General features: G+C 70.3%; 51 protein-coding genes and 1 tRNA gene (2 of these 52 cut by a window edge). 30 read left to right on the plus strand and 22 right to left on the minus strand.

Translation table 11 applies throughout. The features are described from left to right. Both ACU6XJ_RS05005 and ACU6XJ_RS05010 read right to left on the minus strand, forming a co-directional pair. Nucleotides 1-908, minus strand: partial view of a penicillin acylase family protein gene (locus ACU6XJ_RS05005; protein ID WP_476307184.1) — the 5' portion only. 1375 nt of this gene lie to the left of the window's left edge; only the first 908 of its 2283 coding nucleotides appear in the window; its start codon is at nt 906-908; its stop codon lies beyond the left edge, outside the window. Nucleotides 909-992: 84 nt separating this feature from the next. After that, a complete protein-coding gene (locus ACU6XJ_RS05010) occupies nt 993-2099 on the minus strand; it encodes a carboxylate-amine ligase (protein ID WP_476307186.1) in 1107 nt (368 codons plus the stop codon). A 114-nt stretch (nt 2100-2213) separates the two neighbouring features. Between ACU6XJ_RS05010 and ACU6XJ_RS05015 the strand changes: the two genes are divergently transcribed. From ACU6XJ_RS05015 to ACU6XJ_RS05025, 3 genes are all read left to right on the plus strand, one after another. After that, nucleotides 2214-2432, plus strand: coding sequence for a hypothetical protein (locus tag ACU6XJ_RS05015; RefSeq protein ID WP_476307188.1), 219 nt, complete (start codon nt 2214-2216; stop codon nt 2430-2432). A 65-nt stretch (nt 2433-2497) separates the two neighbouring features. After that, nucleotides 2498-2944 (plus strand): DUF4396 domain-containing protein, encoded by a 447-nt coding sequence (locus ACU6XJ_RS05020; protein ID WP_476307189.1) that lies wholly within the window; start codon nt 2498-2500, stop codon nt 2942-2944. Between the two features lie 76 nt (nt 2945-3020). Continuing rightward, nucleotides 3021-4526 carry a S8 family peptidase gene (locus ACU6XJ_RS05025; protein ID WP_476307191.1) on the plus strand — a complete coding sequence of 502 codons (1506 nt, stop codon included), beginning with the start codon at nt 3021-3023 and terminating at the stop codon, nt 4524-4526. A gap of 38 nt (nt 4527-4564) precedes the next feature. Here the strand turns inward: ACU6XJ_RS05025 and ACU6XJ_RS05030 are convergent, their stop codons facing one another. The 3 genes from ACU6XJ_RS05030 to ACU6XJ_RS05040 form a co-directional block, all read right to left on the minus strand. Then, the gene (locus ACU6XJ_RS05030) at nt 4565-4732 is read right to left on the minus strand and encodes a hypothetical protein (protein WP_476307193.1); all 168 of its coding nucleotides are present in this window, start codon (nt 4730-4732) and stop codon (nt 4565-4567) included. A 78-nt stretch (nt 4733-4810) separates the two neighbouring features. Next, on the minus strand, nt 4811-5512 hold the full coding sequence (locus ACU6XJ_RS05035) for an SDR family NAD(P)-dependent oxidoreductase (RefSeq protein WP_476307195.1): 702 nt from the start codon (nt 5510-5512) through the stop codon (nt 4811-4813). Nucleotides 5513-5574: 62 nt separating this feature from the next. Continuing rightward, complete coding sequence (locus tag ACU6XJ_RS05040; RefSeq protein ID WP_476307197.1) at nt 5575-6180, minus strand: flavodoxin family protein; 606 nt, start codon at nt 6178-6180, stop codon at nt 5575-5577. 95 nt (nt 6181-6275) lie between these two features. On the opposite strand from ACU6XJ_RS05040, the gene ACU6XJ_RS05045 reads away from it, so the two are divergent. After that, on the plus strand, nt 6276-7373 hold the full coding sequence (locus tag ACU6XJ_RS05045) for a saccharopine dehydrogenase family protein (RefSeq protein WP_476307199.1): 1098 nt from the start codon (nt 6276-6278) through the stop codon (nt 7371-7373). A 4-nt stretch (nt 7374-7377) separates the two neighbouring features. On the opposite strand, the gene ACU6XJ_RS05050 is transcribed toward ACU6XJ_RS05045, so the two are convergent. From ACU6XJ_RS05050 to ACU6XJ_RS05065, 4 genes are all read right to left on the minus strand, one after another. Beyond that, on the minus strand, nt 7378-8148 hold the full coding sequence (locus tag ACU6XJ_RS05050) for an ESX secretion-associated protein EspG (protein WP_476307201.1): 771 nt from the start codon (nt 8146-8148) through the stop codon (nt 7378-7380). An 82-nt stretch (nt 8149-8230) separates the two neighbouring features. Next, on the minus strand, nt 8231-9445 hold the full coding sequence (locus ACU6XJ_RS05055) for a PPE domain-containing protein (protein WP_476307202.1): 1215 nt from the start codon (nt 9443-9445) through the stop codon (nt 8231-8233). Between the two features lie 9 nt (nt 9446-9454). Continuing rightward, nucleotides 9455-10024, minus strand: a complete 570-nt coding sequence (locus tag ACU6XJ_RS05060; RefSeq protein ID WP_476307203.1) for a DUF3558 domain-containing protein — start codon at nt 10022-10024, stop codon at nt 9455-9457. Beyond that, the gene (locus tag ACU6XJ_RS05065; protein WP_476307205.1) at nt 10017-10418 is read right to left on the minus strand and encodes a PE domain-containing protein; all 402 of its coding nucleotides are present in this window, start codon (nt 10416-10418) and stop codon (nt 10017-10019) included. The genes ACU6XJ_RS05060 and ACU6XJ_RS05065 overlap by 8 nt, the downstream gene beginning before the upstream one ends. A 210-nt stretch (nt 10419-10628) precedes the next feature. On the opposite strand from ACU6XJ_RS05065, the gene ACU6XJ_RS05070 reads away from it, so the two are divergent. Both ACU6XJ_RS05070 and ACU6XJ_RS05075 read left to right on the plus strand, forming a co-directional pair. Next, nucleotides 10629-11024 carry a hypothetical protein gene (locus ACU6XJ_RS05070; RefSeq protein WP_476307206.1) on the plus strand — a complete coding sequence of 132 codons (396 nt, stop codon included), beginning with the start codon at nt 10629-10631 and terminating at the stop codon, nt 11022-11024. Between the two features lie 34 nt (nt 11025-11058). Then, complete coding sequence (locus ACU6XJ_RS05075; RefSeq protein ID WP_476307207.1) at nt 11059-12711, plus strand: hypothetical protein; 1653 nt, start codon at nt 11059-11061, stop codon at nt 12709-12711. Here the strand turns inward: ACU6XJ_RS05075 and ACU6XJ_RS05080 are convergent. After that, nucleotides 12695-14665, minus strand: coding sequence for a tetratricopeptide repeat protein (locus ACU6XJ_RS05080; protein ID WP_476307208.1), 1971 nt, complete (start codon nt 14663-14665; stop codon nt 12695-12697). The genes ACU6XJ_RS05075 and ACU6XJ_RS05080 overlap by 17 nt on opposite strands. A 51-nt stretch (nt 14666-14716) precedes the next feature. Then, on the minus strand, nt 14717-14968 hold the full coding sequence (locus tag ACU6XJ_RS05085) for a PLDc N-terminal domain-containing protein (RefSeq protein WP_476307209.1): 252 nt from the start codon (nt 14966-14968) through the stop codon (nt 14717-14719). A gap of 213 nt (nt 14969-15181) precedes the next feature. Between ACU6XJ_RS05085 and ACU6XJ_RS05090 the strand changes: the two genes are divergently transcribed. Continuing rightward, a complete protein-coding gene (locus ACU6XJ_RS05090) occupies nt 15182-16435 on the plus strand; it encodes a J domain-containing protein (protein WP_476307211.1) in 1254 nt (417 codons plus the stop codon). A gap of 81 nt (nt 16436-16516) precedes the next feature. Here ACU6XJ_RS05090 and ACU6XJ_RS05095 read toward each other — a convergent pair whose 3' ends face one another. The 4 genes from ACU6XJ_RS05095 to ACU6XJ_RS05110 form a co-directional block, all read right to left on the minus strand. After that, on the minus strand, nt 16517-16663 hold the full coding sequence (locus ACU6XJ_RS05095; protein WP_476307212.1) for a hypothetical protein: 147 nt from the start codon (nt 16661-16663) through the stop codon (nt 16517-16519). Between the two features lie 116 nt (nt 16664-16779). Beyond that, complete coding sequence (locus tag ACU6XJ_RS05100) at nt 16780-21288, minus strand: cation-translocating P-type ATPase (RefSeq protein WP_476307213.1); 4509 nt, start codon at nt 21286-21288, stop codon at nt 16780-16782. A gap of 2 nt (nt 21289-21290) precedes the next feature. After that, complete coding sequence (locus ACU6XJ_RS05105; RefSeq protein ID WP_476307214.1) at nt 21291-21701, minus strand: hypothetical protein; 411 nt, start codon at nt 21699-21701, stop codon at nt 21291-21293. A gap of 126 nt (nt 21702-21827) precedes the next feature. Beyond that, nucleotides 21828-23243: a DUF6298 domain-containing protein gene (locus ACU6XJ_RS05110; RefSeq protein ID WP_476307216.1), complete on the minus strand. Its 1416-nt coding sequence runs from the start codon at nt 23241-23243 to the stop codon at nt 21828-21830. A 204-nt stretch (nt 23244-23447) separates the two neighbouring features. Between ACU6XJ_RS05110 and ACU6XJ_RS05115 the strand changes: the two genes are divergently transcribed. The 9 genes from ACU6XJ_RS05115 to ACU6XJ_RS05155 all read left to right on the plus strand — a co-directional run bounded on the left by ACU6XJ_RS05115 (nt 23448) and on the right by ACU6XJ_RS05155 (nt 34362). Beyond that, complete coding sequence (locus ACU6XJ_RS05115) at nt 23448-24674, plus strand: type III PLP-dependent enzyme (protein WP_476307217.1); 1227 nt, start codon at nt 23448-23450, stop codon at nt 24672-24674. A gap of 196 nt (nt 24675-24870) precedes the next feature. Continuing rightward, nucleotides 24871-25257: an adenosylmethionine decarboxylase gene (speD, locus tag ACU6XJ_RS05120; RefSeq protein ID WP_476307219.1), complete on the plus strand. Its 387-nt coding sequence runs from the start codon at nt 24871-24873 to the stop codon at nt 25255-25257. Beyond that, nucleotides 25254-26114, plus strand: coding sequence for a spermidine synthase (locus ACU6XJ_RS05125; RefSeq protein ID WP_476307221.1), 861 nt, complete (start codon nt 25254-25256; stop codon nt 26112-26114). The genes speD and ACU6XJ_RS05125 overlap by 4 nt, the downstream gene beginning before the upstream one ends. 524 nt (nt 26115-26638) lie before the next feature. Continuing rightward, the gene (gene lanKC / locus ACU6XJ_RS05130; RefSeq protein WP_476307223.1) at nt 26639-29290 is read left to right on the plus strand and encodes a class III lanthionine synthetase LanKC; all 2652 of its coding nucleotides are present in this window, start codon (nt 26639-26641) and stop codon (nt 29288-29290) included. Between the two features lie 13 nt (nt 29291-29303). Then, complete coding sequence (locus tag ACU6XJ_RS05135; RefSeq protein WP_476307225.1) at nt 29304-29429, plus strand: class III lanthipeptide; 126 nt, start codon at nt 29304-29306, stop codon at nt 29427-29429. A 108-nt stretch (nt 29430-29537) separates the two neighbouring features. Then, entirely contained in the window at nt 29538-31223 is a 1686-nt protein-coding gene (locus ACU6XJ_RS05140; protein ID WP_476307226.1) for an ABC transporter ATP-binding protein, read from the plus strand. Continuing rightward, a complete protein-coding gene (locus ACU6XJ_RS05145; RefSeq protein ID WP_476307227.1) occupies nt 31220-33091 on the plus strand; it encodes an ABC transporter ATP-binding protein in 1872 nt (623 codons plus the stop codon). Before ACU6XJ_RS05140 ends, ACU6XJ_RS05145 begins: the two co-directional genes overlap by 4 nt. Before the next feature lie 136 nt (nt 33092-33227). Next, a complete protein-coding gene (locus tag ACU6XJ_RS05150; RefSeq protein WP_476307229.1) occupies nt 33228-33545 on the plus strand; it encodes a hypothetical protein in 318 nt (105 codons plus the stop codon). A gap of 181 nt (nt 33546-33726) precedes the next feature. Further along, nucleotides 33727-34362 carry a TetR/AcrR family transcriptional regulator gene (locus ACU6XJ_RS05155; protein ID WP_476313806.1) on the plus strand — a complete coding sequence of 212 codons (636 nt, stop codon included), beginning with the start codon at nt 33727-33729 and terminating at the stop codon, nt 34360-34362. Here the strand turns inward: ACU6XJ_RS05155 and ACU6XJ_RS05160 are convergent. Next, nucleotides 34359-34580, minus strand: a complete 222-nt coding sequence (locus ACU6XJ_RS05160; protein WP_476307230.1) for a DUF3618 domain-containing protein — start codon at nt 34578-34580, stop codon at nt 34359-34361. The genes ACU6XJ_RS05155 and ACU6XJ_RS05160 overlap by 4 nt on opposite strands. A gap of 115 nt (nt 34581-34695) precedes the next feature. Between ACU6XJ_RS05160 and ACU6XJ_RS05165 the strand changes: the two genes are divergently transcribed. Further along, a tRNA-Leu gene (locus tag ACU6XJ_RS05165) sits at nt 34696-34769 on the plus strand. Nucleotides 34770-34931: 162 nt separating this feature from the next. After that, complete coding sequence (locus ACU6XJ_RS05170; protein WP_476307231.1) at nt 34932-37178, plus strand: ATP-binding protein; 2247 nt, start codon at nt 34932-34934, stop codon at nt 37176-37178. Nucleotides 37179-37209: 31 nt separating this feature from the next. On the opposite strand, the gene ACU6XJ_RS05175 is transcribed toward ACU6XJ_RS05170, so the two are convergent. Then, the gene (locus ACU6XJ_RS05175) at nt 37210-37899 is read right to left on the minus strand and encodes an esterase/lipase family protein (protein WP_476307232.1); all 690 of its coding nucleotides are present in this window, start codon (nt 37897-37899) and stop codon (nt 37210-37212) included. A gap of 221 nt (nt 37900-38120) precedes the next feature. Between ACU6XJ_RS05175 and ACU6XJ_RS05180 the strand changes: the two genes are divergently transcribed. From ACU6XJ_RS05180 to ACU6XJ_RS05215, 8 genes are all read left to right on the plus strand, one after another. After that, complete coding sequence (locus ACU6XJ_RS05180) at nt 38121-39269, plus strand: thioester domain-containing protein (RefSeq protein WP_476307233.1); 1149 nt, start codon at nt 38121-38123, stop codon at nt 39267-39269. Between the two features lie 142 nt (nt 39270-39411). After that, entirely contained in the window at nt 39412-39828 is a 417-nt protein-coding gene (locus ACU6XJ_RS05185) for a DoxX family protein (RefSeq protein WP_476307234.1), read from the plus strand. A 153-nt stretch (nt 39829-39981) separates the two neighbouring features. Beyond that, nucleotides 39982-40284, plus strand: a complete 303-nt coding sequence (locus ACU6XJ_RS05190) for an urease subunit gamma (protein WP_476307235.1) — start codon at nt 39982-39984, stop codon at nt 40282-40284. Continuing rightward, the gene (locus tag ACU6XJ_RS05195; RefSeq protein ID WP_476307237.1) at nt 40281-42320 is read left to right on the plus strand and encodes an urease subunit alpha; all 2040 of its coding nucleotides are present in this window, start codon (nt 40281-40283) and stop codon (nt 42318-42320) included. Before ACU6XJ_RS05190 ends, ACU6XJ_RS05195 begins: the two co-directional genes overlap by 4 nt. Continuing rightward, on the plus strand, nt 42320-42973 hold the full coding sequence (locus ACU6XJ_RS05200) for an urease accessory protein UreF (protein WP_476307238.1): 654 nt from the start codon (nt 42320-42322) through the stop codon (nt 42971-42973). The genes ACU6XJ_RS05195 and ACU6XJ_RS05200 overlap by 1 nt, the downstream gene beginning before the upstream one ends. Beyond that, complete coding sequence (gene ureG, locus ACU6XJ_RS05205) at nt 42963-43625, plus strand: urease accessory protein UreG (protein WP_476307240.1); 663 nt, start codon at nt 42963-42965, stop codon at nt 43623-43625. The genes ACU6XJ_RS05200 and ureG overlap by 11 nt, the downstream gene beginning before the upstream one ends. Continuing rightward, nucleotides 43622-44362 (plus strand): urease accessory protein UreD, encoded by a 741-nt coding sequence (locus ACU6XJ_RS05210; RefSeq protein ID WP_476307242.1) that lies wholly within the window; start codon nt 43622-43624, stop codon nt 44360-44362. Before ureG ends, ACU6XJ_RS05210 begins: the two co-directional genes overlap by 4 nt. Before the next feature lie 118 nt (nt 44363-44480). Continuing rightward, complete coding sequence (locus ACU6XJ_RS05215) at nt 44481-44945, plus strand: NUDIX domain-containing protein (protein WP_476313808.1); 465 nt, start codon at nt 44481-44483, stop codon at nt 44943-44945. Here the strand turns inward: ACU6XJ_RS05215 and ACU6XJ_RS05220 are convergent. Both ACU6XJ_RS05220 and ACU6XJ_RS05225 read right to left on the minus strand, forming a co-directional pair. Continuing rightward, nucleotides 44917-46212, minus strand: coding sequence for a sensor histidine kinase (locus ACU6XJ_RS05220; protein WP_476307243.1), 1296 nt, complete (start codon nt 46210-46212; stop codon nt 44917-44919). The genes ACU6XJ_RS05215 and ACU6XJ_RS05220 overlap by 29 nt on opposite strands. 1 nt (nt 46213) lies before the next feature. Next, nucleotides 46214-46897, minus strand: a complete 684-nt coding sequence (locus ACU6XJ_RS05225) for a response regulator transcription factor (RefSeq protein ID WP_476307245.1) — start codon at nt 46895-46897, stop codon at nt 46214-46216. A 102-nt stretch (nt 46898-46999) separates the two neighbouring features. Between ACU6XJ_RS05225 and ACU6XJ_RS05230 the strand changes: the two genes are divergently transcribed. Beyond that, nucleotides 47000-47461, plus strand: a complete 462-nt coding sequence (locus ACU6XJ_RS05230; protein WP_476307247.1) for a hypothetical protein — start codon at nt 47000-47002, stop codon at nt 47459-47461. On the opposite strand, the gene ACU6XJ_RS05235 is transcribed toward ACU6XJ_RS05230, so the two are convergent. Next, nucleotides 47458-48180, minus strand: a complete 723-nt coding sequence (locus tag ACU6XJ_RS05235) for a DUF2306 domain-containing protein (RefSeq protein ID WP_476307249.1) — start codon at nt 48178-48180, stop codon at nt 47458-47460. The genes ACU6XJ_RS05230 and ACU6XJ_RS05235 overlap by 4 nt on opposite strands. A gap of 117 nt (nt 48181-48297) precedes the next feature. On the opposite strand from ACU6XJ_RS05235, the gene ACU6XJ_RS05240 reads away from it, so the two are divergent. The 3 genes from ACU6XJ_RS05240 to ACU6XJ_RS05250 all read left to right on the plus strand — a co-directional run bounded on the left by ACU6XJ_RS05240 (nt 48298) and on the right by ACU6XJ_RS05250 (nt 52598). Then, on the plus strand, nt 48298-50961 hold the full coding sequence (locus tag ACU6XJ_RS05240; protein ID WP_476313810.1) for a helix-turn-helix transcriptional regulator: 2664 nt from the start codon (nt 48298-48300) through the stop codon (nt 50959-50961). A 59-nt stretch (nt 50962-51020) separates the two neighbouring features. Continuing rightward, complete coding sequence (locus ACU6XJ_RS05245; protein ID WP_476307250.1) at nt 51021-51566, plus strand: DUF2165 family protein; 546 nt, start codon at nt 51021-51023, stop codon at nt 51564-51566. Nucleotides 51567-51725: 159 nt separating this feature from the next. Further along, nucleotides 51726-52598 (plus strand): trypsin-like serine peptidase, encoded by an 873-nt coding sequence (locus ACU6XJ_RS05250; RefSeq protein ID WP_476307251.1) that lies wholly within the window; start codon nt 51726-51728, stop codon nt 52596-52598. Nucleotides 52599-52620: 22 nt separating this feature from the next. On the opposite strand, the gene ACU6XJ_RS05255 is transcribed toward ACU6XJ_RS05250, so the two are convergent. Both ACU6XJ_RS05255 and ACU6XJ_RS05260 read right to left on the minus strand, forming a co-directional pair. Then, a complete protein-coding gene (locus ACU6XJ_RS05255; protein WP_476307252.1) occupies nt 52621-56475 on the minus strand; it encodes an NACHT and WD repeat domain-containing protein in 3855 nt (1284 codons plus the stop codon). A 395-nt stretch (nt 56476-56870) separates the two neighbouring features. Beyond that, a protein-coding gene (locus ACU6XJ_RS05260) for a TetR/AcrR family transcriptional regulator (RefSeq protein ID WP_476307253.1) crosses the window boundary here: on the minus strand, nt 56871-57312 show its 3' portion. The gene runs 275 nt beyond the window's last position; only the last 442 of its 717 coding nucleotides appear in the window; the start codon falls outside the window, past its right edge; the stop codon is at nt 56871-56873.

The raw sequence follows: 57312 nt of genomic DNA on the forward strand, positions 1-57312 counted from the left end.
GGATCGCCGGGCACCAGCGGCAGTCGGTACACCACGTGGCGGGTGGCGGTGGACACCGTATGCGACCAGCCCAGCCAGGCGTTGTGGCCGATGGCCACCACCGGCAGGCCGTGCAGAGCCGCACCGGCCACGTCGAGCTTGCCGGGGATGCGCAGGTGCGCCTGGTAGAAGCGGTTGGGGCCGGTCCACGGGAAGTGCGGGTTGGCGAACACCATGCCGCCGCCGTCCTTCGACGCCTCCCGGCCCACGGCCAAGGCGTTGCTGCCCGCGATGGCGGGCTCGGGGACGGCGGGCAGTGCGTCGCGCGACTGTCCTGGCGGGGCCGCGGCCACGATGGCGCTGCCGTACTGCTCGATACCGCGCAGCCTGCTGATCTGCAGGCCGCGGCGCCACAGGTCCACCTCTGTGATCGGACGCACCCAGCCCGCGTCCCGACAGCGGGGGTCGGTGACGCCCTTCTCGGCGAGGTAGCGGTTGAAGCCCGCGGCATGCCCGGCGGTCAGGTCGCGGGCCTGCCGCGAGGGGCCGCCGGGTGCGGCCAGCATCCGCTCGATGTAGGCGGTGGCGTACTGCGAGCGGTACAGGGTGTCGCTGTCCAGGTTCGTGCGCTTGAGGCCGGGGTTGTCGACGTCGGTGGCGATCGCGTCGGGCCCGAACCAGCGGGACCTCTCCCCCGCCAGCGTCACCACCCGCTCGGCCAGTTGGCACAGGTTGTCCTCGGCGTAGGCGTACCCGAAGCCCAGCCCCAGCCCGCGGTGGTCGCGGGCGGTGATGTGCGGGATGCCGTACTCGGTCCGCTCGATCAGCACGCCCGGCGCGGGCGCGGCGACCGCGGGCAGGCCCGCAGTGATCATCGCGGCGGCGAGAACAACGGGCACGGTCCAGCTCAGAACACGCCTGACAACCACAGCGGCCTCCCCCGGATCACCGACCTGGCGGAGCCGACACTACCCCGGTGATCCGGGGGATGGCCGCCTGCTTTCGTCGGTGCCTCACCCGGCCGTTCGGTCGAAGAGCGATCCTCGGGTCTGCTCGGCCAGCAGGTCCACCACGTCCGACAGTGCGCCGCGGCGGTTGTGCGCCTTGCGTTGGCGGGCGGCCGAGCCGCCGCGTGCCCTCAGTTCCGTCAGGACGCGCTCCATGAAACGGTGATCGTCCTCGATATGTGGCCGGATGCGGTCCATCAGCCTGCGCAGGGTGGTGTGCACGGGCTCCAGCAGACCCGTCTGCGGGTTGAGGCCGCGGCCTTCGAGACCGTCGTGGGCGGCCCGCCAGAGGGCGGCCTTGAGTACCTCGGAGGGGATCGGCAGCGGCGGCTCGCCGTTGTCGATGTCGGTGAACGCCGCGGCAGCCAGGCCGCGCACCAAGCCCGCGAGGAAGGCGGCTTCCTCGACGGTGCCCGCGACGTCGCAGGTGCGGATTTCGAGGGTGGGCTGGTCCTCCGACAGCCGCATGTCCCAGTAGACCATCTTGCGGTCCAGCGCCGCCTGCACCTGGAGCAGAGCGTCCACACTGGACCGGTAGTCGGCCAGCGAGCCGAAGTACGGCGTCGGGCCCGCGGTCGGCCAGCGGGACCACAGCGTGGGTCTCCAGGCGGCGTGACCGGTGTCGCCGCCGCGCCAGAACGGGGAGTTGGCGCTGACGGCCATCAGCACCGGCAGCCACGGGCGCAGGTGGTTGGACAGCAGGAGGCCGGTTTCCTCGTCGGGGATGCCGATGTGGATGTGGCAGCCCGAGATCACCTCCGAATCGGCCAGCGCGCCGAAGTGCTCGGCCATCCGCCGGTAACGCGCGCCCTCGGTGATGGGGGCCTGGTTGTGCTGGGCGACGGGCGTGCCGCTGGCGATCAGGCGCAGCCCGTTGCGTTCCGCGCCGCCCGCCAAGGCGCCGCGCAGGTCGGCGAGTTGCTTGGCGACCTCGTGGGCGCTGTGGCAGATCGGGGTGGCCAGTTCGACCTGGACGGGGGTCAGTTCGCGCTGGAGGTCTGCGTCCGGCTGGGCGGCGGCGCGGAGCACCTCGCCCGCCTTCGCGGCGAGTTCGCCGCTGTCGGGGTAGACGAGGAGGAACTCCTCCTCGACGCCAATGGTGAGTTCGTTCAAGCCGCGCTCCGGTTCTTCCGTGTGGGCTGGAGGTACCCCCGGCGGACGCGGCAGGAAACGTCTACCCGATCAGGGAATGGTTTGACCGTGAGGGGATTGGAGAATCTCTGAGACGTGCCATCAGCCAACATCAAGCTCACGGCGGACCGCGAGTTCCAGCTTGTGGCGCTGACCGTGGAAGACGCTGACACCGGCCAGATCCTGCAAAGCAGGTGCCTGGACGTCGAGGAGCTCAGAGCGTTGCGGCGGGAGTTGGAGACAGCCAGCGAACGAATCCGCAGCGGGGCGGAGACGGCCGTCTGCATCGATCTGGAACATTTCCTCGACCACTGACGGAATATACCCCCCGGGGGTAGTAGTTGGGCGTGGGTGACGCTTCCGCTGCCGAGGAGGAACCCATGGACCTGACCAGACAGGCCGTCCGAGCGACCCTGCATTGCCTGACCGGCTGTGCCATCGGCGAGGTGCTCGGCATGGTGATCGGCACCGCGCTGGGCTGGTCCAACCTGGCGACCATCCTGCTTGCCGTGGCGCTGGCCTTCCTGTTCGGCTACGCGCTGACCCTGGGGCCGATCCTGCGCTCGGGCTTGTCGCTGCGCCGGGCGATCCCGGTGGCGCTGGCCGCGGACACGGTGTCGATCGCGGTGATGGAGATCGTGGACAACGCGATCATGGTGCTGATCCCCGGCGCGATGCACGCGGGCGTGGTGTCCTGGCTGTTCTGGGTGAGCCTCGCGGTCGCGCTGGGCATCGCGTTCGTGCTGACGGTGCCGGTCAACCGCTGGCTGATCGGACGCGGCAAGGGCCACGCGGTCGTGCACCAGTACCACCACGCGGGCCACTGAAACCTGTCCTCACCTGCTCGGGTACAGCCTCATCCGCCGTGTTGCCGCTTATCGGAGGTGAGCGCAGCATTCGGCCATGCACAGGAGCCTTCACGTTCGGCTGACCGCCGCCTGCGTCCTGTTGTTCGCGCTGGTCACCACGCCCGCACCGGCCACTGTGGACAGCCCAACCGGCGGCTACATCGTGACCATGGAACAGGGTATGACGGCGATGTCGGCGGGCGATCTGGCCGCCGAGTTGGGCGCGGCGTACAACGCCGACGTCGACCACGTCTACACCGCGGCGCTGCACGGGTTCTCCGCCAGGATGAGCGCCGAAGACGCGGGCAGGCTGGCGACCGATCCCCGGGTGGCCGCGGTCGAGGCGGACGGTCTGATGCAGGCCCATGCCGTGCAGCATGATCCGGTGTACGGACTGGACCGCATCGATCAGCGGGAACTGCCGCTGAACCAGGAGTACCGGCACTGGGCGACACCCACCGTGGACATCTACGTGCTGGACAGCGGGGTCCGGCCCAGCCACCAGGACTTCGGCGACCGCGCCACCCGCGGCCCGAGCTTCGTCGACGACGGTTTGATGGAGGACTGCACCGGCCACGGCACCCACGTTGCGGGCATCGCGGCGGGCGGCTCGCACGGGGTGGCCAAGACCGCGCGGGTCACCGTGGTGCGGGTGCTGGGCTGCCAGCAGAACAACAGCTTCTCCTGGTTCGTCGCTGGCATCGACTGGGTGATCCGCAACCGGCTCCAGCCCAGCGTGATCAACGCCAGCATGGGCGGCGGGCCGAACCGCGCCGCCGACGCCGCTGTGCGCTCCGCTGTCAAGGCGGGCATCCCGGTCGTGCTGTCGGCGGGCAACTCCAGTGCCGACGCCTGCGGCGGCTCGCCGGGCCGGGTCACCGAGGCGATCACGGTGGCCGCCAGCACCCCGCACGACACCCGCTGGCCCAAGTCCAACTTCGGCCGCTGCGTGGACATCTTCGCCCCCGGCTCGGACGTGGAGTCGGCGTCCAACCAGGCCGATGACGCCACGGTCGCGTTCAGCGGAACGTCCATGGCGGCGCCGCATGTGACGGGCGCGGTGGCGCTGCTGCTCCAGGAGCACCCGACCGCGGCGCCTGCCGAGATCGCCGAGAAGCTGACCGGCTGCGCCACCAAGGACGCCGTCACGGACCCGGCGGGCTCGCCGCCACTGCTGCTGTACACGCGGTGCCTGCAGAGCGAGGACCAGCCCGTCAGGGGGCACTTCGTGAACGAGGCCGACACGCCGATCGCCGACGAGCAGGCGGTGCGCAGCACCATCGAGGTCAAGGGCGTGGCGGGCAAGGCGCCGAAGGCCCTGCGCATCGACGTGGACCTGCGCCACGAACGGCGCGGCGACTTGGTGCTCGAACTCCGCGCGCCCGACGGCACCCGGTTCACGCTCAAACGCGCCAACGCCGAGGACGCGGCAACCGACCTGCGCGGAAGCTACGTCGTGAACGCCTCGGCGAGCGCGGCGGAGGGCACGTGGGAGCTGTCCATCACCGACCAGCGGGCCGAGCACGCCGGGGTGATGGACCGGTGGAGCCTGACGTTCTAGGCGCACCCCGGAGCTGGGCGCTCCGGGGTGCGGCCTGACTATCTCCGGACCCGCCAGCCGCTGCCGACGCCCGCGAGGTGCAGGGCGACGCACAGGAGACCGGCCAGCGTCAGCGTGTTCTCCGTGATGACGTTGCCCAGCGATGCGCCGATGAGGTCCAGCAGCAGGGCCAGTCCGAAGAGGATGGCGGCGACGATGGCGAACATTGATGTTCCCCTTTCTGCCAGGCGGTTGGGCCCGAAGTACCCAGACCGCCCCAAGGCCATGCCGCCGTGATCGAATCGCTACCAGTCGATGGGCTGACCGTCACGGAAGAAGCCGCCGGTCGGCCCATCCTCGGGTAAGTCCGCGGCCCACACCACGCTCGCCGCGCCCGCCGTGATGGAACGGCCACCGGGCCCGCCCATGTCGGTGGCGACCCACCCCGGGCAGACCGCGTTGACCAGCACCCGGTCCGATTTGAGCTCGGCGGCGAAGCTGATGGTCAGGGCGTTCAGGGCCGCTTTGGACACCGCGTAGGCGGGGGTGGTGGCGCCGATGCTCGCCAGCGAGCCCGCCGCGCTGGACACGTTCACCACGCGGGCGCCGCCCGCCTTGCGCAGCAGCGGCGCGAAGATCTGGGTGCACCGCCAGGCACCGAGGACGTTGGTCTCCAGCGCCTCCCTGACCTGGCTGAGGTCGGCGTTGGCGGGTCGCTGCCAGGTGTCGTACAGCACCGCGGCGTTGTTGACCAGCACATGGACCATGCCGGTCGTCTCGGCTAACTCGATCGCGATGCGGTCAACGCCCGCCGCGTCGGTCACGTCAAGCTGCCGGGCGATGACGCGGCGGCCGTCGGTGGACAGCTCCTCGGCGGCCCGTCTGCCCTTGTCCAGGTCTCTGGAACCCAGCACCACCAGGTAGCCGCGGTCGGCAAGCTGTCTGACCACAGCCTTGCCGATGCCCCTGTTCGCTCCGGTCACGACGGCGATCTTCTTGTCCGACAAGACACCCGCTCCCTGTGTTGGGGGTTGGGAGCCTATGGCCGATCACGATCGGCTGTACAGCCCTATTCGGGCGGTGCGCTCATCGCCGACCCGGCGAGCGCCTTGGCCACCGCGACGAGGTTGGCCGCCATGGTCCTGCCAGTGCGGTGCGACCACTCCTTGCCGTGGTCGGTGTCCGCATAGGACGGACCCGGACCTGGGCCCATGTTCCAGTACGTCCACGACTGGCCGGGGATGGTGTAGCCGATGTCGATCAGTCCCCCGCTGACCTCGCTGATCACGTGGTGCGCGCCGTCCTCGTTGCCGGTCACGATCACCCCGGCGACCCTGTTGTACGCCACGGGTTTTCCGGCATCGTCCGTTTCGGACAGCATGGCGTCCATGCGTTCCAGCACCCGCTGGGCGACCGAGGAAGGATGCCCCAGCCAGGTCGGAGTGGCGATGATGAGGATCTCGCTGTCCAACAGCTTGCGGTGGATGGCGGGCCAGTCGTCGCCGTCGCCCTCGTCGGTGGAGACGCCCGGCGGCACGTGGTGGTCCACGATGCGGATCTCCTCGGACTCCACGCCGCGTTCCCGCAACGCGGCGATAACGACTGAGGCCAGGGCCGACGTATTGGACGGTTCGGGTGTGGACTTGAGGGTGCAGTTCAGGACGAGCGCACGCATGTGGAGGGTCCTAGGCTAGGCGGTGCCGACCCGATGGGCCTACCCATGCGGGCGGCGGCCGACTCGACGAGCCACCCGATTAGAGGAGGCCATCAATGAGCTCCAGGTTCGTGGTCTTCGGCCCGACCGGGCACACCGGAAGCAGGCTGGCAGGCGCCCTGGTCGACGCGGGTGTGCGGCCGCTGCTGGCGGGTCGCAACGGCCAGCGGCTGGCCGCGATGGCCGACCGGCTCGGCGGGCTGGACATCGCCGCCGTGGACATCACTGACTCCCAGTCGCTGGATGAGCTCATGCGGCCGGGCGATGTGGTCATGTCGACCATCGGCCCCTTCGCCTCGTTGGGCGAGCCGATCCTGGGCGCCGCGGTCCGCTCCGGTGCGTACTACGTGGACTCCACCGGCGAACCGCCGTTCATCAGGATGGTCTTCGACAACTACGGTCCGCTCGCCGTGAAAGCGGGCGCGACGCTGCTGACCGCGTTCGGCTATGACTTCGTGCCGGGCAACCTCGCCGCCGGGCTCGCGCTGCGCGACGCGGGGCCGGACGCGGTGCGGGTGGACGTCGGCTACTACGTGACGGGCAAGGCGCGCATGCCCGCGGCCGCGGGCACCACGGACTCGCTGGCGGGCGTGATCACCGAGCCGATGTTCAGCTGGCGCGACGGTATCCACGAGGAGCCGGGCGGAATCCGGATGCGCAAGTTCAGCGTGGACGGTCACTCCCGGCCCGCGCTGTCCATCGGCGCCACCGAGCACCTCGCGCTGCCCCGGTCGTTCCCGCAGCTTGCCGAGGTCAATGTCTACCTCGGCTGGTTCGGCCCGCTGACCAGGCCGCTGCACGCGGGCGCCAGAGTGCTGCCGCTGCTGAACCGGTGGAACCCGCTGCGCGCGGCGACGATTCGCGGCGCCCGGAAGCTGTTCGCCGCGGCCACCACCGATCCGACGCCGGAGAACGCCTGCAAGGTCCGCTCCCACATCGTGGCCGCCGCCTACGACGCCGACGGCGGCCCGCTCACCGAGGTCACCCTGCGCGGCGCGAACGCGTGGGACTTCACCGCCGACATCATGTCCTGGGCCGCCCGCCGCTGCGCCGACGGCGCCGTCACCACCCCCGGCGCGCTGGGCCCCATCGAGGCCTTCGGCTTGGACGCCCTCGAAGCAGGCTGCGCCGAAGCAGGCCTACGCCGGGTTTAGGGCGCTAGACCTGGGGGATCAGGCGGGCCAGTTCGTCGATGCGCTGGGCGAGGCGGCGCTTGTCGGCTGGGGCGACCGTGGTGTACGGCTCGGTGCCGGAGCGGAGTTTCTGGATCAGGTAGCGGCCGTTGGCGGTGTCGAACCAGGACACGATGGCTGGAGCGCGCTGAGGCATGCCCCACTCGCTCCAGATCTCCAGGCCGAACTGGCCCTGGGCGGTGCGGGGCTCGCCCGCGATGCTGACCAGCATGCGGGCGTCCTCGGTGCGGACGCCGCGGGCGATCAGGCCGTTGAGCATGGCGTGCGGGTTTTCGCCTGCCTCGGCGGCGCTGGCGTCGAGGGCGGCGCTGGGGATGGACACACTCTGGCCGGTGCCGGGCGGGATCTCGGGCAGCAGGCCGAGGATCAGGCTGGTCATGCTCGCGGTGCGGGAGGTCTCGACGGTGATCTTGCCGTCCTCCAGTACACCGAGCACCACGAGGCCGCCGCCGGTGGTCACCTGGGCGCGGACCTCCCGCTCGCCGAAGCGCAGTCGGGCGTCGACCATGCGGGCGGGCTTGTCAAGGGTGGTGAGGGCGTCCTCGAAGTCGGGGGCCAGCTCGTCGCCCTCGGCGGCGCCCAGCGCGTTGAGCTCCTCCCACGCCTTGGCCACCTCACGCCGGTAGTCGTCCTCCGGCATGGCGCCGGTGGTCCAGGTGAAGATCAGCGGCTTGGGCCCGATGTCCAGATGCTGCCAGGCCACATCGAAGGCGCGGGCAGACACCGTCACCGCCACCGCAACCAACCTCGTTTCCGCACGTAGAGGCCGCGAGTGGTGGCCGACGCCCCAAGGTCGGCCACCGCTCACGGGTTGTTGACTATTCGCCGAGCACCGGCGGGGCGACGCGGGGCATGTCGTTCTCGAACACGTCCTCGGTCTCCACCAGCCACGACGGGCGCTGGTGCTCCTGGTCCTCTTCGCCCTGGCCACCACGGGCACCGGCCCCGGCGCCACCCATGCCGCCCTGGCCCGCCGCGCCACGGGCGCCTGCCGCGCCACCGCGCTGGGAGTTGGGGCCGTCGTCCAACGCGCCGAGGCCCGCACCGCCACCCGGGCCAAAGCCTCCGCCAACGCCACCACGACCACCGAAGCCGCCCGCTCCGCCGCGACCGCCTGCACCGCCCGCGCCACCCGCACCGGGGCCACCCGCACCGCCGCCGGTTCCGGGCGGCATGCCGAGGCCCGCCGCGTAGGGCGGCTGCGCGCCGACCTGCGGGTTCGGGCCGGGACCTGGGGTGTAGGGGCCCTGCGGAGGCGCCGGGGTGGTGACCGGCGGCTGGTAGCCCTGACCGGTTGTGGAGCCGGGAATGTCGGCACCGCCACCCGTGGGCGGCTGGTACTGGTGCACCTGTCCGCCTCCGCCACCGGGCTGGTAGCCGCTGCCACCGCCGACGTTGCCACTGTGACCACCGCCGGTCTGGCTCGGACCGCCGCTGTAGCTGCCGACCCGCTCACCGGAGGAAGTGCTGCCACCACCCTGCGCGGCTTCGACCGCAACCGGCGGCTCGTAGTACGGCGTAGTGCTGACGTGCGAGGTGCTGTCGGTCTGATACGTCTTGAACGCCTCGACTGCCTTCTGCCTCAGCGCCTCGTTGTGCGCTTCGGCATCCTGCTTGTCGGTGGTGGAGTCCGTCATCCACGCCCAGCCGCGCTCGAAGACGTTGTCGTCTGGGACGTCCTTGACCTCGGTGGTGTTCGGGACCGTGCTCTTCACCGTGGCGAAGGAGTTGGCCTGCTGCTGCACTGAGTTGGCCTGGATCTCGGCTTGGCCCGCGGCCACATCGGCCCACAGGGACAGCGGCGAGACGGCGATGTCGGCGGCATCGGCCGACTTGGCCTTGTAGCCCGCCTTGACCTCGGTGAGCAGGTTCTTGATGTCGGTGGCGACCTGAGCCATGTACTTCTGCTCGGCCATCCAGCCGTCGCTCTTGGTCTGCAGGTCACCAGGACCGGCACCGCTGTCGACCCAGCCCCGCATCTCCTTCAGGGACGAGCCGTCGAAGTTGTAGGGATTGATCTGCCGTCCGCTCATGCTTCCCCCTCAGGCATTGGGCAGGTTCTGCACCGCGGCCTCAGCGAATTGCTGCGCCAGCGGGCAGGGATTGTTCACCGGCTTCTCGTCCTTTGTGGACGAAGTGAGACTCACAACGATGTTGCCCCCATCTGCGACCTTCACAACGAAGATGCAGTTGTTGTTGTCAACCTTGCGGGAGAGCTTCAACCCCGCGTAGTCACCGGCCTTGATGTCCTCGTTGACCCCATAAGCCGACCGACTCTGCTCCCACGACGAATAGTCGCGAACAGAGTTGATTCCGACCCACACTGTGTATCCGGTGGCAAAGGGGTCCATCGTGTACTCGCAGCCAGGAGCACCATTTGATTCACGTGCCTTGGGTGGGGTGTTGATGCCGAGTTCAACGCGCTTGGCTTCCGGAACGATCGCGCACTTGTCCGGCACCGAGATGTTCTTCTGCGGCGCCGTCAAGGTCGGACCATTGCTCGACGTTTCGGTCGGCGACGGCGTGGTCTGCGTGGTCGACGTTGCCTCACCGCCACCGCAGCCCGTCACCACCAGCAGAACCATCCCGACGATCGGGAGCAGCTTACGCACGCCCGGAACCACCCATCGTTGACTCGTTGGTCTCTTCGCTGTAGCGCACTCGACCCGCTGATGCCCGCAGATTGGCCGCTGTTCCCCTCAACGACTCCACCAGTTTCGTGTAGTTGTCGAGGTAGGCCTGACTATCGCCTTGAGCAACCTTGCCGAACTGCTGCACTGCCTGTGTGCTCACAGGGTCCGTGCCCGGCGCCACGATGATCGCCAACTGCTCGACGTCACTTTGACGCTGACGCAGGTCGGAAGCCATCTGCTCGAACTTACTGGCGACCTTCTCGACGTGTTCGGGGTCGATCTGCATCTGCACGTTGGCTGCTGAGTAGTTGGCCAGCTGCATCATCTTGCCTACGTGCTGTACCAGTTCGAACATCCGGCCGAAGCCTGTCATGACGAGCCCCCTCCCGACACGTCCCCATTGGTTCCCGCGCACTAACGGTATCGAACCCGATCAGGCGACGTGATGGAACACCACCCAAGTGACGCAGGCCACATCTTCAACGTACCGGATGGCCAGGCGGGTGGACCTTGGCGTTTTCGGCGGCGGCGGTCGAGGGTGCTGCGCTACAAAGGCGAAAGGGACATCCACGGAAGGGTATTCATGGCCGATCCATTGCTGATGGCGATCGCGGGCGCGTTGGCGGCCAAGGCGGCGGGCGCGCTGGCCTCCGGTGGGCGCAGCGCGTTGGCCTCGCTGTACCGGCTGGTGAAGGACAAGTTCGCAGGCAAGCCTGCCGCGTCCACTTTGGACAAGGCAATTGTGGCGGCACCGAAGGCGCCCGCGGACTCCGCCGAGGTCGCCGCGCTGGCCGAGGCCCTTGGCGAGGTCACCGCGGAGGACCCGGTGTTCGCGGACCGGCTGCGCCGCACCTGGGAGCAGGCCCGCACCGAACTGCACGCCGAACGCGACAACGTGATCAACCAGATCAACGGTTCGAGCACCGGCAACGTGGTGCAGGCCCGCGACATCCACGGCAACATCACCTTCGGCGCCTAGGGAGCGCGTCCACCTCCCGGTAATGTGGCCGGTTGTGTTCGATCATGGGTTCGTCGCCCTTCCCAGCGATCCGGCGGCGGCCGACTGGTCGACCCGACGTACCCGGCGCACCGTGCTCGGCGTGGTGCACAACCGAACCGCCCTGACCCGCCTGCTGGACGTGCTCGGCGTCTTCGACTCCGACCTGCGCCTCCAGGTGCTGTTCACCTGTCCCGGTTCCTCGCCGTTCGGCCCGCCGGTCCGCGACATGCTCCGCGAACTCGGCATGGCGGTGATTCCCTGGGACGAGGCGAAAACGGCCCGATTCGACCTCGCGGTATCCGCCAGCTATGGCGGTGACCTGCAAGAACTGAATTCTCCGCTCGCCGTTTTCCCACACGGAATGGGATACAATAAATACTTATCCCGAAAACCGAAAACCGAAAACCGAAAACCGAAAGACGCTGACGCGTCTTCGGTTTTCGGGCTTTCCGAGGAATGGCTGCTGCACGACGGCAAGCTGATCCCCAGCCGCATCGCGCTGTCGCATCCCGAGCAGTTGGACCGGCTGCGAAGCTACTGCCCACCCGCCGCCGAGGTCGCGGAGATCGTCGGCGACCCGTGCCTGGACCGCATCCAGGCTGGCACCGACCTGCGCCGCGCCTACCGCTCGGCGTTCGGACTGCAGAATGACCAGACACTGGTGGTTGTCTCCTCCACCTGGGCGAGCGAATCGCTGTTCGGCAAGCATCCCGAGCTGTTCAGCCGCCTGCTCGCCGCGTTGCCGATGGACTCCTACCGCGTGGTCGGCGTCCTGCACCCCAACATCTGGGACTGGCACTCGCCATGGGGTCTGCGTTCCTGGCTGGCATCGTGCGAACGCGGCGGACTGGTGCTGATGCCCCCTGAGGAAGGCTGGCGTGCCGCACTCATCGCGGCGGACCTGGTGCTCGGTGACTACGGCTCGGTGCTGTTCTACGCCGCGGCGGCGGGCAGGCCGGTGTTGCAGACCGCCTTCCCCATCGGTCTGATCGACCCACACTCCCCCATCGCCACCCTCGCAGCGGTACTCCCCCGCCTACGCCAGGACAACCTGCGCGACCAGGTCGATCAGGCCATCGTCGGGCACCGACCGGACCGCTGGCGCGAGATCACCGACCAGGCCACCTCCATGCCGGGCGAGGCCGCGAGCGCCATCCGCCGTTCCCTGTACGAGTTGCTCGATCTGCCCGAGCCCGCTTGGCCCGCGCGGCTGGCCGCGGTGCCGGTCCCCGCCTCCTGCTTGCCACAACGGGTATCGACGCAGGTCATGACCATCAGCAAGGCCTACACCGTGGAGCGCTTCCCCGCGGAGGTGCTGCTCAGCGCGGAGGTTATGCCGCGCGGCGCGTTCGTGGTCGGCGATGACACAGAGCCAGACCGGCGACTGCGGGATCTGGCAGAGGTGGTCGTGCTGACCGACCCCGGTGTACACGCGGCGGAGGCGCTGGGTGCCCTGCTGGTCGAGCGCCCTGCCGCGGAGGTGGCAGGCACCGTCGCGGGTGATGGCTGCCTCGTGGCGACCAAGCGGGGTGCGTTGCTGCACGTGGCCGGTACGGCGGATGCGGGTTTGGCGGCGGCTCTGGTCCACCGGTCGCCGAGCAGCGCCGAGCTCACGGTGGCGTTAGGCAGCAGGCGGATCAGGCTGTCGATCAGGCCCGCGCGGTGAGCTTCGCAGTCACCTTCGCGGCTTGCCGACGGTGCTGCCAGGCCTCGTAGATCTCCAGTGCGGCGCGATACTTCCGCTCGGCTCCAAGCGAATCCTGCCTCGCTCGCAGCAGATCACCTTGTGCCACCAGCACCCGAGCCCGCTCGAAGTGGTTGCCGCGCATCCCGTGCAGCGCCTGGTCGAACGCGCGTTCCGCCGCCTCGTACTCGCCGACGCCGACCAGCGCGATGCCGCGGCTGGTCGCCACCCGCGCCAGGTTGTACTCATCGGAGGCGAGCAGGCTCGCCGCCTCATCCAGCAGGAGCAGCGCCTCGGCGTGCGAGCCGAGCCCGGTCAGCGCCCGCGCGGTGTGGTGCCGGATCAGCCCGGATCGCCGCGGGTCGCCGATCCGCTCCGCCAGGTCGAAGGAGCGGCGGAAGAAGACCAGCGCCTCCTCGTACCGTTCCTGTTCGAGCAGCGCCAGACCCGCCGACTCCCAGCCGGTCGCCTCCGCCGCGTCCTTTCCCGCGCGCCGCGCGGTTGACGCCGCGTGCTCGAAGCGGGCCATGGCCTCGTCGAACTCCTCGCGGTGCAGGTAAGCGAACCCCAGCTGGCTGGCCAGCTTCGCCTCAGCTTCCTCGTCACCGCAGGCCTGCGCCGCTGCGAGGCCGGTGAGGTGACCGCCGATCCAGTCCTCGACGTACTTGCGGTGGAAACACAACTCCCACATGGCCTCGGCCAACTGCCAGGCGAGGTCATGCCTGCCGAGGACATGGGCGCAGTCGACGGCGGCCCGCAGGTTGTGCCGCTCGGACTCCAGCACCGCCCACGCCTCGTCCTTGTCCATCGCGCGGGAGGCGGTCCGCCCACCAACCCGGTACCGCTTGGGCACCACCGCGAAATCGGCGTCCACCGCCAACTGGAGGTAGTGGTCGAGCAGCCTGCCGAGGTCGTCCTCGCGCAGGTCGGAGTCGCGGTCCCGCTCGGCAACCCCGCGGGCATGGCGCCACACCAGGCGGTGGGTCCGGTACCGGTCCTGGCGGGTCTCCTCCACCAGCCGTGCGTCGGCGAGGCGCATCAGCTGATCGCTCGCATCCTCCGGATCGACGCCCATGGTGGCGGCGACGGCGTCCACGGAGAAATCGCCCGCGGTGAGCTGCAGGCCGACCGCCCGGTAGCAGGCCTGAGCCTGCTCGGGCAGCTCACGGTAGGCGGCATCGAACACGGCGGGCACCGACATGTCCTCACCGAGGTGCAACCGCTCCAGGCGCCGGGTCTCGTCGCCGAGCATGCCCGCCAGCCGGGACACCGGCCAACGCGGATGCCGGTTGAGCAGGCCGCCGATCACCCCGAGCGCGGCGGGCAGCCCGTCGCTGATCTCGAACAGCTGCTCGGCCGCGGGCGGTTCGGCGGCCAGCCGGTCCGCACCGGCCAACCTGCCGAGCAGTTCCAGGCCCGCGGACCGTTCGAACGGCTCGACGTCCACGACCTGGGCGCCGGGGATCCAGACGCCCGCACCCGCGTCGATGACGATCACGACGGAGTCCCCCGCCGCGGGCAGCAGCGGGCGGACCTGGGATGCGGTGGTGACGTTGTCCAACACCACGTACATCGGGCGCTCAGTGAGCAGTGAGCGCAGCAGCGCGGCGCGGCCTTCCAGGCTGTCCGGCACGCCGGCGCGCGGCACGTCGAAGGCGGCCAGCAGGTTCGCGACCACATCGGTGGCGCTGGCGGGTCCGTCCTCGCGGCGGCCGAAGTCGGCGTAGAGCTGCCCGGCTTCCGGTTCCGAACGGGTCAGGCACCAGTGGCACACCGCGGTGGTCTTGCCGATGCCCGCCAGACCGCGCACGACGACCAGGGCGGGTCTGCGGGTGACCGCCTCGTCCAGCTTGCGCAGCACCCCCAGCTGGTTGGTGAAGTCGGGGGTGACGTACAGCAGTTGGCGGGGTGTCGGGAGCTGGGCGGGCGAGTCCACGGCGCCGACGATAACCGAGAGCGGCGGCGGAAGATCACCGATTCGCCAAGCTCAGTGACCGCTCAAGGCATAGCGGCGTTGGCGGCGGCCGATGGCGAACCAGAGCAGGGCGCTGACAAAGGGCGCGATGAAAAGGAACACCAACCAGACAAGTTTCAGACCGCCGTCGAGATCCGCGGCCAGGATGCTGAAGAACGCGGCGATGATCGAGACCACGGCGAGGGCGACGACCGCGAGCACGGCGGTCATCAGTGCGACGCTCCAGGCCTCGTCGGGGATGCCCAAGAAAGACTGGGCAGGCATCGTTGGTGCTCCTTCCGATTCAGGCTGATGGAGCAACGGTATGAGCACGGGGTGTAGGCACTCGTCGGCATGCGGTCTGATCCGGGATCGGACCACGGGATGATTCGTGATCTACCGTTCGCCGACGCGCGGAGCGGTTGAGAACTCGATTTCGGGAGGCCACACGTATCCTTGGTCCCGCTCGGCAAACCTGACGCCAGGGGGGTGACCCGCGTGGCAGCCGCAGACCACTACCAGGTTCTGGGTATCGCACGCGATGCTCCACCCGATGAGATCAAGCGCGCTTACCGTTCACTCGCCAGGGTGGTGCACCCGGACAAGATCGGGACGTCCGGGCTTTTCCTGCGTCTCCAAGAGGCCTACGAGACGCTGTCCGACCCGATTCGACGGGCCCGCTACGACCTGGGCCGCAACGGTCACGTCGACGACCTGGTGCCCACCGAGCCCGTCGTCGAGGAGGAACCGCCGCAGCAGACCATCGAGCCGGAGCTGCCCGAACTGGGCAGGGCGGATCTGCCGTGGATGGACTGGGTGGACCCGAAGGCGCCGCTGCGCTGGTCACCACCGTTCGACGCCTACCGCAAACCGTTCCTCCTGCTCGGCGGGCTGTGGTTCGCGCTGTGGGTAGCGGCGCTGGTGCTGGCGTTCCTGGACGGCATCGACTTCTTCGACCTGATCCTGTTCATCCCCGCCGCCTACGTGATCCTCCGCATCCGCGGCTCCTACTACCCGCAGGCGCTGGCGTGGATCTCCTTCGCCGCGGTCGCGTTGTCGGTGTCCGCCGAGGTGGTGCAGCCGCAGCCGAACCGGCTGTTCATCGCCTGCGGGCTGGTCTTCGGCGCGGGCCTGGTCGTGGTGCCGCCGCTGGGGCAGCGGTACCTGGCGGCCAGGGCCACCGATGTGGTGTTCGAACCGGAGTACCTCGTCCGCAAGATCTACGGCGAGCCGTCCGCGGAGGACAGCTACATCGGCGACGTCGAGCAGGTGTCGCTGCGCGAGCAGCTCACCGCGGATCTGCTCAAGCGCTACCTTGGCAAGCTTCCCGCGGTGCGGATCTTCCACGGGGTGGTGCTGCCCGACGATCCGGACCGGCGCATCGACCACGCCGTGCTGTGCGGGCGGCGGCTGGTGCTGATCTCCTCCCGCATCTGGCAGGCGGGGCGGTACTCCACCGACGGCTGGGGCAACGCGCTGCGCGGTGGGAGCCCGTTCGCGGGCGGGTCGGTTGCGCTGGCGCCGTCGGTGCTGTCCTTTGCCCGTGCGGTGCCCGACGCCGAGGTGCGTGGGGTGATCATCATTCACGCGAACACCCAGGGCGAGGTGAGTTCGGCGCTGCCCAACGACTGGCCGGTGGCGGCGCTGTCGGCGGCGGAATTCGTCCGCGAGGTCGGCTCTTGGCTGGCCGACGAGCCGGACCTGGTGGACCGCCAGGTGTTCTGCAGCGTGCTCAACCAGGTGCCGGAGTAAAAGCCGCCCGCGAAAGCCTGCTCTGGTGTTTGCGAGGGGGCGCGACCTTGGCGGGCACGCCCCCTCGGCTGGGGTGAAGCTCTAACGAACGAGGATCGGGCGCACCGCGGCGCCCACGCCCCACGCGCCTGCCGCGATGGCACCGGCGACCAGGACGAACATGAATCCGACCGCCAAGACCGTTGCGGCGAGCAGGAAGATGATGCCTAGCGCAATGGTGTTGCCCAACGTGCTAGCTCCTTCGTCGCAGCCAGGTGGCTCAAACCACTTCGTAAGCTCAGACACACTGTGCCACAGGTGTGACTGCGATCGCCATCACTGCTGCTGGTGACGGTTTCCACACGCTACGCAGTTGCGTTTTTGCCGTTGTTGAGGCCTTCCAGCAGCTTCGCGAGGTCCTTTGTCTCCGGGCTGAGCCCGGCGATGAGCTTCTCCAGGTCGACGGCCTTGAGCTTGTCCAGCACGTCGCTCTGCGGGATGAGCTTGGACAGATCCACGTTTTTGGCCCACGGGCCGATCGCGACGCCGAGCGCGGTGGCGCCCAGGGTCGCGGTGCCCGCGATGCCCCAGCCCAGCGGACCCAGCGGGGTGCAGCCGAAGAACTGGCTGAGGCCGGGGGTCTGGATGGTGGCGGCCAGGGCGGCGGCGGAGCCGACGCTGGCGGTGATCACGTTGCGGTTGAGGCCGCCGCTGATCAGCGTCTGGCCCAGCTGGGTGCCGACCAGCGCCGCGAGCGAGATGGTGCTGGCGCGGCGGGAGAACGGACCGGTCATCCGGGCGCCGATCCAGGCTGCCATGGCGCCGGTGGTGGTGATCGCGGCGCGCAGGGCGATCTCGCGGTTGAGGCTTTCGCCGAGGGAAGCCTCCGGGCCCTCCTTGAGCAGTGCCTCGGACGCCTCGTCCTCCGGCGGTGGCCGCAGCGCGATGGCCAACGCGGGTGCGAGGTCGGTCAGCAGGTTCACCAGCAGGATCTGCCTTGCGGTCAGCGGGGAGGTGCCGCTGATGCCGGAGGCCAGCACGGAAAAGGCTATCTCGCCGAGGTTCCCGCCGATCAGGATGGCCAGCGCGTGCCGCACCGAGGACCACATGGAGCGGCCCTCCACCAGTGCGGCGATGATCGTTTCAAGGCGGTCGTCGGTGACGACCAGGTCGGCGGCGGCGCGGGCGGCGGGGGTGCCGCGCTCGCCAAGGGCGATGCCGACGTCGGCCAGCCGGATGGCGGGCGCGTCGTTGGCGCCGTCGCCGGTCATCGCCACCACCTTGCCCACGCGCTGGTAGGCCTGGATGATCCGCACCTTCTGGGTGGGGCTGCACCGGGCGATCACGTCCACCTCGGGCAGCACCGCGTCCAGCGCGTCGTCGTCCATCTCGTCCATCTCGGACCCGGTGATCACCCGCTGCTCGGCCTTGGGGTTGACGGTGGCGGCGATGGCGTCGGCGGTGGCGGGGTGGTCGCCGGTGATCATCACGATCTGCACGCCCGCCTCGCGCAGCGACGCCGCGGCCGGGGCGGCGCTGGTGCGCACCGGGTCGGCCAGCGCCAGGAAGCCCATGAACACCATGTCCCGCACGTCGTCGTCGCGGATCTCGCCGCGGTGCCCGTCGGGCAGTCTGCGCTCCGCGACCGCCAGCACCCGGTGTCCGGAGCCCGCGACCTCCTCCAGCCGGTCCATCAACCGCTTGCGGCTGGCGTCGTCGAGTTCGCTGGTGACGTTGTTCTCCCAGTAGTACCCGCAGCGCGGCAGCATGATCTCCGGGGCGCCCTTGACCGACAGCAGCGTCTTGCCCGCGGTCTCCCCGACGGTGGCGTGGTACTGCCGGGACGGCTCGAAGGGCAGCGCGGCGCGGCGCTTCCAGCCCTTGGCGCCGACCGTGACGTTCACCTTGGCCAGCCGGGCGCCGGTGACGATCGCCTGGTCGGTCTGGTGCGCGAGCTTCTCGCCGCGGCGGGCGGGCGGGGTGGCGCGCAGGCCCGCGGCCAGGATCGTGCGCAGGTCGCTGTCCAGGTTGTCCAGCCGGGTCAGCGGTTTGCCGTCGCCGACGCCCACCAGCCGCAGCTTGCCCTCGGTGAGGGTGCCGGTCTTGTCGAAGCACAGCACGTCCACCCTGCCCAGCGCCTCGATGGTGCGGGGGTTGCGGGCCAGCGCGCCGTGGTCGGCCAGTCGCCGGGCGGCGGCCAACTGCGCGGCGTTGACCAGGAACGGCAGGCCCTCGGGGACGGAGGCCACCGCCAGGTTCACCGCCGCGCCCAGGGTCTTGCGCAGCGGTTGGCCGCGCAGCAGGCCCGCGCCGGTCACGGCGGCGGCAGCGCCGCCCGCCAGCGGCAGGCTGTACTTGGTCAGCGACTTCAGCCGGGACTCCACACCGGTCAGCGGCGCCTTCTGCCGGGCGGTGGCCATGCTGCGGCCCGCCTCGGTGGACATCCCGGTGGCCACCACGACCGCGACGGCCCGGCCCGCGGCCATCGTGGTGCCCTCGTAGAGCATCGAGCGGCGCTCGGCGAGGTTGGAGGCGATCACCGGGGCGGCGGTCTTGGCCACCGGCAGCGACTCGCCGGTCAGCGAGGACTCGTCCACCTCGACGCCTTCGGCCTCCAGCACCCGGCAGTCGGCGGGCACCACATCGCTGGATTCGAGCACCACGATGTCACCGGGCACCAGGTCGCCCGCGGTGATGAGCTGCTCGACGTTGTCGCGGCGGACCTTGGCGCCGATGGCGGAGCGGGCGAACAGGTCCGCCAGCGCTTGGTCGGTGCCGACCCGCTGCTGGGCGCCGAGCAGCGCGGACAGGCCGCCGATGCCCAGCACCAGACCGGCGTCCATGGGCGAGCCGACCGCCGCGGCAAGCGCGGCGCCCGCGGCGAGCACCGGCGTCAGCGGGTTGGCCAGTTCCTCCAGCACCGCGGCCCAGAAGCCGGTGCCTACCGGGGTGTCCGCAGTGCCGTCGCGCTGCACGCGGCGGGCGACCTCGGATTCGGGCAGTCCTTCGGTGTCGGTCCGCAGCCGACGCAGCACCGCTTCGGCGGGCATGAGGTGCCACGGGGTGCTGGTGGTGGGCGGGGTGACCGGACGGGACAGCAGTTGATGCGCCCGCCACACGCCGTCGGCGAAGGCCAGCCCACCCGCCACGTTCACCGGCAGCAGCGCCCGCGCGGCGGGATTCGCGGCCCTGCCCTGCACGGCGGCGACCGCGCCGACGCCACTGCCACCGGCGGCGAGTTTCACGCTGTCGCTGTCGACCTTGCGGGCCACGCCCGCCGACTCGACGATGATCGCGGCGGCGTCCAGGTCCGCACCGACAAGCACGTGCGCGCCCCAGGCCGGGGGCTCGTCGGGGCCGAACACGCCGATGCCGCAGTCGGAACTCGCCAAGGCGCGGCGGTCCCCGGACACCACCATCACCACGGCGCCCTCGGCCTGCAGGTCGCGGACCGAGGAGGTGAGGCGGTTCGCACCGGGCACGACGGCGTCGGCGAAGCGGAAGCGGGGTTTGGCCTGCTCGGCGGCGATGACCGTGCGCATCCCGGCCCGCCGGGCTGCCGCGGCGAGCGCGTCCACGCCCGGCGCGGTCTGCGCGACGACGCCGACGACGGCGCGCGGGGTGCCGTTCTCCCGCAGTTCCAGCAGCAGTTCGGCGCCCTGCTTCCGCAGCTTCTCGGCCTGCTCGGACTCGCCGTCCGTGGGACGCAGTTCCCAGCCGTCGGCGCTCTGGGCGGCCTTGGGGTCGTGGGCGTCGAAAAGGGCGTAGGCGCGGCAGACGATGTCATCGGGGTCGGCGCCGTCGAGCGGCTCGAGGCTGGTCAGCTCGGCTTGGCCGGTGCGCAGCGCGGCCTCGTCGAAGACGACGGTGTCCAGGTTGGACAGCCTGCGCAGCACGCTGCGGTCCATGATGACCACCCCGCGCCGGGCCAGGATGCGGCCAAGGTGGGCGCCGAAGCCTTCCCGGCCGGAGTTGGGTGCCTTGGGCAGACTCGCGATGGACAGCGCCAGCGCCCGGCGCGGGCCGACGAACGGAGTGGCGATGGCGCCCGCCGCGGCACCCGCGGCGAGCACCTGCTGGGCGTAGCGGTCGGCGGGTTCCAGCGGCAGATCGCGGGGCCGCTCCACGACGATGGGCTCGGCGGCGGCGTCCTCGGGGCTGCGGATCAGCTTGGCCTCGGCCTTGGCCCAGCTTTCCTGGTAGGTGCGGGCCTCCCGCCACTGGCTGACCCTTGTCGCCAGGTCCAGCAGGATGCCCTCGCCGCCGCCCGCCAAGCCCTGTGCGAGTGCGCTCACCATGGGCAGCACGGTGGTGGTGCGCTCCTCGCCGTGGAGGTACCCGGCCAGCCAGCGGCGCAGCGTGGGATGCAGTTCGAACGCGGTCGCCAAGGCGCCGACCTCGGTGGGCAGCGGCGCCCACTGGAGCACGCGGTTGGCGGCGGACAGGCCGAGTCCGACCGCGTCGGCGGCGAAGGCGGAGAGCGCGCGGCCTGTGCCGGGGCCTTCCGCGGGGTGGTGGGCCTCGTCCTCGACCTGGTGGATTTCGTCGGGCTGGGCCTCGGCGTGGGCGATCGCGGCGATGAGTTCCCTGCGGTCGGGCTGCGGATCGGTGACGGCGATGATCACCCGGTTGGAGGGCGCGTTGACCCGAGCCCAGAGGACGCCGGGATGGCGTTCCAGTACCTGCTCGATCCGGCGGCTGATGCGCTGCCCCTCGGCTCCGCACACGCCACGTACCTCGATGAGGCAGCGGCCGGGGCGTTCCCACACATTGCGGCCCGCACCGGCCAGGTTGGTGAGCCATTCGAGTGCGCTGCTGCCGATTTTCTCGGCGTGGTCGGTGGTCGCGGGAATGTCGATGCCGAGTAGTCGCATGGTCAGATTGTCTTGGCCCTCGCCTTTGCTGCTGCCGTGGGGCGCGGCTGCGGAAGCGCATTGTTCTTCGGCGCGGTTGTGGGTTTCGCGGGAAGCGCCTTGCGTTCTGTTGTTTCGCTCTTCGACGAATCGCTCGCCTCGGGTTCATCCCGGTTTCGTTCCGCGATCCAGGTGCCCGCGGCGATCGCCGCCGCCACCGGCCATTCCAGCAGGCCCACGACGCCCGCGGCGGCCAGACCGCCCCACCACAGGATGCGTTTTCTGTTGCGGAGCACCAGATCGCGATTCGCCGAGACCAGCTGCATCGGGGCTTCCAACGCCCGCATCGGCAGCCTCATCAGCGTTTCGGCAGTCGATGTCGTGGCCGTGCTGTCGTCCTTGCCCGTGTTCTGTTCCGCCGTCGTTGTGCCCATGCTGACCTCCGTACCCGTTACGGTGCTGCCTCAACCCGGTGATCACCAGTCGGCGCCACTCGGATGAATGAACCAACTGATCACGTCGGTATTACGGATGGCAGGCGGATACGATTTACGGTTTCTTCACGCCGGGGACAGAAACAACACTGTCGGTCCATCGAACGGCGGGCTGAAGTGGTGCCTGTCGCCGCCGGACACCTGCCCGCCCGCCGCGGTCTCCCCGGTCTCGGTGTCGAGCCACTCCGCCCGCAGCGACCCGGTCGATCCCGCCGTGTCGAGCCAGAACGGGCCGTGCGGGGCGTAGACGAGGTACGAGCCGCCGCCCGCGAGGCAGTGGCCGGTGGAGGACATGCCGGGCTGCGGGACGGCCGCCGCCAAATTCATCCGCAGCGTGTAGAGCCGGGCCTTGCCCAGGCTCCACCGCAGGTGCTTCCACCGCGGGTCATCGGGGTCGAAGCCCGCGGCACCCACCCCGTAGGCCACGCCGTCGTAGGGGTCCATCAGGATCGGGTTGGTGCCCGCGGCCACGCTGCGCCAGACCCAGTCGACGTCGCCGCACACCCCGCACAGGTGGTCGGTGTCCAGCAGGATGACCTTGGCGCCGGTGGCGATGGCGGTGTAGGCCAGCGGACCGTTGGGCGAGATCCAGTCCGCCCGCGAGTCGAACAACTCGCGGTTGCTGCCCGCCGGGTGCTCCACGGTCATCCCGACCGGATGCTGCTTGCGGCCCTGCTCGTAGGCCTTGACCACGTCGATCACGTGGTACTGCCAGGACTCCGACCAGGCGTGGCTTTCGTTGCTGACCTCGTAGAGCACGTTGTCCAGGTCGCCGACCGCGTCGATCACCCTGCGCACGTAGGCCTCCTGGACGGCGGTGACCGCGCCGTCGGCCAGGGTGTGCACCTCTTCCCCGCTGCCGTTGCCGTTGCGGTCGCCGTTGACACCGTTGACGTTGTTGGCCGCGTTGAACGGGTGCCCCTCCCACGGGTTGGCGCCGCAGTTGCCCGCCTTGCAGCCCTCGATGCTCCAGCCGTTGAAGAGCATCACCGACACGTAAATGCCGCGGTCGCGGGCTTGGGCGACCCTGGCCCGCAACCGCTCGAAGTAAGCGGGGTCGAAGTCTGTGAGGTTGTAGCGGGGCCCGCCGTCCAGCGCCGTGCCGGGCCCGGTGCGGCGGAACGGGCCGTTCGGCGCGAACCAGTAGTCCGCCACGCCCGTCTCATTGGCCCAGCGGCCCTGCTCCCAGGCCCACAGCCGGAAGAAGTTGTGGTGGTTGGCGGTGAGGAAGTCCAGATAGCGCGGGTAGTCCAAGGCGGGCGGCGGTGACCCGGACCCGCTGTCCTGGAGGCTGGTCCAGGTGTGCGAGCCGGTGAGGAACACTGGGGTGCCGTCGGGTCGGGCGAAGTACCGCGGGTTGGCCGCGCCGACCTGGAGCGGGCCCATGGGCGGCCCCGCAACGGCGGGCGCGCTGGCGACCAGCGTGCCGGGTAACAACACGACGGCCAGCACCGCGATCAGACGCCTCGTCCGCTTCGGCACGAACCACACCCTCTCCAAGACCTGCTCTCGCACCGCGACCGACTCTCATCGGACGCGGTCCCACAAACCGGATCTAACGCTCCGTGAGTTGGAAGGTTAAATCCTCAACGATCTCCGTGACGGAAAGGTGACCGTGAAGAGGTCGGAAAATCCCGCTCCCGCGCGTAACCCGATCGGGTCGCATGACCTACCCTCAGCACCGCCATGACTACCTTTTCCGCGCCGACGCAGCGCTGCCTCCGCTTCCTGGACGCTGCCCAGCCCGCCACCCCGTGCTTGGTCATCGACCTGCCCGCGGTCGCGCAGCGTTACCAAAGCCTTCGGGATTCCTTCCCCAGGGCGACGCTGTACTACGCGGTGAAGGCCAACCCCGAACCCGCGGTGGTGCGGCTGCTCGCCGATCTCGGCGCGAGCTTCGACGTGGCCAGTCCCGGCGAGATCGAGCTCTGTCTGAAGCAGGGCGCGGCGCCGGAGTCGATCTCCTACGGCAACACGATCAAGAAGCCGTCGGCGATCCGGTACGCCGCATCGGCAGGCGTCGGGCTGTTCGTCACCGACAGCGCGGCGGACCTGGCCAACATCGCCGAGAACGCGCCCGGTGCCTCGGTGTTCTGCAGGTTGCTGATCAGCAACGAGGGCGCCAACATGCCCTTCGGGCGCAAGTTCGGCTGCTCCCCTGACATGGCGATCGACCTGCTCCGCCAGGCCCGCGAGCGTGGTCTGCGGCCGGTCGGGGTGTCCTTCCACGTCGGCTCGCAGCAGACCGACCCCGCGGCGTGGACCTCTGGCATCGCGGAGGCGGCTCGGGTGTTCGACACCCTGTCCGCCGAGGGCATCCGGCTCAACCTGCTGAACCTCGGCGGCGGGCTGCCCGCCACCTACCTCGACCCGGTGCCCGGGGTCGACGAGCTGGCCGGGCACATCCTGCGCACGGTGCGGCAGCGGTTCCCGACCGCGCCCGCGGTGGCGCTGGAGCCGGGGCGGGCGCTGGTGGCCGAAGCCGGGGTGCTGCGCAGCGAGGTCGTGCTGGTCTCGCGCAAGAGCGACACCGACGACAAGCGGTGGGTGTACCTGGACACCGGCCGCTACAACGGTCTCGCCGAGACCGAGAACGAGGCCATCACCTACCGCATCGCCACCGCGAGGGACGGCGGGCCGACCGGGCCGGTCGTGCTGGCCGGGCCGACCTGTGACGGGGATGACGTGATCTATCAGCACCACGTCTACCGGCTGCCGCTGGACCTGCGTGCCGGTGATCACGTGGACTTTCTCAACGCCGGGGTATACACCTCCAGCTTCGCCTCCGTCTGGTTCAACGGGTTCGAGCCACTGCGGACGTATTGCATTGGTGAAGACGGGGTATGCGTTACGCAGAGCGGAGCTGACAATTTGGTGCGGAAAGACCCCTTTCCGCCACACAAGACCAAGTGAGAGTAATCACCTTTAGGCCGAGCGGCCGTAACGCTGACCAGGGATGATGCGCTTTTCCTCGGCGGGAGGTAAGGTCGCCGCCGGCCGGTCGTCCGCTGATAGCCCGACCGCCCGAGTTTCACACCTCACCGTTCTTTTCACTGTGGACGGACTCATGCGCGCGCTCGCCGCCGCCACCATAAGTAGGGAGTGATGGATGTTCGCTGCTCCAGGGACGGTAGACACCGTCGGCCTGTTCACCGGACAACATGTCTTGGCCGAGCTGGAAGGAGTCGACGCTTCACTGCTCGATGATGAGTTGTTCCTCCGGCAGACCCTGGAACGAACGCTGACCGAGGCCGGAGCGACCGTGCTGGATGTGACCAGCAAGCGCTTCGAGCCTCAGGGTGTCACCGTGCTCGCGCTGCTGTCCGAGTCGCATGCCTCGCTGCACACCTACCCCGAGATCGGCTCGGTCTTCATCGACGTGTTCACCTGCGGCCACAAGGCAAGCCCCGAGTTGGCCGTCCGGCTGCTCGCCGAGGCGATGCGGGCCCCCCAGCTGTCCACCAGGACCATCCGGCGCGGCAAGGACTACTCATGACGACCCGAACCATCCGTGAGCCCGTCGGCGACGGGCTGATCCGGGAGTGGCGCGTCGACGAGGTGCTGTTCGAGGGCAAGACCGCCTTCCAGGACATGCTCATCGGACGCACCGCCCAGGGCATCTCGCTGTTCTGCGGCGAGGACCGGCAGAGCACGGAGTTCAGCCAGCTCACCTACCACGAGGCGCTGATGGTGCCCGCGTTCCTGCTCGCCAGGCAGCTGGACCGGGTGCTGATCATCGGCTCCAGCGAGGGTGTGGCCAGTCAGCTGTCGGCGGCCGCGGGGGCGAGGGTGGTGGACCACGTCGACATCGATGAGGAATGCGTCCGCCGCTGTGCCGAACTGCTGCCCTACGGGTACACGCCCGAGGAGTTGGCCGCCGCCGAGCGGGGTGACGGCCCGATCAGGATGCACTTCACCGACGGATACGCCTTCGTCGAGCGGGCCGCGGCCTCCGGTGAGCGCTACGACGTGATCGTGGTGGACCTGCCCGACGAGCAGGCCGACACCGACGCCCAGCACAACCGGCTGTACTACGCGGACTTCCTGCGCAAGTGCCGGGACGCGCTGACCGACGGCGGTGTGCTGTCCTGCCAGGCGGGCTGCCAGACCATGTGGCGCAACGAGACGCTGCTGCGGTCCTGGCAGCGCTTCGGCGAGGTCTTCTCCACCGTCGCCTACTACGGCTCCGACGAGCACGAGTGGGCCTTCCTGTTCGGCCGCGCCGACGAGGTGGCCGACCCGTTCGCGGAAATGATCTCTCGGCTGGCGGAGTGTGAGTACCAGCCGAAGACCATCGACGAGGCCGCGTTGATCGGCAACGGTGTCCCGCCCTACCGCGTCCGGTACGCCTGAGGTTTCACGGTCGGCCGGCGGCACCCCCAGAGGCCGCCGGCCACCGGCCCCGGTGCCGGTTGGCGACTGCTTTCGCAGCCACCTGAATACTGCCCTGCCGTCCTTACGGCTCGCTTACCTCAGCCCTGCCGGACACCGTGCGCATGTGTAGCGCAGCCACGGGTCCGTTCGCGGGTTTCTCTGCGCCGGAAGCACCAGTTCTTTAGGTATGCGAAACCGCGGGTCGCCAAAACTCGTCAGTGGTTATGCATGAACTCGAACTTCCGAAACGTAAACATGTTCATGTTCAATTGGGTGCCGATTGTTAGCTATTTAGAGATAAAGGTACTCGATCGGCCTAACGGCTGAGCGCTCAGCCACTCTGCGTACTGGTACCTATTTGACGGGTGAAGTATGGTTAGTGCGGATGGCTGCTCCAGTTCATCGGATCGGCCCCTTGGCAGTTTAGAGACACACATGGCTCAATGAATCGAGAGGGCCGCGAGTTGCGTTAAAAGTTTGGGGCGAGGGCTTACCCGATGGATATGCGTTACGAAGCATTTTGCTTCGCCGATCCACACTTCTATGAGACCGCTGGACGCCTGTCGTCGGAGACGAGTTCGTTCAGCGTCGGGGAGCGTCCGACCCCATCCGGCTGGCAACGATCGGAGCAAACGGTCTGGTCAGAGCTACAGCCCACCTCCGTCGACACCCCAGGTCAGGGCTGGAAGATCCACCTTTCAGCCAGCGTGGACAACGCCGACCGTGTATTGTGCGCCGCTTGGGACTTCTGCGTGGAGAATTTGATCGCTTTCAAGTTCCTCCGTAACAAAAATGTGCACTTAGCACAGAACTCCAAGTACGCGACCCGGGAGTCCAGCGGGAAACTGGTTACCATCTATCCCCGTGACGAAACCGAGCTTGAATTTTGCCTGAAGGGGCTTTCCACACGCCTGAAGGGCGAACACGGACCGTACATTTTGAGTGATCTGCGCTGGGAAAACGGACCACTATACGTCCGCTATGGCGGCTTCGCCAGTCGACTCTGCGCCGGACCGGGCGGTGAGTTGGTGCCCGCCATCGAAAACCCCGAGGGCACGCTGGTTCCCGACCTCAGAAAGCCGGTTTTTCAGGTACCCGACTGGGTGGAGATGCCCGCTGTCCTCCAACCGGCCCTGGCCGCCCGGCAGTCGGGTGGTGCCGGATTGCCCTATAACGTCACCAGCTCATTGCACTTTTCCAATGGCGGCGGTGTGTATCTTGCACAGCGGCCGGATGACGGGCAGCAGGTCGTGCTCAAGGAGGCCCGCCCCTACGCCGGACTGGACCGCGACGGCACCGACGCCGTCACGAGGATGGACCGCGAGGAGCAGGTGCTGACCTCACTCGCGGGCGTCGAGGGCATCCCCCGGCTCTACGAGCGGTTCACCGTGTGGGAGCACCACTTCCTGGCCATGGAGTACCTGCCGGGCAGGACGCTGGGCGGCTGGCTGTCCCGCAACTACCCGCTGATCAAGTACCGGTGTACCGAGGAGCAGGTGGCCGAGTACACGACCACCGCGTTGACCATCGTCAAGCAGCTGGAGCAGACGCTGGCCGAGGTGCACCGGCGCGGCTGGGTCTTCGGCGACCTGCACCCGCACAACATCATGGTGGGCACCGACCCTGTGTCGCCTTCGATCCACCTCATCGACTTCGAGCTGGCCTTCGAACGCGGCAGCGGGAAGCGGCCCGGCCTCGGCGCCCCAGGCTTCACCGCGCCGCCGGACCGGCACGACATCGAGCTGGACCTGTTCGCGCTGGCGGCGCTGCGGCTGTGGCTGTTCCTCCCGCTGAACATGCTGCTGCCGCTGGAGCCGCTCAAGGCCGAGCACTTCCTCGGCGAGATCGGCGACCGGTTCGGCCTTCCAGCCGAGTACGTGAGCTCCGTTCGGAGTGACTTGCGAACTGGAAATGGCATTCCCCGATTGGACGGTTTGCCGGATGGGCACAGGGGCATCGTGCGATCCGACGCGGCCTCCCCGCAGCGAGCCGACCTCGCAGCCGACCCGGGGGCGGCCCAACGCTCGATGGCGGCCGCCATCCTGGCCGCCGCCACCCCCGACCGCGACGACCGGCTCTACCCCGGCGACATCGCGCAGTTCGACATCGACGGCTACAACCTGGCCTTCGGCGCCGCGGGCGTGCTCTACGCGCTGGACGCGGCGGGCCAGGAGGTGCCCCCGGAGCACGTCGCGTGGCTGCGCCGCAAGGTCGAGCAGAACCCGCCGCGGCGGCCGGGCCTCTACGACGGGCTGCACGGGATCGCCTACGTGCTCGACAGGTTCGGGCACACCGACTACGCGATGGAACTGGTGCGCCGGGTGCGGGAGCGGCTGCACCTGATCACCGACATCGGCCTGCAGGGCGGACTGTCCGGGATCGGGCTGCACCTGCTGGAACTCGGCGACACCGACCTGGCGACCAGGATCGGCACCGTGGTGGGCAGCCAGATCCCGGCCGAGGCCCCGCCCGAGTCGACCTCGCGAGCGGCCAAGGCGGGCCTGGTGCACGGCTGGTCGGGCGCGGCGATGCTGTTCATGCGGCTGTACGAGGAGACCGGCGAGTCGCGCTGGCTCAGCCGCGCCGAGGAGGCCATCGCCGCCGACCTCGCCGAATGCATCCCCACCGAGGACGGCATGCTCTGCGTCAACGATCGGAATTGGCGCACGCTGCCCTACCTGGACATCGGCAGTGCGGGCATCGCGCTGGCCATCGGCGAGCTGAGCAGGTTCCGGCCGGAGGCCAAGTGCGTGGCGGAGCTGCCCGCGCTGCTGCGCGCCTGCCTCACCGAGTTCATCATCCAACCCGGCCTCTTCGCGGGCCGCGCCGGACACCTCGGCACGCTGGCGATCATGCGCGACCTCGTCACCGACGAGGAACTGCGCACCGAGTTGGACGCCGGGCTGAAGCTGCACCTGCGACGGCTGAACTGGCACGCCCTGAGCTACCGGGGCGAACTGGCCTTCCCCGGCCACCAGTTGATGCGGCTGTCCATGGACCTGGCCACCGGGAACGCCGGTGTGCTGCTGGCACTGGCCGCGGCGACCGACCCGAATGTCCCACTGCTCCCGCTGCTGCGGCGAGCCCCCAAGCCGCCGGCGCACGACATGCGTCGGCAAACCCGGCCCGCGGTGACGCGGGTCGGAGCTGAGTAAGTAAGGAGGAACCATGGCGAATGTCCTGGACCTGCAGGGTCTTGAGACCCCGCAGGAGCTGTCCCACGGCGGCGGCCACTCGTCCCACAGCAAGTCCTGTGGCGGCGGCGGCAGCTGGTTGAGCCTGCTGCTCTGCTGATCAGGCCCAACAAGATTCACCACTGAGTAACGGGTGGAGCGGCGCCGGGCCACTGCGCCGCTCCACCCCTTTGTGTCTCGAACCCGGTGGAAACGAGGTGAGCGGGGCATGGATCGCGGCGATCGACTGCTGTTGCGGGCCAGTGCCCGGCCTCGGGGCTGGCTGGTGGGGCTGGGGCTGGCCGCCGGACTGGGTGCGGCGGCGAGTCTGGCGTTGCCGGGCGCGCTCGCGGGCGCGGTGGATTCCGCACTCGCCTCCTCGACCGCGACCGGGCCGATCGTGTGGTTCGGCGTGGTGGCCGCGGTGTACCTGGCCACCGAGACCGTGGAGGAACTGGCGTCGGCGCAGTGCGTGGCGCGCAGTGTGGCGTGGTTGCGGCAGCAGGTGATCGACCGGCTGCTCATCGCCTGGCCATCGGGCCGCGGGCGACCGGCCGCAGGCGACGCGGTCAGCCGCTTCACCTCCGACGCCGCCGAGGCGGGGGCGGCCGCCACGGCGCTGGTGCAGCTTGCCGTGTCCGCGGTGATCTCCGTCGGCGCCGTGATCGCGCTGGCGCTGCTGAGTTGGCCGCTGGCGGTGGTGTTCCTGATCAGCCTGCCGCTCAGCGTGTTCCTGGCCCGCGGCTTCCTGCGGGAGACCGCCGAGTTCGTCGGCGCCTACCAACGCGAGTTCGCGGTGCTGTCGACGCGCCTGCTGGACGCCGTCGCCGGGCGGCGGACCATCGCGGCGGCGCGCACCCAGGAGCGGGAGGTGCGGCGGGTGCTGGAACCGCTGCCCCGGCTGCGTTCCGCGGGCGGCGCGCTGTGGCAGTCGCAGTCGCGGCTGGTGTGGCGGGCCGCGCTGCTCGACCCGGCCGTAGAGCTGTCGGTGCTGGTCACCGGCGGGGTGCTGGTGCTGCGCGGCAGCCTGAGCGTGGGCGAACTGCTGGCCGCGGCGGGCTATGCGGCGCTGGGCATGCTGTTGCTGCAACGCGCGTCGCTGCTGACCCGGCTGTCGCGTTCCCGCGGCTCCGCGGCGCGGATCGTCGAGGTGCTGTCCGCTCCGCATCGACGCCGCGGATCGGCGGTCCGGGCGGACGATGGACCCGCGCGGCTGGCGCTGCGCGGGGTGAGCGTGCGCAGCGGGACCGGCGCCATCGTGTTGCGGCGCATCGACTTCGAATTGAACCCCGGCGACACCGTCGCGGTGGTCGGGCCGTCGGGCGCGGGCAAGTCCGCGTTGGCCGCGGTGTGCGGCGGGCTGGTGGAGGCCGCAGGCGGCGCGGTGCTGCTGGACGGCGTCCCCATCGGCGCGCTGGACCCCGCGGAGGTGCGGCGCACGGTCGGGTACGCCTTCGAGCACCCGGTGCTGCTCGGCGCCACCGTCGGCGAAGCGATCTCCTACGGCAGGTCGCTGCCCGCCGATGCGGTCGCCGCGGCGGCCCGCGTCGCGCAGGTGGACCACGTCCTGCGGCGCCTGCCCGCCGGGTACGCCACCCCGCTGGGCGATGCCCCGCTGTCCGGCGGGGAGGCCCAGCGGTTGGGGCTGGCCAGGATGGTCTCCCGCGAGCCGCGGCTGCTGATCATGGATGACGCCACCTCCAGCCTGGACACCGTCACCGAACGGCAGCTCACCACGGCACTCGCGGGCGCGCTTCCCGGCCGCAGCAGGCTGATCGTGACGCACCGGGCGGCCACCGCGGCCGCCGCCGACCGCGTGCTGTGGTTGGACGGCGGGCTGGTGCGCGGCTTCGACAGCCACCAGGGCCTGTGGGCGGACCCGGACTACCGGACGCTGTTCGGCGGTGCGGAGTGAGCGGGCTGGACGGAACCGGGCCGCCCGACGCGGTTCGGCGGTCCGAAATGAGCGGGGTGGACGGGCCCGAGTCGGCTGACGCGGTTCGGCGGGACGACGTGACTGGCGTGCGGGACGGCGCGCAGCCGCCTGATGTGACCGGCTGGCGGCTGTACCGGGATTCGGTGCTGCGCCAACGCCGCGCGCTGCTCGTGCTGATGGGCTTCTCCGCGTTGGAGGGGCTGCCCGCGCTGGCCTCCGGCCGTCTGGTGGCGCTGGCCATCGACGACGGCTTCGCCGCGGGCAGGCTCGCCCCCGGCATCGGCTGGCTGGCGCTGTACGCCGCCACGACCGTGCTGGGCGCCCTCGGCTCGCGCTGGGTGTACGCGGGCCTTGGCGGCGTGGTGGAGCCGCTGCGCGACGACCTGGTGACCGCCGTGGTGCGGGGTCTGCTCCTGGGCCGCGGCCGCGCGCCGGACGGCGGGGCGGTCGCCAAGCTGACCAGGCAGGTGGAGATCGTGCGGGATGTGACCGGCGGTCTGCTGGTGCACGGCCGCTCCTTCGTGGTGGTCACCGTCGCCGCGCTGGTGGGCATGCTGTCGCTGAGCAGCGAACTCACGCTGGTCGTCGCCGTGCCGCTGATCACCACCATCGCCCTGTTCGCGCTGCTGCTGCGCTCGCTGGCGCGCAGACAGCGGGACACCGTGCTGACCGAAGAGGACGCCGCGGCCGAGGCGGACACCGTGATCGGAGGGCTGCGGGACGTAGTGGCCTGCGGCGCCGAACGCACCGCCTCCGAACAGGTGGGTGCGGCGGTCCGGGCGAGCCGCGACGCGGCCTCTCGGCTGGCGTACCTGAGCAGCCTGCGCAGCGTGCTGGTGGGCCTCGGCGGGGTGCTGCCGCTGGTCGGCGTGCTTGCCCTGGCGCCGGGCCTGGTGCGGGAGGGCGCGCTGACCGCGGGCGCGGTGGCCGGTGCCGTCATCTACCTCACGACCACCGTCCAGCCCGCCCTGTACACGCTGGTCAGCGGGCTGGGCACCTCCGTGCTGCGACTGGTGATCACGTTGCGGCGCCTTGGCGAGACCGCCGCCGGTGCCGTGCCCGTCCCCGCCCGCCCCGCAGGCCCGCCCGACGTGTCCGCACTGGAAATCCGCGGCCTCGGCTTCTCCTACGGCGCGGGCGCGCGGCCCATCGTGTCGGGCCTGGACCTCACTGTGCCCGCCGGGGAGCACCTGGCGATCGTCGGCCCCAGCGGCATCGGCAAGTCCACGCTGGCCAACCTGATCACCGGGCTGATGCCCGCCGACGCGGGCGAGATCCGGCTGGGCGGGACGCCCGTCGCGGAGCTTGACGAACCGTGGCACGACCGGCGCATCGCGTTGATCCCGCAGCAGGCCTACGTCTTCGGCGGGACACTGCGGGAGAACCTCGCCTACCTGCGGCGGGAGGTGACCGACGAGGAGATCCTGGCCGCGGCGGCAGAGGTCGGGCTCGCCCGCGACGAGCTGGACGCGGTGCTCGAGCCGACGGCGCTGTCCTCGGGCGAGCGCCAGCTGATCGCGCTGACGCGGGTGTACCTGAGCGCGGCGCGGCTGGCGGTGCTGGACGAGGCCACCTGCCACCTGGACCCGGCGGCGGAAGCCAGGGCCGAGGCCGCGTTCTCCCGCAGGCCGGGCACGGTGGTCGTGATCGCGCACCGGCTGAGCTCGGCGCTGCGCGCGGACCGGGTGCTGGTGATGGACGGCGACCGCATCGCGCTGGGCGCGCACGACGAACTGCTCGCCGCGGGTGGCCTCTACGCCGAGTTGGTGCGCTCGTGGACAGGTGCGGATGTCCGCGCCGAAACGGCAACCACTAGTCTCTCCGGCACTGCCAGGGTCCGCATGTGAGTGGTTGGGGACAACGCCATTGAGCTTCTCAGGTCGGAGCGGAATCGACGGGGTGCACGGCTTCGGCGGCACCGGAAGGCATCGCTCGGACCGGAGCGCAGGCAGGGCAGCCCACCGGACGTACGCGGAGGACGGCATGACGGGCGGCCCCATCACGGTGAACTACGCGCCGCGTGGTGACGACTGGTCCATCTCGGCGAGCTACGGCGATCGAGAACTTCGCGCAGAGGCGCCTGGGCTGATCGCAGCACGGGACTGCGCCGACCAGCTAGTCGATCGGCTGGAACCCAACCCCGACGGCCGGGTGGTCGTGCACCTGCTCGGCGGCGACGGATTCGCGTTCACCATGGCCTACCTCCAGGCCAGGCACGGTGTGTCGATCCCGAGCCCCGCCGGTAGCGCGGAGTACTCGTCGGTGTCCGCTCAGTTCCTGTCGAGCCGCCCGCAAGCCTGAGCCGAACCGGAGTGTCGGGGTCCGTTTAGTCGGGTGTCACTACTCCGTACGGACACCGGATACCTCCCGCCGTTCACTCCTGTAGCAGGCGAAACGCGCCTCGAATGGCCATAGTATGGCCCGCCGGAGTCGGTCCGCAGCCGCGTGGATCGGCGCGAGCGAGGAGGCAGTTTTGGCCACTGTGGCCAATGCCGGCGACAGACCCGTTCCGGCCGGACGGGGCAGACCCCGCGACGCCAGCAGGGACGAGGCGTTGCGCAGGGCAGCATTGGAGGTAATGGCCGACGTCGGCTATCGCGCACTCACCATGGACGCCGTGGCGGCCCGCGCGAAGGCAGGCAAGGCGACGATCTACCGACGCTGGGAGTCCAAGCTCGATCTTGTCATCGACACCTGCAACCACCTGGTCAGCAAGGGCGTGCCCGCCCCCGACACGGGCACCGTCCGGACCGACCTGGTGGAGTTCACCAAGTCCTTCGTGGAGTTTCTGACCGGCCCGGTGGGCAAGGCGGCCCAAGCGCTGGTCGGCGAGTTACCGCACGAACCGGAGCTGGCGGTGGCCTTCCGGTCCACGTTCCTGGTGACCCAACACGACATGCTGCGCGACATCCTGGTGCGCGGCCGGGATCGCGGCGAGATCCACGATGAAGCCCCGCTGACCCTGATCATGGAAATCACCGCGGGCGCGCTGATGTACCGCCTGATGCTGGCCGGGGACGGGCTGGACGACTCGTTCGCGCTGCGTCTGGTGGACAACGCACTGGTGCCACTGCTGCAGGGCCATAACAGCAGCGGCGCCGTGCCACGAATTACTTAGCGGAACATCTTCCGCAGCAGGGCGAGCACGATCAGCAGCACCACCGCGATCAGCGAGAACTTCACCACGGGGGAGTTCAGCTTGGCCGCGACGCTGTCCTTGCCCGCATCCACGAACCGCTTCGGGTTCGCCCGGTCGCTCAGTTCGTCGAGGGTGTCGGCCAGCGCGTCGCGGGCCCGCTCGATGTCACGCTGGATGGCCTCAGGATCGCGAGCCACGTTTCCTCCTCCTGCCGCGGACGTCAGAGACCACGTTAGATCACCGGCGCCGGGGCAGCTCATGGGCGTCCAGTACAGGCGTTACGCTGTCCCGGCGCTGTCACACCGGCGCATGGGGGCCGTAGCCCAATTGGCAGAGGCACACGGTTTAGGTCCGTGCCAGTGTGGGTTCGAGTCCCACCGGCCCCACCGGAGAACTCACCTTCACACCAGGCGCCGTACGGCCCATGTCCTCGGTATCGGTCCCGGTCCCGAAGCGCGCCTCCAAGCAGGCGGCCGCTGCGCGCGATATGAAGAGATCCGTACAAGGCGGTGGCCGACGGGCCGTGCCCGGGAGCTCTGCGAGGTGGGATGGTGCTTGTCGGCGGGCCTGCCGAGGTGACCAGCTATGTCGGCAGGCGTCACGAGGGCGCCGAGGTGCGTCGGATGCTGGGCGAGTCCCGGCTGGTGACGTTGACCGGGTCGGGCGGCGTCGGTAAGACCCGCCTGGCGGTCACCGTCGCGCGGGGTGTGGCCCGCCTCTTCGACGGCGTCGTCTTCGTCGGTCTTGCCGAGCTGCGGGACGCGGCGCTGGTGCCCAACCTGGTGGCCGACCGTCTTGGGCTGCACGATCGGTCCGGCAGGCTGCTCACCGAGACCGTGCTCGATCACCTCCGCGAGCGGAGGGTGCTGCTCCTGTTGGACAACTGCGAGCACCTCGTCGAGGCGTGCGCGGAGTTCGCCGCGGCCGTGCTGGCGCACTGCCCGGAGGTCGTCGTGCTGGCCACCAGCAGGCAGTCCCTGGGCGTCACGGGTGAGCAGGTGCTGCGGGTGCCGCCGCTGTCCTTGCCCGCGGTGGAGGCGGGCCGGACCCAGGCGGCCGGGTACGACGCGGTGCGGCTGTTCGCCGACCGGGCCGCGGCGGTCTGGCAGGACTTCGAGATCACCGACGCCAACAGCGCCGACATCGTGCGGCTGTGTCGCCAACTGGAGGGTGTGCCGCTGGCGATCGAGTTGGCCGCCGCCCGCGTCCGGTCGCTGTCGCCGCGGCAGATCGCCGACCGGCTGAACCTGCCGCTGCTGACCGGCGGCGCCCGCACCGCCCCCGATCGCCAGCAGACGCTGCGCGCCACCATCGACTGGAGCTACCGGCTCTGCTCGGAAGCCGAGCGGGCGGTGTGGACGCGGGCGTCGGTGTTCGCGGGCTCCTTCGACCTGGAGGCCGCCGAATTCGTGTGCGCCGGACCCGGCGTGGACCGCGCGCAGGTGCTCGACCTCGTCGACGCCCTGCTGGACAAATCGGTGCTGATCCGGGAGGAGCGGGACGGCATCGTGCGGTACCGGATACTGGAGTCGCTGCGCGAGTACGGCCTGGAGCAGTTGGCCGGGGATCGGCGGCGGGTGTTGCGCCTGCACCGCGACTGGTTCGACCTGCTGACCGAGCAGGCCGATGAACGCTGGGCGAGCGAGGACCAGCTTTCGCTGATCACCCGCCTCCGACATGACCACGCGAACCTGCGCGCCGCGCTGGACTGGTCCACGACGGAGCCGGGCGAGGGCAGCATCGCCCTGCGGATGTCGCGTCGCATCCCCGAATACTGGTCGCTGCAAGGCCTCAATCCCGAGGGCCGGATGTGGATCGACCGTGCACTGGCCGCCGCCCCGCCGGACCACCCCGATCGCGCGCACGCGTTGGCCATCTCGGCCCTGCATGCCCTGCTGCACTCCGACATGGACCTGGCCCACAGCCGCCTGGCGCAGGCCGAAGCGATCGGAGACGAGGCGGGCAGGCCGTATATCCACTATGTGCGGGGACTCGCGGGCGCGATGAGCGTCGACATCCGTACCGCGGAGTACGCCTCGGCCGCCGTGGCGGAGTTCCAGGAGCGGGGCGAGATCCGCCCCCAACTCCACCCGCTGTTCACCCTCGGTGTGGCACTGGCGTATATGGGCGAGCTGGACGAGGCCCGCCGCGTCCTGCGGCGAATGGTCACCTTGAGCGCGTGCTCGGGAGAGTGGTACTACCGCGCGATGGCGATGTTCGGGGTGGCCGTGGTCGAGGTCGGCTTCGGCGACGTCGAGGTCGCCGCGGACGCCTGCCGGGAGGGCCTGCGGGCGGACCTGGTGCTCGACGACCGGCTGGCCAGGGCGTACCACATGGACTGCATGGCCTGGATCGCCTCCCGCCAGGGCGAGCACGTCCGGGCCGCCACCCTGTTCGGGGCGGCGAGCACCCTGTGGACAGCGGCCGACGCATCCCCGGAGGTGGCGGTGATGCTGCCGCACCGCAAGCACATGAAGGCCACCCGCACCGCCTTGGGCGAGACGCGGTTCGAGCAGGCTTACGCCGAGGGCCGCGCCCTGTCCTTGGCTGCGGCCGCGGCATACGCCCTCGGCGAGGACGTGCCGGAGGAGCGGATCGCCGCCGAGCCGGAGCCGCTGACCAGGAGGGAATCGGAGATCGCGGAACTGGTCGCCCAAGGCCTGAGCAACCGCGAGATCGCGGCGAAGCTCGTCATCGCCCTACGCACGGCCGACAAGCACGTGGCGAACATCCTGGTGAAGTTGGGCTTCAACAACCGCGCCCAGATCGCCGCCTGGGTAGCCTCCCGCAGGTGACCTGCCGCGAGGCGACAGGTCACCGACGAGCTCACGCCCCGAGCAGATCGTGCACCGTGGCGAAGACCCCGGGATCGCCCAGGATGCTGATGTGTTTGAGGCTGGGGTCGACCTGGATGTTGTTCGCCCCCTCCAGAACGGTGTTGGTGGCGGGGACGATGACGCCGTCGTTGGGCGTCCACAGCGTCGACCACTTGGTGCCCGCGGGCAGCATCGGTTCCGCGTTGAGCCGGGTCAGGACAGCCGACCCCGGCACCATCTCCCGGCAGGGCACGAGATAGCAGAGGTTCGCGGCCGTTGTCCCCTTGTTCGCGCCCGCGAGCGACACCCAGTGCTCGACCTTGCCCGCGCAGCTGGCGAACTTCACGCAGTAGCGGCTGTTCAGCCCGCCCATCGAGTGCGAAACGATGTCCACTTTGGACGCCCCGGTCCTCCGCAACACGTCGGCGACCTTCTGCCCGATGATATCGGCGGTCTTGACGTTGGAGGTGAAGTAGCTTTCGTAGGTGAACGCGAAGAGTTGGTCCGGCGCGTAACCGCTCTCCACCAGCGAGGCCGCCAGCTTGTCCCAGTTCGATGCCTTGCCGGTGAACCCGTGTACGAACACCACCGGGTTCCGACCATTCTCGAACGGCGCGGCAGAAGCCTGCCCCGCGCCCGCCCCGACCACCGCGGCGGCCACCAGTCCCAGCACCGCGACAATGCGGCTGACTCTGCTCATCGACCACTTCTCCTCACGCTCGGAAAGTGTCGACAGCGTGCGCGAGCGGTAATCGGGAGCACATCGGCAGAACTGCGTAGAGCGCTACGTACTCGGATCTTCCGGTCATTCGGTGCGAGGGGGACGTCTCGGCGGCGGCGGGAAACCTGAGTAACTCTCGCCGTGACCTTTCGTTGACCAGGCGTTAGTCGGGGACGGCTGGTTGAGGAAGGGACAGCGTGATGGGAGTTCGTTTGCGCCCGGTGGGAGCGGCGGCCGTTCTCGCGGGCGTCGTTGCCGCCGTGCTGACATCGGCGGTGCCCGCGGGCGCCGGGCCGGTCGGCCGCACGTCGGGCAGCGTGGTCAAGGGCAGCGACGTGCACTTCTCGGCGCCGGTTCCCGGTCTGGGCCAGGCGTCGCCGACCTCGATGGTCGGCCTGCGCCTGTTCCCCGACGAGGAGGAGGTGCTCGCCTACAAGCTCCAGTCGGTGTTCGCCTCACACGGCATGCACAACCCGTACATGACGGTCGTCGAGATGCCGCTGGCGGGCGGGCTGCCCTTCACCGGCGCCGGGCCGTCCAGCAGCTCGGTCGCCTCGGTGATCAGCAACGGTTTCCCGTCGCTTGGCGCGAAGGCGTTGGGCGTGCGGAGCTCGGTGGGGACGCTCTCGGACGCGGACGCCATCGCGGGCACGCAGGCCGCGGTGTGGCACTACACCAGCGGCGCGCGGCTGGACCCGGCGAAGAACAGCCCGCAGGTGATGGCGGTCTACAACCACCTGGTCAAGCAGGTCGGCGCGAAGCAGGACGGCGCCCTGTCGGTGGAGCCTCGGGAGCGCACGGGCGTGCCGGGTCAGCTGATCGGGCCGTTCACGGTGAACAGCAGCATCGACACGGTGGCTGTGGGCCTGAAGGACGCGCCGGACGGGGTGTCGCTGGTGGGCAAGGACGGCAACGCGGTCACCACCGCGGCCAACGGCGATCAGCTGTTCGTCAAGGTGCCCGCGGGCCAGTCCGCGGGTCAGGCGACCATCACCGTCAAGGGCACCAAGACCAATGGCAGCGCCCGCTTCTTCGTGGGTGACGGTATTTCGCTGCAGACGCTGGAGCACCAGTGCCTGACCGGGTTGATCGTGCCGACGCCCAAGCCGACCGACGTGATGGCGGAGGCGGTGGCGAAGTGGGCGCCCGGCCCGACGCCGACCACGCCTTCGGTGACCACGCCGCCGGTGACCTCCACGCCGGACACGCCCGCCCCGCCGACCACGACGCCCGGTGGTGACCTGCCGAACACGGGTGCCTCCGTCTTCGGGTGGATCGCGCTGGGTGCCGGTCTGCTCGGCAGTGGGACCGGGGCGCTCTACATGGTGCGTCGCCGCAGGTACAGCTGAGGATTCGAGGGTGGGGAGGCCTCCGCCTCCCCACCCGAAGGTCACAGGTTGGTTGCGGCGGAAATTAACGTGATATGCCGGTGAGTTTCGCTCGTTTGGGTGGTCTGAACAGACAACAGCTCACCTAGACGAGGAGAACACCATGAGCGACGCCCTGACCGTCCGGCCTGCTGCTCCCGGCAAGGCTCTCAACATCGTGCTGTGGGTACTTCAGGTACTGCTGGCCGCCTTCTTCGTTTTCGCCGGTATCGGCAAGATTCTCGTGCTCCAGCCTGGGACCATCGAATCCTTCGAAGCCATCGGGTTCGGCGACTGGTTCCGTTACTTCACCGGTGTGGTGGAAATCGCGGGCGGGATCGGGCTGCTGATCCCCCGGCTCGCCGGACTGGCCGCGCTCGGCCTGGTGGGGGTCATGATCGGAGCTGCGCTGGCTCACGTTTTCGCGCTTCCGCCCGCCTCGGGCGCGATCGTGCCGTTGCTGCTGGGGGTCGTGTTCGCGTTCATCGCCTGGGCGCGGCGGGGCTCCATCCTGGCTTTGCTCCAGTCACTCCGCACCTGATTGATTCCTGGGGGGCCGAGCCGCTGTGGCTCGGCCCTTTTTCATGTCCGATGTCAACGGCGGAAGTCGGGGCTGTCAACAACAGGGAAATCAACCGGACGTGCCGGACACGGCGGTGGTGGCGGTGCCGCGGGAAACCTAGAGTCGGCCGATATGCGTCTGTCCGACCGCGAGCGGGACAAGCTGCTGATCCATCTGGCCGCCGAGCTGGCTCACCGCCGCCGGGCGCGGGGGTTGGCGTTGAATCACCCGGAGGCGGTCGCGGTGATCAGCGCGTTCGTGATGGAAGGCGCGCGGGACGGCAACAGCGTCGCCACGCTGATGGAGTCCGGGCGTGAGGTGCTTCGCCGGGAGGACGTCCTGCCGGGGGTGCCGGAGATGCTGCACAGCGTCCAGGTGGAGGCCACTTTCCCGGACGGCACGAAGCTGGTCACCGTGCACGAGCCGATCCGATGATCCCCGGCGAAATCCTGCCCGCCGACGGGCACCTCACGCTCAACGAGGGCGCGCCGCGGGAGTCGCTGCGCGTTCTCAACACCGGCGACCGGCCGGTTCAGGTCGGTTCGCACTACCACTTCGCGGAGGCCAATCCCGCGCTGGAGTTCGACCGGGACCGCGCCCACGGCAGGCGGCTGGACGTGCCGGCGGGCACCTCGGTGCGCTTCGAACCCGGTGTCGCGGTGGAGGTGTCGCTCGTCCCGCTGCGCGGCAGGCGGCGGGTTCCCGGGCTGCGCGGCGGCACGGCCGAACTCGGCCCGGCCAGCGGGTCCGCGGCTCCCGCGCGGGTGATGGACCGGGCCGAGTACGCGGCCCGCTTCGGACCCACCACCGGCGACCGGATCAGGCTGGCGGACACCAACCTGCTCATCGAGGTCACCGAGGACCGCTGCGGCGGGCCGGGACGGGCGGGCGATGAGGTCGTCTTCGGCGGCGGCAAGGTCATCCGCGAGTCGATGGGGCAGGCCGCGGTCACCCGCGCCGAGGGCGCCCCCGACCTGGTCATCACCGGTGCCGTCGTGCTCGACCACTGGGGCGTGGTCAAGGCCGACATCGGGGTCCGGGACGGGCGGATCACCGCGCTCGGCAAGGCGGGCAACCCCGACACCATGGACGGCGTCCATCCCGACCTCGTGATCGGACCGTCCACCGAGATCCTCGCGGGCAACGGGAATATCCTCACCGCGGGCGGCATCGACGTCCACGTGCACCTGATCGCACCGCAGCAAGTGCCGGAGGCGCTCTCGGCCGGGATCACCACGATCCTGGGCGGCGGTACCGGACCCGCGGAGGGCACGCGCGCCACCACGGTCACGCCCGGCGGGTGGCACCTGGAGCGGATGCTGCTCGCGCTGGACGGCTACCCCGTCAACGTCGGTCTGCTCGGCAAGGGCAACACGGTCAGCGCCGACGCCCTGTGGGAGCAGCTTCGCGCCGGTGCCTGCGGGTTCAAGCTGCACGAGGACTGGGGCAGCACGCCGAGCGCCATCGACGCCTGCCTCACCGTCGCCGACCAAGCGGGCGTTCAGGTCGCCCTGCACAGCGACACCCTCAACGAGGCGGGCTTCCTTGAGTCCACAGTGGATGCCATCGCGGGTCGCGTCATCCACGCCTATCACACCGAGGGCGCCGGTGGCGGGCACGCGCCGGATGTGATCGCGCTGGCGGCGCACGCCAATGTGCTGCCCTCGTCGACCAACCCCACGCGGCCCTACACCGTGAACACCCTCGACGAGCACCTCGACATGCTGATGGTGTGTCACCACCTGGACCCGTCGCTGCCGGAGGACCTGGCGTTCGCGGAGTCCCGCATCCGGCCGAGCACCATGGCCGCCGAGGACCTGCTGCACGACCTCGGCGCCATCTCGATGATCAGCTCCGATTCGCAGGCCATGGGACGGGTCGGGGAGACGATCCTGCGCACCTGGCAGACCGCCCACGTGAACAAGGAGTACCGGGGCGCGCTGGCGGGCGATGGACCCGCCGACAACCTGCGGGCCAGGCGGTATGTCGCCAAGTACACGATCTGCCCCGCGGTGGCGCACGGCCTCGACGGCGAGGTGGGGTCGGTGGAACCGGGGAAGCTGGCCGACCTGGTGCTGTGGGAGCCCGCGTTCTTCGGGGTGCGGCCGCACGTGGTGGTGAAGGGCGGGATGATCGCGTGGGCTGCGATGGGTGATCCGGGCGCCTCGATCCCCACTCCGCAGCCGGTGTTCTCCCGCCCCATGTGGGCCGCCGAACCCGCCTTGGCCGCGGAGCGGTCACTGGCCTTCGTCGCACCCATCGCGCTGGACAACGAGCGGCTCGCGTTGCGCCGCAACGTGGTCGCCGTGCGCGATGTGCGCAACCGAGGCAAGGCCGCCATGCCGCAGAACGACGCGCTGCCCAGGATCGAGGTCGACCCGGACACGTTCACGGTGCGGGTGGACGGCGACGTGGTCGAGCCGCGGGCCGCGACCACGCTGCCCATGACACAGCGGTACTTCCTGTTCTGATGGTGCCCGCCGCGCTGCTCCTGCTCGCCGACGCCCGGCTCCCCGCGGGCGGGCACGTCCACTCCGGCGGCCTGGAATCCGCCTGGCGCTGCGGTCTGGTCACCGATCCGCCGAGCCTGCACGGCTTCCTGCTCGGCCGCCTGCACACCGCGGGCCGCGTCTCGGCCTCGTTCGCCGCAGCGGCCTGCCGGCTCGCCCAAGAGCACCCGGACGCCGTTGCCTGGCAACGGCTCGACGCCGAGTTCGACGCCCGAACGCCCTCCCCCGCTGCTCGCGCGGCCTCCCGCCGCCAAGGCCGGGGTCTGCTGCGCGCCTTCCACTCCGTTCCCGAATGCGCCGAATTGCGGGCGGCGTGTCCCGCGGGGGCGCATCAGGCGGTCGTGTTCGGGACGGTGGCGGCCTCGACGGGGGCGAGTGCCGAGGACACCGCGACGGCCGCCGCGCTGGCGTCGGTGACCGGGCCCGCCTCGGCGGCGATCAGGCTGCTGGGCTTGGACCCCTTCGCCGTGCAACGCGTCCTCAACGAGCTCGCGTCCACTGTGGACGCTGTTGCCGCGGAAGCAGCCCAGGGGTTGGCGGAGGATTCCGCTCCGCTGCTGGACATCCTCGCCGACGGCCACGACTCTTTGGAGGGAGCGCTCTTTGTCTCGTAACCACGGCACCGGGCCGCACGACGCCGGGCCCGACCCGCACCACCACCTGTTGGGTGCCACGCCCCGCATCGGGATCGGCGGACCGGTGGGGTCGGGCAAGACCGCGCTGGTGGCTGCGCTGTGCCGGACGCTGCGGGAGCGGCTCCGGCTGGGCGTGGTCACCAACGACATCTACACCACAGAGGACGCTGAGTTCCTGCGGCGGGCGGCGGTGCTGCCGGACGAGCGGATCATCGCCGTGAAGACAGGCTGCTGCCCGCACACGGCGATCCGCGACGACATCACCGCCAACCTGGACGCCATCGAGGAGCTGGAGCACCGCCATGGCGAGCTGGACCTGGTGTTGGTGGAAAGCGGCGGGGACAACCTCACCGCGATCTTCAGCCAGGGCCTGGTGGACCGGCAGATCTTCGTCATCGACGTCGCGGGCGGCGACAAGGTGCCGCGCAAGGGCGGCCCCGGCGTCACCCGTTCCGATCTGCTCGTCGTCAACAAGACCGATCTCGCCGACCGGGTCGGCGCCGACCTCGGCGTGATGGCGCGGGACGCCGCCGCCGCGCGAGGCGAACTGCCGGTGCTGTTCACCTCGCTCACCGAGGACCCGGCGGCGACCGAAGTCACCGACTGGGTGCTCAGGCAACTCGCGGCATGAAGGCGAGCGCGGCCGTCGCGGTCGGCAGGGAGCACGGCAGGGTCACCGTCCCGGTGCTGCGGTCGCGGCCGCCGCTGACCCTGCGGCGGACCCGCTCCGCCGACCCGTCGACGGTGGCCGTGCACCTCGTCGGCTCGGCCGCCGGTCCGCTGGGCGGGGACAGTCTGCGGCTGGACGTCGACGTCCGGGACGGGACGCTGTACCTGCGCAGCACCGGCGCCCAGCTTGTCCAGCCCGGCGCGGGCAGCGATCCGGCGATGCTCGACGTCCACGCGAACGTGGCCTCCGGCGCGGTGGGCGACGTGCGGCTGCTGCCGACCGTGCTGACCGCGGGCGCACTGCTGCATGCCACCACCCGCATCGACCTGGCATCCGGCGCCACGCTGTGCTGGCAGGAGACTGTGGTGCTCGGGCGCCACGGGGAGGAGCCGGGGCGGGCCGTGCTGCGCTGGCGGGTCCAGCGGGACGGGGAGCCGGTGCTGCGAAGCACGACCCGCCTTCTGGACCCCGCCGTCTACCGCTCGCCCGCGGTCCTCGGCGACGCCAGGGTGCTGACCAGCATGCTTGTCGCCGCGCCTGGGCTGGACGCGCCGACTCGGGTGCTGCCGGGCACGGGCGCGGTGCACGCGCTGAATGGAGCAGCGCTGGTCACCGTGTTGGCCTGCGACACCATTACGGCCGCCGAGCGTCTCGCTGAACTGACAAGAAACTGGCTGCCGCTGATTCCACTGAATTGACTCTGCTCTATTCGGGTTATCCCCGGCGAACGCTTGCCGTATTCCGCGTGCCGCTTGTCGTAATGGTGGTCGCAGACTGTGGTCGAACCGGTGCACACAGTGCTAAGCCAATTCAGTGATGACTTATCGCCATATCGTGGATGTCCATGTCCTCCTACGCCGAGAGCACGAACTGCTGCTCTCCAAGCGGCGGGACACCAACCCCGCATTCGACGGGGTATGGCATCTCCCGTCGGGAAAACTGGACGCGGACGAATCCGTGCTGGATGCCGCGGCCCGAGAAGCCGAGGAGGAAACGGGGGTGATCATCGAACAGGAGGACTTGCACCACGTGCACACGATGCATATCGCGGGCTCCGGGGACGAACCCCGGTTGGGGCTGTTCTTCGCGGTGACCCGCTGGTCGGGTGAGCCGGTCAATCGGGAACCCGCCAAATGCTCCGCGCTGCGTTGGTTCCCGCTGACGGAACTGCCCGAGACGCTGATCCCCTATCCGGCGAATGCCATTGCGGCCTACCAGGAGGGCAATCGTTTCAGTGTCCATGGGTGGCCGGTCAAGCATTGCCTGCCGAATCAGCGCTAGCCCCGAAAACGACGTTCACCTCCGCTCCGCCTTTGGCCGAGCGGCCGACGGAAACAGAACCTCCGGAGGCGTGTGCGGTGCGCCGCACGATATCCAGCCCGAGACCGCTGGAACCGCCTCCGCTGACTCCCCGCCGCAGGGGTTCGACACCGCCGTCGAACCCGGTCCCCGCATCGCCGACCACCAGCCTGGCGCCCCTGTCCGGCAGGCAGGTCAACGTCACGGAAAAGCCCACGCCGTCCGCGGTGTGCGCGAACACGTTGCCCAGCAACGCATCCACGCAGGCCGCGAGGTCCTCCCGCGACACCGCCACTGGGCACGGGGCCGCGGGTAGCGATACCTCGACCTCGCGTTCGGTGTCCTCGGCGAGCACCGACCAGAACCGCACCCGGTCGGCAACGACCTCCACCGCATCACTGTGCGGCGCGGACGGATGCGACTCCAGCGCCGCGTTCCGCGCCCTGGCCTGCGCGATGATGTCGGTGATGGAACGTTCCATCGCGTCCACGACGGCGCTGAACCGCCCGCCGTCCGCCTCGGCCTCCAGCCGCAGCGCCGTCAGCGGGGTGCGCAGTCGGTGTGACAGGTCGGCGATGCGTTCCCGCTCCTCGGCCAGCAGTTCCTGGATCTGCCCTGCCAGGTGGTTCACCGCGGTGCCGACATCGCGGATCTCGGGCGGGCCGCCGGGTTCCGCGCGGGCGTCCAGGTCCCCGCGGGCCAGCCGGTGGGAGACCGCGGCCAGTTCCCGGGTGGGCCGCACGATCGTGGTGGCCAGCCGGTCGGCGACGACGATGCCCAGGCCGAGCAGCCCCAGCCCGACCGCGGCCAGCAGCACCCACGCTCTGGTCACCCCCGCGGTCAGCACCGCATCGGGCACGAACGCGCGCACCACGCTGCCCGCGCCGGAGGAGTCCCGCACGAAGGTGAGGATCTCCCGCCCGCCGGGCGCGAACGCGGTGAGGCTGCGGCCCGTTTCGGCCAGCCGCACCGCGGCCGACCGCTCCGCCCGCGCACCGTCGGTCTTGCCGTCCCCGAAGAACACCGTGAACGCCGAGGGCCCCTGCTGGTTGGCGCTCTGCAGGATGACCCGCACCTGGTCGCGGTTGGTGGTGGCCACCAGGGTGCTCAGGTACTGGCTGCGCTCGGTGGCCTGCGCCACCGCCCGGTCGGCCGCGACATCGCGCAGCAGCACAGCCAGCGGCAGCAGGAACGCCAGCAGCACCAGAGACATGGTGGCGGTGACCAGCAGCGCGAGTCGGAGCCGCACCTCAGGCCTCCGGGGCGGTCAGCTTGACGCCCACGCCGCGCACGGTGTGCAGGTACCGCGGTTGCTGCGCGGACTCCGACAGCTTGCGGCGCAGCCAGGACAGGTGCACGTCCACGGTCTTGTCGGCGCCGCCGTAAGGCACCTGCCACACCTCGGTGAGCAGTTCCCGCTTGGTCACCACCTCGCCTGGCCGCGCGGCCAGGTAGTGCAGCAGGTCGAACTCGCGCGGCGTCAACTCCAGCGGCGCCCCGGCCAGGCTGGCCTCCCGCGACCGCGCGTCGATCCGCAACTCCCCCACCATCAGCGCCTCCTGCGCGTGCTCCGCGCCGCCGCGCCGCAGCACCGCCCTGATCCGCGCGTCCAACTGCCCTGCGCCGAAGGGCTTGACCACGTAGTCGTCGGCGCCCGCGTTGAGCACCGCGGTGATCACGGCCTCCTCGTCGCGGGCGGTGGCCACGATGACCGGCACAGTGCTCACCGCGCGTAGCATCCGCAGCAGTTCGGTGCCGTCCATATCGGGCAGCCCGAGATCCAGCACGACCAGGTCGGGCTGCTCGGCCAGCGCAGCCTGCAGCCCCGCCATGGCGGTGGCGCTGGAGGACACCGCGTGTCCCCGCTCGGTCAGCGCACGGATCGTCTTCGTGCGGATGGTCGCATCGTCTTCGATCAACAACACCTGGGCCACCCGCCATACGCTAGCGTCTGACCTGCGCCGACGCGGTCGCGTTGGTGTCGCCATAGTGCCGTCTTGGCGTTGCCTTAACCCGCCGAACGGCACAATGACGGCATGGCACCGCACTTGGGCACCCGCACGGCGGCCGCGATCGCGGCCTGGGTCGCGGCGGCCACCGTGGCCACCGCGGGCGGCTTGGTCGCGGTCGGCTCGATCGGTCAGGGCATCGTGCCCAAGGCGCCGGAACCGCTGACCGAACAGCAGGTCGTGCAGCAGGCCAACGCCCGCACCTCGGTGTCCACCCCACCGACCACCACCGCGCCCGCCCCGCCAGCCCGCGGCCCGGAGCAGGTGCTGGCCGTCCAAGGCGGCACCGTGCTGGCAAGCTGCACGGACGGTCGCGCGACGATCTCCTCGGCCTCCCCAGCCCAGGGCTTCCACCAGGACGACCCCATCGAGCAGGCAGGCGCGAACGCCAAGGTGTCCTTCGAGGCCGACGACGTGGAGTTCAAGGTGACCGTCCGCTGTCTGGACGGCACCCCCCACGCCGACGTCACCCGCGAAGACGACGACTAGGCCGCGTCGACCAACGGTGTCGTGGTGGCTGCCCTGCGGGGTTTGCGTTCCAGCCACCACTCGGCGAGGAGCAGGTTGAACACCCAGCTGAACCACGCCGTGACGCCTGCGATCGGCAGGAAGATCCGCGCCTGCTCCTCCGGTGACGCGGCGGCCAATTCCGACGCGTACGGCAGGGCGAACAGCACGGACCACACGCGGCTCATCACGATCGACGTGCACAACGCGAAGCTGCGGATCATCCACCGGCGGTGGTCGCGGAACCGGCGTTTGCGGGCCAGCCGCCAGCCGACCGCGGTAGTGCCCAGCCAGAGCACCGCCCCCATCACGTTGCTGACCTGCACCACGTAGCCGAACGGCGTCATCCAGCCCACGACCAGGGCCAGGATCCCGGCGGGCAGCACGCCCGCGAAGACGTAGACCCGCCCGATGTACCGGTGCGCGACGGGGTAGCGCTGCCGGAACCACGGCCACACCTGGAGACAGGTGGTCACCAGCGCCACCGAGCCGAACACCACGTGTCCCACCAGCAGCGGGTAGTGCGGCCAGAAGTCCTCCCGGATCGGCACCCTGGAGTCGGCGGAATCGCCGGTCAGGTACCGCGGGACGGAGAAGGCGATGAAGACCACCGCCCCCACCATCAGCGGCGCGATCCACGGCCGCCGCCACCATCGTTTCTCCTCGCGCGCCCGCGGCGGGCGCTCAAGCGTCGCTGTCACTGACATCTCCCCCAAGCGAAACGGCTATGCCGTCGCAGCATGAACGGCGCAGGCGCCGGTCCGCTTGAGTCGAAACGACTGCATCCGCCCCGTCCAGCGCTCTAGGGTCACCGCGTGATGTACGGGCGGTCGGCGGAGCAGGCGACGGTCGGCGCGCTGCTGGCCGCGGCCGAAGCCGGGCGCGGCGGCGCGCTGGTGCTGCGCGGGGAGGCGGGCATCGGCAAGAGCACCCTGCTCCGCTTCGCCGAGCGGACCCCGGCGGTGCGCGTGTTGACCTGCGCGGGCGTGGAGTCCGAGGTGACCCAGGCGTTCAGCGGCCTGCACCAGCTGCTGGGCTCGGTGCTCGACCGCGTCGACACGCTGCCCGCTCCCCAAGCCGCAGCCTTGCGCGGTGCGCTGGGCCTGGCCGAGGCGGCGGTGTCGGACTTCCTGGTCTCGGCCGCGCTCGTCTCGCTGCTCACCGAGCTTGCGGCCGAGCGGCCGCTGCTGATCACCGTCGACGACCTTCAGTGGGTGGACCGCGCTTCCGCCGCGGCCCTGCTGTTCGCCGCCCGCCGGATCGGCGCCGAACCGGTCGCGATGATGTTCGCGGTCCGCGACGGCGAAGAGTCCGCCGTGGACACCTCCGACCTGCCCTGCGTACCGCTCGGCGGATTGGACCCGGCTGCCGCGGCGAACCTGCTGACAGGCGACTGGCCCTCCCGTCTACACGCACCGATTCTCGCCGTGACCGGCGGAAACCCACTGGCGCTGATCGAACTGGCAGGCACCGACGACCCCGAGCGACTCGTCGCCGACCTCGCGATGACCGGCACGGTCCCGGTCGGGGCGCGGGTGAAGGCGGCGTTCCTGCGCCGAGCGCACGCCCTCCCCCAGACCTGCCGGGCCGCGTTGCTGGTGGCGGCGGCCGAGGAAACCGGACAGCTCCCGATCGTGCTCGGTGCCTGCGGGCGGCTGGGGCTGCCCGCCGACGCGCTGGCGGAGGCCGAGCAGGCGGGGCTGATCGGCCTGGTCGGCCCCGAACTGCGGTTTCGCCATCCGCTGGTGCGTTCAGCCGTCTACGCCGACGCCGTGCCCGAGCGGCGACGGGCCGCGCACCGCGCCATCGCCGAGGAACTGGCGGTGGGCGACCGGGCCACCTGGCACCTGGCACTCGCGGCCACCACGCCGGACGAGGAGCTGGCCGCCGCCCTGGAACGCAGCGCCGACTCCGCCCGCCGCCGCGGCGGTGAGGCGGCGGCGATCTCGGTGCTCCAGCAGGCCGCGAAGCTGTCGGAGAACCGCGACGGCTGGCGCCGCCGCACCCTCACCGCCGCGTTCGTCGCCCTGGACGCAGGCCAACCCGAGATCGCCAGGACACTGACCGCCCAGGTCATGGCGGAACCCGTACCCCCGATGGCGTTGGCGCAGCTCAACGGCATGATCGAGTTGTACAGCGGCGATCCCGCGGTGGCGCACGGCCACCTGCTGCGCTGCGCCGACCTGATGGCCCAGTCCGATCCGGAGGAGGCGGCCTGGATTCTGACCATGGCCGCGGGCGCCGCCCACCACGCGGGCGACACCGCCGCGTCATTCGCGGCCGCGGCCAGGATCGCCGACCTGGCCTGCGGCCCGGCCACCCACCGGGCAGGCCGCGCCATGGCAGCCGCGCCCGCGACAACCCTCACCGCTGAAGAACTGTGGGCGCTGCCGGAAGAGTTGGGCAAGTCCCACCCCGACCTCGGCGGCCGGAACTGGCTGTGGGCGGCCGTCCTGGGCTGGATGTCCCCTCACCAACGGGAGGCCCTGCGGTTGACCGAAGCCGCAGGCGCACAGCTTCGGGCGGCGGGCTCCACCGCCGCGCTGACCGAGTTGCTCTTCTACCAGTCCGACATCTGCTTTCGCCTAGGCCGCTGGCCCGAGGGCATCGCGGCGGCCGAAGAGGGTCTGCGCTTCAGCCACGAGTCGGGCCATCGCGCTTGGACGGCCAACCTGCACGCCGCGCTGGCCCGCTTCGCCGCGGCCCAGGGCACAGTGGACGGCTGCCGCGACCACGCCGACCGCGCCATGGCACTGGCCACGCCGATCCGGAACCGCGCGGCAGCCGCACTGGCCAAAGCCGCGCTCGGCCTGCTTGCCCTCGGCCTCGGCCGGCCCGCGGAGGCCTACGCGCACCTGTCCGAACTCGACAGACCCGGCTCCCCCTACGACAACGCCCCCATCGCCTTCGCCTCGATCACCGAACTCACCGAAGCAGCGGTCCGAAGTGGACAGCCGGAAGCTGCCAGACATCGCATCGACCGGTTCGAAGGCTGGGCGGAAACCTCACCGTCCCTGCGAGCCCGCCTCCTGCACTGCAAGGCGCTGCTCACAGCGGACGCCGACGCCCTCTACCGACAGGCGCTCGCGGACAGCGATGACCGCCTGTTCCCCCGCGCGAGAGTGCAACTGGGCTACGGCGAGTGGCTGCGCCGCAACCAGCGCCGCACCGAATCCCGCGAACAACTCCAGGCGGCCGTGACCGCCTTCGACACCCTCGGCGCCCACCCCTGGGCCGACCGCGCCCGCTCCCAACTCCGCGCCGCGGGCGGCGGCGCCACCGCCCGCACCGCCGACCCCGCGAACACGCTCAGCCCCCAGGAACTCCACATCGCCCGCCTGGCCGCCGCGGGTTTTCGCAATCGGGAAATCGCGGAAAGGCTGTTCCTGAGCCCTAGAACGGTCGGATCGCATCTTTACCGCATATTCCCCAAGCTGGGTATTTCTCAGCGCGGACAGCTACGTGACCTCGACCTGGGCTGATGGCCTGGTTACTCTCTGACCGGCAATGAAGCCGGGCAGTGGAAACCTGGGGGTTTCACATGATTCTGCGGGATACGACCACGACAATTCGGGCGGCCAAGGCGTCGCTCACGTTCACTGTCGGCGGCTTCGCGCTGCTGGTGGTGTTCGGCAATGTCACCGACTACGGGGTCAACTTCGAGTTCGTCAGGCATGTGCTGGCGATGGATGCGGCGAATCCGGTGCTGGCCGAGTCCAGCAACGTCGAGTGGCGGGCCATCAGCTGGAACTGGGCGCATCATGCGACCTATGTGGTGATCATCCTGGTGGAGGCCCTGATCGCGGGGTTGTGCCTGTGGTCGGCCTGGCGGCAGGCGCGGGTGCTGCGCGGCAGCGACGAGCAGTTCGACCAGGCCAAGGCGGCGGGGATCGCGGGGTGCGCGGTCGGGCTGCTGCTGTGGTTCTTCGGGTTCCAGGCCATCGGCGGTGAGTGGTTCGCGATGTGGATGAACGAGGGCTGGAACGGCACCGAGAGCGCGGCGCGGCTGTGCTCCTACATCGGCATCGTGTTGGTGTTCCTTGCCCTGCACAACGATCGGGAACGCGGTTATGCCGTCGGCGGGTGATCAGGTCACGGTGCGGTGCGTGCCTGGATCACGGTGGGCTGAGCAGGCACGATCACGCAAGTTACCGGCGGGTTCGAACGCGCGGGGACGACTGGGGTCTGGGGATGGGCGTCTCCCGCCTGCTTCGGCGCGCCTTGATGAGCTGATCGGAGCACAGCTTTGCCACAGCACAGGAAACGCCTGACGATGCTGCTCGCCCTGGCGGCGGCGGCCGTGAGCCTGCCGGGACCGACGGCGCAGGCGGAGGACGCGCGCCTGATGATGAGCGCGCGGGCACAGGTGGACGTCTCGCTGCGCGAATACTGGACGCCGGAGCGGATGCGGGCCACCGTCGCCAAGGCGGACCGGAACGCGGCGGCGGAGGCCACCAACGACACCGTGGGCAGGATCTTCTTCACCCACCCGAACGGCACGCCCGATGTGTGCAGCGGGGCGGTCGCGGACACACCGGCGTCCACGCTGGTGATGACGGCGGGTCACTGTCTGCACGAGGGGCCGAAGGGCGGGTGGATGAAGAACATCGTCTTCGTGCCCGCCTACGAGGACGGCAACGAGCCGTTGGGGCGGTTCGAGGCGTGGAACATCGCCACCGACTCGCTGTGGGGCAGCGAGGGCGACGCCGAGCACGACTACGGGATGATCATCACCTACGACAACAAGCAGGGTGAGCACGTCGCGGACGCGGCGGGGGCGTTCCCGGTGGTGGCCAACCGGGGTACCACCAACAACGTGACGGTCATCGGGTATTCGGCCGAGGCGCCCTATGACGGCAGGCGGCAGCAATACTGCCGGGACATCACCGAGCCGACCCCGCCGCCGCAGGACCTGATCCACGCCTACTGCCCGAACATGGTGGGCGGGTCCAGCGGATCGCCCTGGCTGCTGGACTACGACCCTGAGGACGAACTGGGTTCGCTGTACGGCATCAACACGATCATCGACGGCCGCGGCAATGTGGCGACGCCGCGGTTCGACAACCGCACGCTGGACTTCGTCAAGCTGATGGACCAGATCGCGGCCGCTCGGCCATGATCGCCTGCCGCCCTGTCGCTGATCAGCGGCAGGGCGGCTGGTACGGCAACTCGGGCAGCCGCGCCGCCCACTCCTCGGCATCCAGCACCGCCCTGGTGTCGGCGCAGATCCGCTCGACCGCGTCCGAGACGTCCAGGGACCAGACGCGGATGGCCCTGCCCTGGCTGCCGGTGATCAGCTTGCGGCCGTCCGGGCTGTACAGCAGGAAACCGCCGCCCTGATCCGGTGCGACCAGCGAGGTGCCGAGCGGGATGGGGTTGGCCAGGTCCGAGACGTCCCACAGCCGAAGCTCGTCGCCGGTGACCAGTCGGGTGCCGTCGGGGCTGAAGACGACGTCGTCGGCGTAGTCGGCCAGCGGCTCGCCGATCAGGGCGGGACGCGCCGGGTCGGTGACATTCCACAGCCGGACGGTCTTGTCGTCGCTGCTGCTGGCGAGGGTGCGGCTGTCGGGGCTGAACGCCACCGAGGTGATCACGCCAGCGTGGCCCTTGAGTTCGCTGTGCAGGGTGGCGTGCCGGGGGTCGGTGACATTCCACAGCCGGATGGTGTGGTCGTCGCTGGCGGTGGCCACCCGCTTGCCGTCCGGGCTGAACTGGGTGCTGCCGATCCAACCGTTGTGGCCGGTCAGCGGCTCACCCAGCGGCTGCGGCCGCTCGGGGTCGGAGACGTCCCACAGCCGGATCGCGTTGTCCCCGCTCGCGGTGGACAGCACCGGGGCGGTGGGGCTGAACGCGACGCTCTCGGCGTACTTGCTCATACCGGGCAGCGGCGCGCCGATCGGGCGGGCCTTGGCGGGGTCGCTGACATCCCACAGGCGCACCGTGAGGTCGGCGCTGCCTGTGGCCAACAGCTTGCCGTCGGCTGAGAACGCCGCCGAGTACACCGAGTTGCTGTGCCCGCTCAGGCTGTTGACCTGCCGGGGAGTCGCGCCGCGCAGGTCCCACAGCCGGACGTGCTCGCCATCCGCGGTGGCCAGCAGCGTGCCGTCGGGGCGCAGCGCGCCGGGGCCGATGGCCGCGGTGGGGCCGACGAGCAGACCGGCGGGCAGCGACCAGAACCGCACGACGTCATCGCCGCTGCCGGTGGCCAGACCGGTGCCGTCGGGGGCGAAGGAGACCGTGAACACCACCCCGGTGGCGCCCGACAGCGGCAGGCCCAGGGGTTCCGCGGCCGCCGGGTTGGCGGTGTTCCACAGCCGCGCGGTGCCGTCGGCGCTGCCGGAGACCAGCAGCGGCCGCTTCTCGTCGAAGGCCACCGACCACACCGGCCCGGTATGGCCGATCAAAGGCACGCCGACCGGTGCGCCGGTCGCGGTGTCCCACAGGCGGACCGTTTTGTCCTCGCTGCCCGTCGCGAGCAGCCGCCCGTCCGGGCTGAACGGCACCGCCCGCACGATGCCGGTGTGCCCGGTCAGGGTCCGCAGCGGGACCGGGTTGGCCTGGTCGGCGACGTTCCACAGGCGCGCGGTGTTGTCGTCGCTGCCGGAGGCGATCATCCTGCTGTCCGGGCTGTAGGACACCGAGCGCACCGCGGCGGCGTGCCCGGCCAGCGGCGGGCCCAGCGGCGCCCCGGTCGCCGCGTCCCATTGGCGGACGGTCTTGTCCTCGCTGGCGGAGGCGACGCGCTTGCCGTCGGGGCTGAACGCCACCAGATAGATGGTGCCCTCGTGACCCGCCAGCGGGGCGCCTCGCTGTTTGGGGTGGGCCGGGTCGGAGACGTCCCACAACCGCACCAGCTTGTCGTCGCCCGCCGTGGCCACGGTGTTCCCGTCGGGGCTGAACACCGCGGAACTCAGCCAGCTGCCGTGTCCGCCGAGTACGCCCAGCTCGCGGGGCTGGCGGCGGTCGCGCAGGTCCCACAGCCTGGCGGTGCGGTCATAGCTGGCGGTGACCAGAACCTGGCTGTCGTGGCGCCATGAGCTCCAATACACCGCGCCGGTGTGGCCGTGCATGGGCGTGGCCAGCGGGACCTGCTGGCTGGCGAGCAGCCTGCTCACCACGTGCGGGTCGTCGGGGCGGCTCCGGTGCGCCACCATGTTGAGCTGCGCCGCCAACGACGGGTTGCGTTCCACCCAGCGGTCCGCCTCCGCCACCACCTGGCGGAACACCGCGTCGTTGCGCTGCTGGTTGAACAGCCACGCCGCGACCACGGCGATCACCGCGAACACCGCGACCGCGGCGATACCGGCCCTGCGCGCCCACATCGAGCGGCGGCGGTGACGGCTGGAGGCCTCCAGGAGCTCCCTGGCCACCCCGGTCATCACGGCGGTGCCGCTGCGCACGGCCTGCTGCGCGGACTCCAGCCGGGCGCCCCGGTACAGCAGCGAGCTGTCGCGGTCCTGTTTGTCCCAGGCGCGGGCGTCCTCCTCCAGCCGCTGCCGGGTCAGGTTGCCCGCGCGGTCCTGGTCGATCCACTCCCGCAGCCGCGGCCACGCGCGCAGCAGGGCCTCGTGGGTGATCTCCACCGAACCGGCGTCCAGCGTGACCAGGCGCGCGGCGGCCAACGCCTCCAGCGCCTCCTCGGCGGCCGGGCTGCTGACGACCAGGTCGTCGCGGCTGCGGCGGCGCCGGGTGTCCTGGCCGTCCTCGGCGACCCGCACCAGCCGCAGCAGCGCGTTGCGCGCCGCTTCCTTCGCGGCGGGCGACAGCCGCGCCCAGGCCCGCTCGCCGGTGGCGGCCACCGCACCGTGGATGCCGCCGGTCGCGCGGTAACCGGCGACGGTCAGCTTGTTGGCCTGGCGGCGCTGCCAGGTGTTGAGCAGGGCGTGTGACAGCAGCGGCAGCGCGCCCGCGTCATAGGCGCCGTCGACCTCGCCTCGGCGCCGCTCGCCGACGCCGAGGTCACGCAGCAGCACCTCCTCCAGCCCCGGTTCGATGCGCAGCCCCACCGTCTTGGCAGGCCCCGCGATCGCTTCCCGCACCTCGTCCCGCGTCATCGGACCGAGCACCAGTTGGCGGTCCTGAAGGGCGGCGGCCAGCTCGGGATAGTCCAGGCAGCGGCTGTAGAAGTCGGCGCGGATGCCCAGCACCACCACGGCGGGGGCGTCCGCCCCCTGGCTGGCGATGCTCAGGGTGCGCAGGAACAGGCGCCGCTGCGCCTCGTCGTTGCACAGGGTGAAGATCTCTTCGAACTGGTCAACGACCGCGACCAGCGGTTCGGTCAGCGCGGCCCGCACCCGGTCGGCGAAATCCGCCTGTTCCGGCTCGTCCAACACCGCGTCGAGGACGGGGACCTGAAGCTGGAGTTCCTTTACCGGGTCGGTGCCCGGGGTGACCAACACCGTGCGCCGGGAGACGCCCGGCAGGGCGCCGTCGGCCAGCCGCGGCACCACCCCGGCCCGCAGCAGGGAGGACTTGCCCGCCCCTGACGCGCCCACCAGCATCACGATCCCGCCGGTGTCCACCGCCGCGGCCAGCCGCCGCAGCAACGCGTCCGTGGCGCGTTCGCGGCCGAAGAACCAGTTCGCCTGGTCCCGCCCGAACGCGGTCAGGCCCTGGTAGGGGCAGACGCCGCTGTCCTCGGGCTCGTCGGGCGCCGTTTCCTCCGCGCCCACCGGGCTGGCCAGCGCCTCGGTCCACAGCTGGTGCCAGGCCTTCAACTCGTACAGCCCGGCGACCACGGACTGCCTGCGCTGCTTGCGGGCCTCGCCGATGAGCACCTCGAGCACCGCGGCCAGTGCCGGGAACCGGGCGGGCACGTTGCGGCCCCGCCGCCAGTCGCTGACCCGCTGGGCCGTGACCCGCACCGGGCGTCCCCGCTCGTCGATCCGGCGGGCCCGCGCGACCGACTCGGTCACCTGCTTCAGCGGCGGGTCGCCCGCCTCCGCGTAGAGCAGCGCGAACCGCTCGGCGAACACCTCCCGCGGCCCCAAAGCCACCTCTGCCTACTCCCCGTCCGCTGCTCGACACCCGGTCCCGCATCCGGACCGGAAAACCAATTCGGCCTTCCTAGCTGCGCCTTTGGCACCGAATCCGTCCGGATCGATGCTGTAGCGCGCATCGGCTTGCATGCTGGTCCCTGCGCACCCAACCGAGCTGCTCGGGACGGGAGGCGCTGGGGGTTTTTCCGTCCCGAGCAGCTCCTCGCACAGCATTGCCACCGACGGCACACCCTAAGCCGACCCCGCTCGGCCTCAGTCGCCGCGTGCGCCCTCCATCTTCGCCGAACCCGGCACTCTCCCCGCCACCTGCCTGACAGGTTTTCGCGTTCACTCCCGTTGTCGGACTTGCGGTTCGGCGTTTCGGCTATCGCGGCACAATCTTCACTCTGGGGTCATTGAACCCGGGATTTGCGGACGACGTGGTGCCAGCCGAGGTCGGTGAGGAGGTCGACGAGTTCGCGGATGAAGGGGCGGAAGACGCGGAGGCGGGAGAAGCCCAGCAGCTTGTCGATCATCGGTACGGTGCGGTCGACCAGCATGCGGGTGCGGGTGCGGTCGGGTGAGCGGTCGTGGACCCAGAACAGGACGATGCCCATCTGGTACATCCACAGCAGGTCGGGCAGTTCCGCCAGCAGGACGGGGTCGGCCTTGACGCCCGAGCCGTCCACCACCTCGCGGAGCAGGGCGATGGCCTCGGTGCGGGACCAGGCGGACTCGTCGGAGAACGGGCTGAGCGGGCTCTCCGGGTTGGCGGCGTTCTTGAAGAACTGGGTGGCGAAGGCGTGGTAGGGCTCGGACGTGGTCAGCCAGGCGTGCATGGTGCCCGCCAGCCGG

The sequence above is a fragment of the Actinorectispora metalli genome (assembly GCF_056323685.1).

Coding starts and splice junctions, on each gene's coding strand:
- ACU6XJ_RS05020 (WP_476307189.1), top strand. CDS start 2,498: ATGGACCTGACCAGACAGGCCGTCCGAGCGACCCTGCATTGCCTGACC.
- ACU6XJ_RS05025 (WP_476307191.1), top strand. CDS start 3,021: ATGCACAGGAGCCTTCACGTTCGGCTGACCGCCGCCTGCGTCCTGTTG.
- ACU6XJ_RS05030 (WP_476307193.1), bottom strand. CDS start 4,732: ATGTTCGCCATCGTCGCCGCCATCCTCTTCGGACTGGCCCTGCTGCTG.
- ACU6XJ_RS05040 (WP_476307197.1), bottom strand. CDS start 6,180: ATGCGTGCGCTCGTCCTGAACTGCACCCTCAAGTCCACACCCGAACCG.
- ACU6XJ_RS05045 (WP_476307199.1), top strand. CDS start 6,276: ATGAGCTCCAGGTTCGTGGTCTTCGGCCCGACCGGGCACACCGGAAGC.
- ACU6XJ_RS05055 (WP_476307202.1), bottom strand. CDS start 9,445: ATGAGCGGACGGCAGATCAATCCCTACAACTTCGACGGCTCGTCCCTG.
- ACU6XJ_RS05065 (WP_476307205.1), bottom strand. CDS start 10,418: ATGACAGGCTTCGGCCGGATGTTCGAACTGGTACAGCACGTAGGCAAG.
- ACU6XJ_RS05070 (WP_476307206.1), top strand. CDS start 10,629: ATGGCCGATCCATTGCTGATGGCGATCGCGGGCGCGTTGGCGGCCAAG.
- ACU6XJ_RS05085 (WP_476307209.1), bottom strand. CDS start 14,968: ATGCCTGCCCAGTCTTTCTTGGGCATCCCCGACGAGGCCTGGAGCGTC.
- ACU6XJ_RS05100 (WP_476307213.1), bottom strand. CDS start 21,288: ATGCGACTACTCGGCATCGACATTCCCGCGACCACCGACCACGCCGAG.
- ACU6XJ_RS05105 (WP_476307214.1), bottom strand. CDS start 21,701: ATGGGCACAACGACGGCGGAACAGAACACGGGCAAGGACGACAGCACG.
- ACU6XJ_RS05115 (WP_476307217.1), top strand. CDS start 23,448: ATGACTACCTTTTCCGCGCCGACGCAGCGCTGCCTCCGCTTCCTGGAC.
- speD (WP_476307219.1), top strand. CDS start 24,871: ATGTTCGCTGCTCCAGGGACGGTAGACACCGTCGGCCTGTTCACCGGA.
- ACU6XJ_RS05125 (WP_476307221.1), top strand. CDS start 25,254: ATGACGACCCGAACCATCCGTGAGCCCGTCGGCGACGGGCTGATCCGG.
- lanKC (WP_476307223.1), top strand. CDS start 26,639: ATGCGTTACGAAGCATTTTGCTTCGCCGATCCACACTTCTATGAGACC.
- ACU6XJ_RS05135 (WP_476307225.1), top strand. CDS start 29,304: ATGGCGAATGTCCTGGACCTGCAGGGTCTTGAGACCCCGCAGGAGCTG.
- ACU6XJ_RS05140 (WP_476307226.1), top strand. CDS start 29,538: ATGGATCGCGGCGATCGACTGCTGTTGCGGGCCAGTGCCCGGCCTCGG.
- ACU6XJ_RS05150 (WP_476307229.1), top strand. CDS start 33,228: ATGACGGGCGGCCCCATCACGGTGAACTACGCGCCGCGTGGTGACGAC.
- ACU6XJ_RS05170 (WP_476307231.1), top strand. CDS start 34,932: ATGGTGCTTGTCGGCGGGCCTGCCGAGGTGACCAGCTATGTCGGCAGG.
- ACU6XJ_RS05175 (WP_476307232.1), bottom strand. CDS start 37,899: ATGAGCAGAGTCAGCCGCATTGTCGCGGTGCTGGGACTGGTGGCCGCC.
- ACU6XJ_RS05180 (WP_476307233.1), top strand. CDS start 38,121: ATGGGAGTTCGTTTGCGCCCGGTGGGAGCGGCGGCCGTTCTCGCGGGC.
- ACU6XJ_RS05185 (WP_476307234.1), top strand. CDS start 39,412: ATGAGCGACGCCCTGACCGTCCGGCCTGCTGCTCCCGGCAAGGCTCTC.
- ACU6XJ_RS05190 (WP_476307235.1), top strand. CDS start 39,982: ATGCGTCTGTCCGACCGCGAGCGGGACAAGCTGCTGATCCATCTGGCC.
- ACU6XJ_RS05195 (WP_476307237.1), top strand. CDS start 40,281: ATGATCCCCGGCGAAATCCTGCCCGCCGACGGGCACCTCACGCTCAAC.
- ACU6XJ_RS05200 (WP_476307238.1), top strand. CDS start 42,320: ATGGTGCCCGCCGCGCTGCTCCTGCTCGCCGACGCCCGGCTCCCCGCG.
- ACU6XJ_RS05210 (WP_476307242.1), top strand. CDS start 43,622: ATGAAGGCGAGCGCGGCCGTCGCGGTCGGCAGGGAGCACGGCAGGGTC.
- ACU6XJ_RS05215 (WP_476313808.1), top strand. CDS start 44,481: ATGACTTATCGCCATATCGTGGATGTCCATGTCCTCCTACGCCGAGAG.
- ACU6XJ_RS05230 (WP_476307247.1), top strand. CDS start 47,000: ATGGCACCGCACTTGGGCACCCGCACGGCGGCCGCGATCGCGGCCTGG.
- ACU6XJ_RS05240 (WP_476313810.1), top strand. CDS start 48,298: ATGTACGGGCGGTCGGCGGAGCAGGCGACGGTCGGCGCGCTGCTGGCC.
- ACU6XJ_RS05245 (WP_476307250.1), top strand. CDS start 51,021: ATGATTCTGCGGGATACGACCACGACAATTCGGGCGGCCAAGGCGTCG.